The organism is Corynebacterium sp. KPL1814 (assembly GCF_000478175.1).
Taxonomy (GTDB): Bacteria; Actinomycetota; Actinomycetes; order Mycobacteriales; family Mycobacteriaceae; genus Corynebacterium.
Window position 1 is genome coordinate 177,102 of the sequence record NZ_KI515774.1, and the last position, 57,303, is coordinate 234,404.

At 57.9% G+C, this 57,303-nt stretch carries 53 protein-coding genes, 1 tRNA gene and 1 pseudogene (1 of these 55 cut by a window edge); 38 read left to right on the plus strand and 17 right to left on the minus strand.

Features of this window, described 5'->3' with window-relative positions; all coding sequences use genetic code 11:
- The 3 genes from HMPREF1257_RS00855 to HMPREF1257_RS00865 all read right to left on the minus strand — a co-directional run.
- A protein-coding gene (locus HMPREF1257_RS00855) for an ATP-binding protein (RefSeq protein WP_023023442.1) crosses the window boundary here: on the minus strand, window positions 1–357 show its beginning. 798 nt of this gene lie to the left of the window's left edge; the window shows 357 of its 1,155 coding nt (coding positions 1–357); it begins with the start codon at window positions 355–357; its stop codon lies beyond the left edge, outside the window.
- A 110-nt stretch (window positions 358–467) separates the two neighbouring features.
- Window positions 468–1,526, minus strand: a complete 1,059-nt coding sequence (locus HMPREF1257_RS00860) for a CNNM domain-containing protein (RefSeq protein WP_023023440.1) — start codon at window positions 1,524–1,526, stop codon at window positions 468–470.
- Entirely contained in the window at window positions 1,526–2,914 is a 1,389-nt protein-coding gene (locus tag HMPREF1257_RS00865) for a hemolysin family protein (protein ID WP_023023438.1), read from the minus strand. Before HMPREF1257_RS00865 ends, HMPREF1257_RS00860 begins: the two co-directional genes overlap by 1 nt.
- A 149-nt stretch (window positions 2,915–3,063) precedes the next feature.
- On the opposite strand from HMPREF1257_RS00865, the gene hemW reads away from it, so the two are divergent.
- From hemW to HMPREF1257_RS00925, 11 genes are all read left to right on the plus strand, one after another.
- Entirely contained in the window at window positions 3,064–4,203 is a 1,140-nt protein-coding gene (gene hemW / locus HMPREF1257_RS00870; protein ID WP_023027906.1) for a radical SAM family heme chaperone HemW, read from the plus strand.
- A gap of 164 nt (window positions 4,204–4,367) precedes the next feature.
- Window positions 4,368–5,408: a heat-inducible transcriptional repressor HrcA gene (hrcA, locus tag HMPREF1257_RS00875; RefSeq protein WP_023023433.1), complete on the plus strand. Its 1,041-nt coding sequence runs from the start codon at window positions 4,368–4,370 to the stop codon at window positions 5,406–5,408.
- 80 nt (window positions 5,409–5,488) lie between these two features.
- Window positions 5,489–6,649: a molecular chaperone DnaJ gene (gene dnaJ, locus HMPREF1257_RS00880; protein WP_023023431.1), complete on the plus strand. Its 1,161-nt coding sequence runs from the start codon at window positions 5,489–5,491 to the stop codon at window positions 6,647–6,649.
- The gene (locus tag HMPREF1257_RS00885; RefSeq protein ID WP_023023429.1) at window positions 6,649–7,392 is read left to right on the plus strand and encodes a 16S rRNA (uracil(1498)-N(3))-methyltransferase; all 744 of its coding nucleotides are present in this window, start codon (window positions 6,649–6,651) and stop codon (window positions 7,390–7,392) included. Before dnaJ ends, HMPREF1257_RS00885 begins: the two co-directional genes overlap by 1 nt.
- A 10-nt stretch (window positions 7,393–7,402) precedes the next feature.
- The gene (locus HMPREF1257_RS00890) at window positions 7,403–8,380 is read left to right on the plus strand and encodes a PhoH family protein (RefSeq protein WP_005284200.1); all 978 of its coding nucleotides are present in this window, start codon (window positions 7,403–7,405) and stop codon (window positions 8,378–8,380) included.
- Complete coding sequence (gene ybeY, locus HMPREF1257_RS00895) at window positions 8,381–9,001, plus strand: rRNA maturation RNase YbeY (protein WP_023023427.1); 621 nt, start codon at window positions 8,381–8,383, stop codon at window positions 8,999–9,001.
- A gap of 51 nt (window positions 9,002–9,052) precedes the next feature.
- Window positions 9,053–9,901: a pyridoxal kinase PdxY gene (gene pdxY / locus HMPREF1257_RS00900; protein WP_023023424.1), complete on the plus strand. Its 849-nt coding sequence runs from the start codon at window positions 9,053–9,055 to the stop codon at window positions 9,899–9,901.
- 127 nt (window positions 9,902–10,028) lie between these two features.
- Window positions 10,029–11,048, plus strand: coding sequence for a formamidase (locus tag HMPREF1257_RS00905; protein WP_023023423.1), 1,020 nt, complete (start codon window positions 10,029–10,031; stop codon window positions 11,046–11,048).
- Window positions 11,049–11,948: 900 nt separating this feature from the next.
- Entirely contained in the window at window positions 11,949–12,986 is a 1,038-nt protein-coding gene (gene era, locus HMPREF1257_RS00915) for a GTPase Era (protein ID WP_023023416.1), read from the plus strand.
- A gap of 6 nt (window positions 12,987–12,992) precedes the next feature.
- Window positions 12,993–13,709 carry a DNA repair protein RecO gene (gene recO / locus HMPREF1257_RS00920; RefSeq protein WP_023023414.1) on the plus strand — a complete coding sequence of 239 codons (717 nt, stop codon included), beginning with the start codon at window positions 12,993–12,995 and terminating at the stop codon, window positions 13,707–13,709.
- Window positions 13,710–13,719: 10 nt separating this feature from the next.
- Window positions 13,720–14,472 carry an isoprenyl transferase gene (locus tag HMPREF1257_RS00925; RefSeq protein ID WP_023023412.1) on the plus strand — a complete coding sequence of 251 codons (753 nt, stop codon included), beginning with the start codon at window positions 13,720–13,722 and terminating at the stop codon, window positions 14,470–14,472.
- Between the two features lie 44 nt (window positions 14,473–14,516).
- On the opposite strand, the gene HMPREF1257_RS00930 is transcribed toward HMPREF1257_RS00925, so the two are convergent.
- Both HMPREF1257_RS00930 and HMPREF1257_RS00935 read right to left on the minus strand, forming a co-directional pair.
- Complete coding sequence (locus tag HMPREF1257_RS00930) at window positions 14,517–14,936, minus strand: Fur family transcriptional regulator (RefSeq protein WP_084529590.1); 420 nt, start codon at window positions 14,934–14,936, stop codon at window positions 14,517–14,519.
- Window positions 14,937–15,004: 68 nt separating this feature from the next.
- Window positions 15,005–15,295, minus strand: a complete 291-nt coding sequence (locus HMPREF1257_RS00935; protein WP_005278104.1) for a helix-turn-helix transcriptional regulator — start codon at window positions 15,293–15,295, stop codon at window positions 15,005–15,007.
- Window positions 15,296–15,483: 188 nt separating this feature from the next.
- On the opposite strand from HMPREF1257_RS00935, the gene HMPREF1257_RS00940 reads away from it, so the two are divergent.
- The 3 genes from HMPREF1257_RS00940 to HMPREF1257_RS00950 are packed head-to-tail and all read left to right on the plus strand — an operon-like array spanning window position 15,484 to window position 17,907.
- Window positions 15,484–16,863, plus strand: a complete 1,380-nt coding sequence (locus HMPREF1257_RS00940) for a glycine--tRNA ligase (RefSeq protein WP_023023407.1) — start codon at window positions 15,484–15,486, stop codon at window positions 16,861–16,863.
- A gap of 4 nt (window positions 16,864–16,867) precedes the next feature.
- A complete protein-coding gene (locus HMPREF1257_RS00945; protein ID WP_023023405.1) occupies window positions 16,868–17,377 on the plus strand; it encodes a hypothetical protein in 510 nt (169 codons plus the stop codon).
- A gap of 11 nt (window positions 17,378–17,388) precedes the next feature.
- Window positions 17,389–17,907, plus strand: coding sequence for a hypothetical protein (locus HMPREF1257_RS00950; protein WP_034659063.1), 519 nt, complete (start codon window positions 17,389–17,391; stop codon window positions 17,905–17,907).
- Window positions 17,908–17,968: 61 nt separating this feature from the next.
- Here HMPREF1257_RS00950 and HMPREF1257_RS00955 read toward each other — a convergent pair whose 3' ends face one another.
- A complete protein-coding gene (locus HMPREF1257_RS00955; protein WP_034659172.1) occupies window positions 17,969–19,987 on the minus strand; it encodes a TPM domain-containing protein in 2,019 nt (672 codons plus the stop codon).
- Window positions 19,988–20,058: 71 nt separating this feature from the next.
- On the opposite strand from HMPREF1257_RS00955, the gene HMPREF1257_RS00960 reads away from it, so the two are divergent.
- From HMPREF1257_RS00960 to HMPREF1257_RS00985, 5 genes are all read left to right on the plus strand, one after another.
- Entirely contained in the window at window positions 20,059–20,634 is a 576-nt protein-coding gene (locus HMPREF1257_RS00960; RefSeq protein ID WP_023023399.1) for a YdcF family protein, read from the plus strand.
- 82 nt (window positions 20,635–20,716) lie between these two features.
- Window positions 20,717–21,930 (plus strand): IS3 family transposase gene (locus tag HMPREF1257_RS00970; RefSeq protein WP_232208497.1). Its coding sequence is split into 2 segments (ribosomal slippage): window positions 20,717–20,990 and window positions 20,990–21,930, totalling 1,215 coding nucleotides; the frame shifts between segments, so codons are not numbered across the junction.
- Between the two features lie 173 nt (window positions 21,931–22,103).
- A complete protein-coding gene (locus tag HMPREF1257_RS11710; protein WP_023023396.1) occupies window positions 22,104–22,739 on the plus strand; it encodes an ABC transporter ATP-binding protein in 636 nt (211 codons plus the stop codon).
- A gap of 3 nt (window positions 22,740–22,742) precedes the next feature.
- Window positions 22,743–24,506, plus strand: a complete 1,764-nt coding sequence (locus HMPREF1257_RS00980) for a hypothetical protein (protein ID WP_023023394.1) — start codon at window positions 22,743–22,745, stop codon at window positions 24,504–24,506.
- A gap of 50 nt (window positions 24,507–24,556) precedes the next feature.
- Window positions 24,557–25,849, plus strand: a complete 1,293-nt coding sequence (locus tag HMPREF1257_RS00985) for a deoxyguanosinetriphosphate triphosphohydrolase (RefSeq protein ID WP_023023392.1) — start codon at window positions 24,557–24,559, stop codon at window positions 25,847–25,849.
- Window positions 25,850–26,021: 172 nt separating this feature from the next.
- Here the strand turns inward: HMPREF1257_RS00985 and HMPREF1257_RS00990 are convergent, their stop codons facing one another.
- Complete coding sequence (locus tag HMPREF1257_RS00990; RefSeq protein ID WP_023023390.1) at window positions 26,022–26,255, minus strand: hypothetical protein; 234 nt, start codon at window positions 26,253–26,255, stop codon at window positions 26,022–26,024.
- Window positions 26,256–26,257: 2 nt separating this feature from the next.
- Complete coding sequence (locus tag HMPREF1257_RS00995; RefSeq protein ID WP_034659067.1) at window positions 26,258–26,680, minus strand: ribonuclease domain-containing protein; 423 nt, start codon at window positions 26,678–26,680, stop codon at window positions 26,258–26,260.
- A 225-nt stretch (window positions 26,681–26,905) separates the two neighbouring features.
- Between HMPREF1257_RS00995 and dnaG the strand changes: the two genes are divergently transcribed.
- The gene (dnaG, locus tag HMPREF1257_RS01000; RefSeq protein WP_023023387.1) at window positions 26,906–28,825 is read left to right on the plus strand and encodes a DNA primase; all 1,920 of its coding nucleotides are present in this window, start codon (window positions 26,906–26,908) and stop codon (window positions 28,823–28,825) included.
- 53 nt (window positions 28,826–28,878) lie between these two features.
- On the opposite strand, the gene HMPREF1257_RS01005 is transcribed toward dnaG, so the two are convergent.
- The gene (locus HMPREF1257_RS01005) at window positions 28,879–29,160 is read right to left on the minus strand and encodes a hypothetical protein (protein ID WP_023023385.1); all 282 of its coding nucleotides are present in this window, start codon (window positions 29,158–29,160) and stop codon (window positions 28,879–28,881) included.
- Between the two features lie 138 nt (window positions 29,161–29,298).
- On the opposite strand from HMPREF1257_RS01005, the gene HMPREF1257_RS12595 reads away from it, so the two are divergent.
- Both HMPREF1257_RS12595 and HMPREF1257_RS01010 read left to right on the plus strand, forming a co-directional pair.
- A complete protein-coding gene (locus HMPREF1257_RS12595) occupies window positions 29,299–29,424 on the plus strand; it encodes a hypothetical protein (RefSeq protein ID WP_255342553.1) in 126 nt (41 codons plus the stop codon).
- A 144-nt stretch (window positions 29,425–29,568) separates the two neighbouring features.
- Window positions 29,569–30,855: a phosphatase PAP2 family protein gene (locus HMPREF1257_RS01010; RefSeq protein WP_023023378.1), complete on the plus strand. Its 1,287-nt coding sequence runs from the start codon at window positions 29,569–29,571 to the stop codon at window positions 30,853–30,855.
- 47 nt (window positions 30,856–30,902) lie between these two features.
- Here the strand turns inward: HMPREF1257_RS01010 and HMPREF1257_RS01015 are convergent, their stop codons facing one another.
- Both HMPREF1257_RS01015 and HMPREF1257_RS01020 read right to left on the minus strand, forming a co-directional pair.
- A complete protein-coding gene (locus HMPREF1257_RS01015; RefSeq protein WP_023023376.1) occupies window positions 30,903–32,120 on the minus strand; it encodes an acetyl-CoA C-acetyltransferase in 1,218 nt (405 codons plus the stop codon).
- 9 nt (window positions 32,121–32,129) lie between these two features.
- Window positions 32,130–32,903 carry an IclR family transcriptional regulator C-terminal domain-containing protein gene (locus tag HMPREF1257_RS01020; RefSeq protein WP_023023374.1) on the minus strand — a complete coding sequence of 258 codons (774 nt, stop codon included), beginning with the start codon at window positions 32,901–32,903 and terminating at the stop codon, window positions 32,130–32,132.
- Window positions 32,904–33,019: 116 nt separating this feature from the next.
- On the opposite strand from HMPREF1257_RS01020, the gene HMPREF1257_RS01025 reads away from it, so the two are divergent.
- Window positions 33,020–33,763 (plus strand): CoA transferase subunit A, encoded by a 744-nt coding sequence (locus HMPREF1257_RS01025; protein WP_005278125.1) that lies wholly within the window; start codon window positions 33,020–33,022, stop codon window positions 33,761–33,763.
- Entirely contained in the window at window positions 33,763–34,404 is a 642-nt protein-coding gene (locus HMPREF1257_RS01030) for a 3-oxoacid CoA-transferase subunit B (protein ID WP_023023371.1), read from the plus strand. The genes HMPREF1257_RS01025 and HMPREF1257_RS01030 overlap by 1 nt, the downstream gene beginning before the upstream one ends.
- A 75-nt stretch (window positions 34,405–34,479) precedes the next feature.
- Here HMPREF1257_RS01030 and HMPREF1257_RS01035 read toward each other — a convergent pair whose 3' ends face one another.
- Window positions 34,480–35,826, minus strand: a complete 1,347-nt coding sequence (locus HMPREF1257_RS01035) for an MFS transporter (RefSeq protein ID WP_023023369.1) — start codon at window positions 35,824–35,826, stop codon at window positions 34,480–34,482.
- Window positions 35,827–36,251: 425 nt separating this feature from the next.
- On the opposite strand from HMPREF1257_RS01035, the gene HMPREF1257_RS01040 reads away from it, so the two are divergent.
- The 4 genes from HMPREF1257_RS01040 to HMPREF1257_RS01055 all read left to right on the plus strand — a co-directional run bounded on the left by HMPREF1257_RS01040 (window position 36,252) and on the right by HMPREF1257_RS01055 (window position 40,825).
- Window positions 36,252–37,808 (plus strand): pyruvate carboxylase, encoded by a 1,557-nt coding sequence (locus tag HMPREF1257_RS01040; protein ID WP_005278129.1) that lies wholly within the window; start codon window positions 36,252–36,254, stop codon window positions 37,806–37,808.
- A gap of 2 nt (window positions 37,809–37,810) precedes the next feature.
- Window positions 37,811–38,362, plus strand: a complete 552-nt coding sequence (gene accB, locus HMPREF1257_RS01045) for an acetyl-CoA carboxylase biotin carboxyl carrier protein (RefSeq protein WP_023023367.1) — start codon at window positions 37,811–37,813, stop codon at window positions 38,360–38,362.
- A gap of 17 nt (window positions 38,363–38,379) precedes the next feature.
- Window positions 38,380–39,756, plus strand: coding sequence for an acetyl-CoA carboxylase biotin carboxylase subunit (accC, locus tag HMPREF1257_RS01050; RefSeq protein ID WP_023023364.1), 1,377 nt, complete (start codon window positions 38,380–38,382; stop codon window positions 39,754–39,756).
- Between the two features lie 145 nt (window positions 39,757–39,901).
- Window positions 39,902–40,825, plus strand: a complete 924-nt coding sequence (locus tag HMPREF1257_RS01055) for a DMT family transporter (RefSeq protein WP_023023362.1) — start codon at window positions 39,902–39,904, stop codon at window positions 40,823–40,825.
- A 75-nt stretch (window positions 40,826–40,900) separates the two neighbouring features.
- Here HMPREF1257_RS01055 and HMPREF1257_RS01060 read toward each other — a convergent pair whose 3' ends face one another.
- Window positions 40,901–41,953: a PDR/VanB family oxidoreductase gene (locus HMPREF1257_RS01060; RefSeq protein WP_023023360.1), complete on the minus strand. Its 1,053-nt coding sequence runs from the start codon at window positions 41,951–41,953 to the stop codon at window positions 40,901–40,903.
- Window positions 41,954–42,357: 404 nt separating this feature from the next.
- Here HMPREF1257_RS01060 and HMPREF1257_RS01065 point away from each other — a divergent pair, with 404 nt between their 5' ends.
- The 5 genes from HMPREF1257_RS01065 (at window position 42,358) to HMPREF1257_RS01085 (ending at window position 49,348) form a co-directional block, all read left to right on the plus strand.
- Complete coding sequence (locus HMPREF1257_RS01065) at window positions 42,358–43,716, plus strand: oxygenase MpaB family protein (protein ID WP_023023358.1); 1,359 nt, start codon at window positions 42,358–42,360, stop codon at window positions 43,714–43,716.
- 57 nt (window positions 43,717–43,773) lie between these two features.
- Window positions 43,774–45,150, plus strand: coding sequence for an oxygenase MpaB family protein (locus tag HMPREF1257_RS01070; RefSeq protein ID WP_023023356.1), 1,377 nt, complete (start codon window positions 43,774–43,776; stop codon window positions 45,148–45,150).
- 33 nt (window positions 45,151–45,183) lie between these two features.
- Entirely contained in the window at window positions 45,184–46,389 is a 1,206-nt protein-coding gene (locus HMPREF1257_RS01075) for an oxygenase MpaB family protein (protein WP_023023354.1), read from the plus strand.
- Between the two features lie 123 nt (window positions 46,390–46,512).
- Entirely contained in the window at window positions 46,513–47,886 is a 1,374-nt protein-coding gene (locus tag HMPREF1257_RS01080) for an NAD-dependent succinate-semialdehyde dehydrogenase (RefSeq protein WP_023023352.1), read from the plus strand.
- A 721-nt stretch (window positions 47,887–48,607) separates the two neighbouring features.
- Complete coding sequence (locus tag HMPREF1257_RS01085; RefSeq protein WP_051138363.1) at window positions 48,608–49,348, plus strand: site-specific integrase; 741 nt, start codon at window positions 48,608–48,610, stop codon at window positions 49,346–49,348.
- A 10-nt stretch (window positions 49,349–49,358) separates the two neighbouring features.
- On the opposite strand, the gene HMPREF1257_RS01090 is transcribed toward HMPREF1257_RS01085, so the two are convergent.
- The 3 genes from HMPREF1257_RS01090 to cynS all read right to left on the minus strand — a co-directional run bounded on the left by HMPREF1257_RS01090 (window position 49,359) and on the right by cynS (window position 51,062).
- On the minus strand, window positions 49,359–49,607 hold the full coding sequence (locus HMPREF1257_RS01090) for a hypothetical protein (RefSeq protein ID WP_023023348.1): 249 nt from the start codon (window positions 49,605–49,607) through the stop codon (window positions 49,359–49,361).
- Entirely contained in the window at window positions 49,601–50,008 is a 408-nt protein-coding gene (locus tag HMPREF1257_RS01095) for a hypothetical protein (RefSeq protein WP_023023346.1), read from the minus strand. Before HMPREF1257_RS01095 ends, HMPREF1257_RS01090 begins: the two co-directional genes overlap by 7 nt.
- Before the next feature lie 589 nt (window positions 50,009–50,597).
- Complete coding sequence (gene cynS / locus HMPREF1257_RS01100; RefSeq protein ID WP_023023344.1) at window positions 50,598–51,062, minus strand: cyanase; 465 nt, start codon at window positions 51,060–51,062, stop codon at window positions 50,598–50,600.
- Between the two features lie 286 nt (window positions 51,063–51,348).
- Between cynS and HMPREF1257_RS12140 the strand changes: the two are divergent.
- A pseudogene (locus tag HMPREF1257_RS12140) lies at window positions 51,349–52,829 on the plus strand (transposase).
- Between the two features lie 1,105 nt (window positions 52,830–53,934).
- On the opposite strand, the gene HMPREF1257_RS01115 reads toward HMPREF1257_RS12140, so the two are convergent.
- Window positions 53,935–54,007 (minus strand) — tRNA-Asn (locus HMPREF1257_RS01115).
- Window positions 54,008–54,258: 251 nt separating this feature from the next.
- Between HMPREF1257_RS01115 and HMPREF1257_RS01120 the strand changes: the two genes are divergently transcribed.
- The 4 genes from HMPREF1257_RS01120 to HMPREF1257_RS12615 all read left to right on the plus strand — a co-directional run bounded on the left by HMPREF1257_RS01120 (window position 54,259) and on the right by HMPREF1257_RS12615 (window position 57,258).
- Window positions 54,259–54,975, plus strand: coding sequence for a 6-carboxyhexanoate--CoA ligase (locus HMPREF1257_RS01120; RefSeq protein ID WP_034659074.1), 717 nt, complete (start codon window positions 54,259–54,261; stop codon window positions 54,973–54,975).
- Window positions 54,972–56,141, plus strand: a complete 1,170-nt coding sequence (locus tag HMPREF1257_RS01125) for an 8-amino-7-oxononanoate synthase (RefSeq protein ID WP_023023328.1) — start codon at window positions 54,972–54,974, stop codon at window positions 56,139–56,141. Before HMPREF1257_RS01120 ends, HMPREF1257_RS01125 begins: the two co-directional genes overlap by 4 nt.
- Before the next feature lie 62 nt (window positions 56,142–56,203).
- Complete coding sequence (locus tag HMPREF1257_RS01130) at window positions 56,204–56,587, plus strand: hypothetical protein (protein ID WP_034659075.1); 384 nt, start codon at window positions 56,204–56,206, stop codon at window positions 56,585–56,587.
- A 443-nt stretch (window positions 56,588–57,030) separates the two neighbouring features.
- Complete coding sequence (locus tag HMPREF1257_RS12615) at window positions 57,031–57,258, plus strand: transposase (protein WP_349853819.1); 228 nt, start codon at window positions 57,031–57,033, stop codon at window positions 57,256–57,258.
- Window positions 57,259–57,303: the final 45 nt, after the last annotated feature.

A 57,303-nucleotide genomic window follows, 5' to 3' on the forward strand; every position in this document is an offset into this window, starting at 1 on the left:
CCTTGGATCCCATTCCATCCCTATGCCTAATTGAAAAAGGTGCAGGTTGAAACCTTTTAGCGCTGTGCGGTTGAGTTGAAGGGTATTAATAATTTCAGCTCGGAGCCGCTCTGCAAAACCGGCAGATGCCGTGTCATTAAGGATGCGCCAACCGCGATCTGACGCGGTGTCTTCGAAAGCATTGAGCAACACCGTCTTGCCGATACCGCGCGGACCCACGACGAGAGAAATACGTTCATGGGATCCGGGGCCATCGTCCAAGGCATAAGCGAACTCCTCAATGGAGTCTTTACGGCCAGCTAGGTAGGGAGGCGTGGCTCCAAGCGTGGCGGTAAACGGATTCTTCCGGTGGGTCATAGCTCAAGTGTAAAACACCGCGCTTGTGTACGCTTGTTTATCTTTTGAATTTTGTTTATAAAACTATTAGGTACCGAAACCAACGGGACTGGTTGGTTTCGGTGAGGACGCTATACCGCAGGGGGAGGGGTGACCTTGTCCAGCTGCTCGGTAATCTGCGGCCACAGCTGGCCCATGATGTCATCCCACGTAAGGATCCACACGGCCTTGTCTTTATCCGCCTTGCCCACGACAACGAGCTGCTCATTGCGGGCGCGCATGTGATCGAGCGTCTTTTGCACGGTGGTAGCAGAAGAGACGGAAATCGGGTCGCGGGAAAACTCGAGGACTGGGGTATCGGGATTGGCCAAGAGGGTATCGCGCACGTGCACCACGCGGGGCACGCGGGAATCCTTGGGGAAGACGAGGACGCGCATGATGTTTTTGCGCAGGACGAGCTCTTGGAGCTGTTCCACCGTGGCATCGGAAGGCAGGGGCACAACTTCGGAGCCGTGGGCGCGCGCCATGGCGCCCACCGTGGAGTTCTCGAGCTCGATGACATCGGAAATCTGGTTGGCGGAATTATCGTCAAGCGCGCCGGTCTCGCGGGAGTGCTCGACCAAGGTGCGCAGCGTCTCGGCATCGTAGCCGGCAGCGCCGGCGCGGTCGACCGGTTCCTCACCCGTCATGGCCACCAACTTATTGGCCATCGTGTTAATCCACTTCAACAGCGGACGGAAGACCCACACGAATCCGCGGGCGGGGATGGCAATGACCTGCAGGGCAGATTCTGGGTGGGCGATGGCCCAGGACTTGGGCGCCATTTCACCCAGCACCAAGTGTAGGAAGGTGACGATGAATAGCGCGAGGATGAAGCTGGCGACATCGGCAATGCCCAGCGGCAGGCCAAGGGCCTCTAGCGGGGTCATCAGGAGGTGATGGACCCAGGGCTTGGTCACGGCGCCGAGCACGAAGGTGGCAGCAGTAATGCCCAATTGCGCGCCCGCCAGCATGATGGTCAGCTCATTGAGCGAGCGCAGGCCGGCGCGGGCGGTGCGCGAGGATTCCGCGTTTTCTTCAAGCCGGTTGCGGCGCGAGCCCATGAGGGAAAACTCGATGACCACGAAGAAGCCGGAAGCCGCAATAATGAGCAGCGTGACGATGAGGTTGAACCACCACGTATCGGTCATTATGCCTCCTCCTCTTCTTCTTCGCTGTCATGAACGTAGTCCTCAATAAGCTCGATGGCCAGGGAGGATGGCACGTGGCGGTCTACGTCATCCACGCGCATGCGAATGGAGCGAGTCGGTGCTTCGTCCTGATCCACCCAGTCGTCCGGCTCGGCCTCTAGGTCGATGGTGTGGACCTCGCCTACCTCTGGCAGGGCGCCGGCATGTGCGATGAGCAGGCCGGCGATGGTTTCAAAATCGCCCTCCGGAAGATCGTGGCCAATGGCGCGCTCGATTTCATCCAGCGGCGTATCGCCATCCACCAGCCAGTGGGATTCGTCCTGCTCGGTGATTTCTTCGGTTTCCTCGATATCGTGCTCATCGGTGACATCGCCCAAGATCTCTTCGGCCAAGTCCTCCATGGTGACGATGCCGACAAATCCGCCGTACTCATCGATGACGCAGGCCAGCTTTTGTTCTTCGCCGCGCAGTTCATCGACGACATCGGGAAGCGGCATAAGCTCCGGAACTACCAAGGGCTCGCGCATGATGGCAGTAGCGCTAGTGGCAGCAGGGAGATCGGAGCCCAAGACATCGAAAAGATGCACCACGCCGATGGGATTGTGCTCATCATCGATGACGGGGTAGCGCGTGTGGTTTTCAGACATCAATTCGCGCACCTCACCCAAGGTGGTGCCTGGGTCGATCACGTCCACGCGGGAGCGGGGGATCATGGCGTGCTCGACGTCGTGCTCTGGAAAGTCGAGCAAACGGTCCAAGACCATATAAGTATCCTCATCCAAAACGCCAGTTTCGTGCGAGGAATCGACGATGGATTCGAGGTCATCGGCTGTTGCGGAAGAATCGACGTCTTCTACCGGCTCGATGCGAAATAGCTTCAAAATCGCGTTGGAAGAGTACTCGAAAAAGCGGATGAGCCAGCCGAAAATGAGCAGATACCACTGCGTGGACGCGGCCAAGCGCAGCGCCGTTTTCATGGGCGCGGCGATGGTGTAGTTCTTAGGGAAAAGCTCCGCGAAAAGCATCGTGGCGATGGTGGAAATAAACAGCGCCGCGATGGTGCCGATAGCCACGGATACGCCGGTGGGAATGCCTACGCCGCCGAGCAGCACGCCAAGGCCCTGGCCCACTAGGGGCTCTGCCACATAACCAATGAGCAGGCCGGTAATGGTAATGCCGAGCTGCGCACCGGAAAGCATGAAGGAGGTGCGTTTGGTAATGTCCAGCGCGCGCTGGGCGGATTTATCACCTTCAGCGGCCATGGACCGCAATTGGGTGCGGTCCACAGACATGAATGAAAACTCTTGCGCCACGAAATAAGCGTTCGCGACGATGATGATTCCGATGACGACAAAGCCAGCCAGGATCATCAAAATAGCCGATAACATGAGTTACTCCCCACCGCCTATAAGGTGGCGGGGACATCGACTGGGAGGCTCCACTGAAGGTACCTTTCTATACGCGGGAAGTTGGCAATATACTACATGTTTAACACCCATTTCGGCCATTTTGTTCCCCGCCTATTAGGGTTTGATTCATGACTGAACCATTCGGGCTGTATATCCACGTTCCCTTTTGCGCCACCCGCTGCGGCTATTGCGATTTCAATACCTATACCCCCGGCGAGTTGGGCAGCCCGCGAGATCTCACCGAACCGTACCTCGACGCCCTAGACAAGGAGCTGGAGATGGCGGCTGGCCGCGTGGGGCGCACCGCGGATACGGTTTTCATCGGCGGCGGCACTCCCTCGCTCTTGGGTGGTCAGGGCCTGAGCCGCATCCTGGATACGGTGCGCTCTACTTTTGGGCTTAGCCCAGGTGCCGAGGTCACCACCGAGTCCAACCCGGAGTCCACCTCGCCGGAGTACTTTGCCGCGCTTGCCGATGCCGGCTTTAACCGCATCAGCCTCGGCATGCAGTCCGCCTCGCACAGCGTGCTCCAGGTGCTCGAGCGCGCCCACACCCCCGGGCGCGCCTTCGACGCCGCGCGCGAGGCCCGTGCGGCCGGCTTCCAGCACGTTAACCTCGACATGATTTACGGTACGCCCACCGAAACCGACGATAACGTCCGCGAGACCTTGGACCGTGTGCTCGAGACCGGCGTCGACCACGTCAGCGCGTACTCGCTCATCGTAGAAGACGGCACCCGTATGGCCCGCAAGGTGAATAAGGGACTGTTGCCCGCTCCGGATGAAGACGTGCTGGCCCGGCGCTACGAAATGATTTCCTCCACTCTGGAAAACGCCGGATTCGAGTGGTACGAGGTCTCCAATTGGTCGCTGCCCGGCGGAGAATGCGAGCACAACCGCATTTATTGGGTCGACGGCAACTGGTGGGGCGCAGGTCCCGGTGCCCACTCCCACTTAGGCGACGAGCGCTTTTACAACGTCAAGCACCCCAACCGCTATATCCAAACGATAGGAAACGGTGAGCTGCCCATTAAAGACAGCGAAACCCTAACGGGGGCAGATCGCCACATGGAAAAGGTGATGCTCGGCCTGCGCCTGCGCGAGGGCATCCCAGAATCCTGGCTCGATGCCCACGCAGCCCCTGCGTTGGAGGGCTTCATCGACCGCGGCCTGCTCGAGCGCGCCGGCCAGCGCGTGCGCGTGACCAAGCGCGGGCGCCTGCTTGCCGATGGCATTGTCTCCGACCTCCTCATCGCCGAAGAGTCCTAGCCGCCGCCAGAAAGTTCTTATATTTTCCCCTGAACCACCAAAACCTCTTATTCGGGCTTATTCTTGTTAGACTTTTAAGATTGGCACTGGATTTACGCTGTATTTATAGAGAGACGCCGGTACATCGACTTAAACTAACCCGCAGAGAATAGGAGCGTTGAGAAGTGTCCACCTCAACTGATGCCCGCCGCAAGGAGGTCCTGCGGGCCATCGTTGCGGATTACATTGCCTCCCAAGAACCCGTCGGTTCCAAAACGCTGGTAGAGCGCTACCGGCTGGGCGTTTCTTCCGCGACCATCCGCAATGACATGGCTGTGCTGGAATCTCAGGGTCTGATTTCGCAGCAGCATGCCAGCTCAGGGCGCGTTCCCACGCAGCAGGGCTACCGGCAGTTCGTTGATTCTCTCCACGAGGTTAAGCCGCTTTCTACCCCTGAGCGCAAAGCGATGCTGAACTTCCTGGAAGGCGGGGTAGACCTCGAAGATGTGCTTCGCCGCTCCGTGCAGCTTTTGGCCCAGGTCACGGAGCAGGCGGCCGTGGTGCAGCTGCCCAATTTGAAGGTCTCGCGCGTCAAGCACTGCGAGGTGGTCACGCTATCTCCGGTGCGGGTGCTGCTCGTGCTGATTACGGATAATGGCCGCGTGGATCAACGCAACGTGGAACTGGATGAGGTCATTGACCAAGACCAGACGTATCGCCTGCGGGACATCGTCAATAATGCGCTAGTGGGCAAGACGCTTACTGATGCCTCCGTGGAGCTCGCCCACCTCGTCGATGACGCCCCTCTAGATATCCGCCACCACGTGCTCAAGGTGGCGACCACGCTCATTGAAACCTTGGTGGAACAGCCTTCCGATCGCCTGATTATGGCGGGCACCTCCAACCTCACCCGCGTCGCCCGCGAATTCCCAGAAGGCCTGCCCAAAATTATCGAGGCCTTAGAAGAACAGGTCGTCGTCCTGAAATTGTTGGCGCGGGTGCCGGATCTGGGCAATGTTTCCGTGGTGATTGGAGACGAAAACGAAGAGGATCAACTGCGTGATGCCTCCGTCGTTGCCGCCGGGTATGGTTTTGGAACCGGGGGACAGGCGGCGACGCTGGGCGGCCTCGGCGTGGTGGGCCCGACGTTTATGGACTATTCGGGAACAATCTCTAAGGTCTCTGCTGTTGCACAATACGTAAGCGAAATTTTGGCCGGCGAGTAGTGCGGGTAGACTAGCCGGTCGCTACATAAATTTTTTCAAGGTAATACCAACAAGACGATCGAGAAGGAATATCTCTAACAGTGGCTCGTGACTATTACGGCATCCTCGGTGTTGATAAGGACGCAACGGACCAGGAAATTAAGAAGGCGTACCGCAAACTGGCCCGCAAGTATCACCCGGATGTGAACCCGGATGATGAGGCAGCGGCGGAGAAATTTCGCGAGGCCTCGGTTGCCCAAGAAGTTTTGCTGGATCCGCAAAAGCGCCAGATCGTCGATATGGGCGGCGATCCCATGGAGCAAGGCGGCGGTGGCGCTGGTGCCGGTGCCGGCGGATTTAGCGGCTTCGGCGGCGGTGGCTTAGGTGATATCTTCGCCGAGTTCTTCGGCGGTGGCGCCGGCGGCGGATCCCGCGGGCCTAAGTCGCGCGTGCAGCCCGGCAACGATGCCCTCCTGCGCACCCGAATTACCCTGGAAGAGGCTTATACCGGCCTGAAGAAGAAGGTCACCGTCGATACCGCGGTGCTGTGTGATTCCTGCGGCGGCACCGGCTCGAACTCCAAGTCCAAGCCCGTTACCTGCGATAACTGCAATGGCATGGGTGAGATCCAGGAGATGCAGCGCAGCTTCTTGGGCAATGTGATGACCACCCGCCCGTGCCCGAAGTGCCAGGGCTTTGGCGAAATCATTGAGGATCCCTGCAACCAGTGCGCCGGCGATGGCCGCGTGAAAAAGCGTCGCGACCTTACGGTGTCCATCCCGGCTGGCATCAACGATGGCATGCGCATCCGCATGGCCTCCCAGGGCGAGGTCGGCCACGGCGGCGGGCCCGCAGGTGACCTTTACGTTGAGGTGCACACCCAAGAACACGAGGTCTTCCAGCGCAATGCGGATGACTTGAACGTCACCGTGCACGTGCCGATGATCGACGCTGCGCTGGGCACCAACTTCACCATCGATCAGCTTAATGGCGAAGAGCTCACCATCGATATCGAGCCGGGCACCCAGCCAGGCGAGTCCATCAAGGTCGAGGGCGCGGGCATGCCACGCCTGCGCACCGATGGTTACGGCAGCCTGTTTGCCCACGTGGATGTGGTCGTCCCCAAGGATCTGGATCGCAAGAGCCGCGAGGCGCTGGAAAAGATCCGCAATACCCGCGATGAGGGCGCCCGCGTGCGCACCGCCAGCGACGGGCAGGAAGACTCCTTCTTTACCCGCCTGCGCGATAAGTTCCGCCGCTAATGTCGCTGCCCGTCTTCATCCACCCGGATCTCTCCGCCGCCCAGGCCGGAGACGCCATCACGCTGTCTGGGCCTGAGGCGCGCCACGCCGTGACGGTCAAGCGGATGCAGCAGGGGGAGAAGCTGGCGCTTATCGATGGCACCGGAATCCGCCTTACCCTCACCGTCACCGAGACCTCGGGCAAGGACCACTTGACCGGCACCGTCGAGTCCGTTACCCAGCTACCGGAGCCGAATCCGCGGGTAACCGTGGTGCAGGCGATTCCCAAATCCGAGCGCGCCGAGCTAGCCGTTGACTTGGCTACACAGGCAGGGGCGGATGAGATCATCGCCTGGCAGGCGGATCGCTGCGTGGCCAAGTGGGACGGGAAGAAGGCGCCGAAGGCCATAACCAAATGGCAGGCCGCAGCCGAAGCGGCCGCAAAGCAATCTCGGCGAGACCGCATCCCGCAGATCCGCGGCCCGCTGACTACCCGCCAATTGGTTGCGGAGCTAGCAGAGCGCGCAGAATCCGCGCGCGTGTTAGTCCTGCACGAGGAAGCCACCGAATCCATCCGCGAGGTGGACTTGCGCGGCGAGGTCTTCCTCCTGGTCGGCCCCGAAGGCGGAATCGGGGAAAATGAGCTGACAACCCTGCGCGAGGCCGGGGCCGTTCCTATCAAATTGGGCCCGGAGGTTTTGCGCACCGCCAGCGCGGCGATGGTGGCCTTGGCGGCTATCGGCATGCGGACTGAGCGCTGGTAGCCTATTAGACGTGCCTATCATCACCAAGAAATGTGAGATCGATTCCGCGTATGTCAGCAGCGTTTTGGGCAGCGCGGACGATAACCTCCGCGTGCTCAATGACCGCCTCGATGCGGACCTTTTTGCCCGCGGCAATATTGTCACCGTCACCGGCCCCGATTACGAGGTAGCCCGCGCGGCGAAGATCCTCGATGAGCTCGAGGCCATCGCTAGGCGCGGCCATGCCGTATCTACCGATACGGTCAAGCACACCATGGACATGGTCGCCGTAGAGGCGCCGCAGTCGGTGGCAGCGGCGATGGCGGCGGACATCGTCAAGCGCCGCGGCAAGTCCATCCGCCCTAAGACCGTGGGGCAATCCGAATATGTGCAGGCCATCGACAATAATACGGTGGTCTTTGGCATTGGCCCGGCCGGTTCCGGCAAGACCTACCTGGCGGTGGCGAAGGCCGTGCAGGCGCTGCAAAATAAGCAAGTCTCGCGCATTATTCTTACCCGTCCGGCGGTCGAGGCGGGCGAAAACCTGGGCTTTTTGCCGGGTACGCTGAATGACAAGATCGACCCGTACCTGCGCCCGCTGTATGACGCGCTGCGGGACATGCTCGATCCAGAGATGATCCCCAAGCTGATGGATGCCGGCATCATCGAGGTCGCCCCGCTGGCGTATATGCGCGGGCGTACGCTCAATGATGCTTTCGTCATCCTTGATGAGGCGCAAAACACCACGCCGGCTCAGATGAAGATGTTTTTGACCCGCCTGGGCTTTGGCTCCACCATCGTGGTCACCGGCGATATTTCCCAGGTGGATCTGCCGCGCGGGCAGGTATCCGGCCTGCGCATCGTGCGACGAATTCTCAATAACGTGGACGATATCCACTTTGCGGATCTCAGCGCCCAGGACGTGGTGCGCCACCAGCTGGTCGGCCGCATCGTGGATGCCTATGATTCCTTTGACAATAAACAGGCTGCGGAAAACGAGGGGAAATAAGTGAGTATCGAGTTTCTCAACGAGTCGGGTTTTGATGGCGTCAACGAGGAGATGCTTATCGATGTCGCCTCTTTTACCTTCGGTGCCATGGACATCAACCCCGATGCGGAATGCACCATTACCTGCGTGGATCTGAAGTCCATTGAGGATCTGCACATCCGCTGGATGGACTTGGAAGGCCCTACCGATGTCATGAGTTTTCCCATGGATGAGCTTACCCCCGGCGCCACTTCTGGTGGCGGGCGCCCCGATGCCGCCGATCCGGGCCCTGCCATGCTTGGCGATATTGTCTTATGCCCCGAGTTCGCTCTGCGACAGGCCGATGCCGCCGGACATTCGCTCGGGCACGAGCTCGCGCTGTTGACGGTGCACGGCTGCCTGCACTTGCTGGGCTACGATCACGCCACCGCGGCGGAAGAAAAGGAAATGTTTGCCCGGCAGAATGAACTGCTGGCGGATTGGTACGATGACCTCGTTGCACGCGGGAAGAGCTACCAGCCAAAGCCTTCGGGCCCGAAGGCCTTTCCGGATGCTGCCGAGCGAGCACGCCTCGATGAACAGGTACCCGGCGGCGGCATCCCCGCGATTGGGGAACCACGCGACGAGGAAACCCAAGAATAATTTCGCCCATTCCTTTGTCTCTGTGCATAAGCAGTAGCACAATGGATAGCTATGACTATCCTTTCCATCCAGTCTCATGTCACCTACGGCCATGTGGGAAATTCCGCGGCCGTCTTTCCTCTCCAGCGCGCCGGCCACGAGGTGTGGCCCGTGCACACGGTGAATTTTTCCAACCACACTGGATACGGTGACTGGGGTGGACCGATGATTCCGGCCAGTGATGTCACGTCGATCATCGATGGCATCGAAAAGCGCGGTGCTTTTGAAGGTATCGACGCCATCCTTTCTGGCTACCAGGGCGGCTCCGACATTGCTGATGCCATCGTGGACACCGTTCGCCGAATCAAGGCCGTCAACCCCAAGGCGCTGTACGCTTGCGACCCCGTGATGGGTAATGCGAAGTCGGGCTGCTTCGTTTCAGATGACATTCCGCCGCTGCTGCGTGACCGCGTGGTGCCCGTGGCCGATATCATCACCCCGAACCAATTTGAGCTGGGCTACCTTACCGGTACCGAGGTCAATACCTTGGACCAGACCTTGGCTGCGGTGAAGAAGGCGCAGGAAATGGGGCCGAAGACGGTATTGGTTACCTCCGTAAAACGCCCGGAAACCCCTGCGGATCAGATTGAGATGCTCGCCGTTGATGGTGAACGCGCTTTCTTGCTCTCGACCCCGCTGTTGCCGGTTAAGCGCAACGGCTCTGGTGACGTGACCGCGGCGCTGTTTACTGGCCACTACGTTGAAACCGATGACGTGAAAGAGGCGCTGCGCCGCACCGCATCTTCCGTCTATGAGCTTCTGCGCACGACGTATGAGGCGGAATCCACTGAGCTGCAGCTTATTCAAGCTCAGGACGCCTTCGCCCACCCGAGTATGCAATTCCAGGCGGAGGAGCTCTAAAGCTGCACTGGTGGAGTGGTGTGGTCTGCAATCCGAGACAAGTAATCCGCTGTTTTGGTGCATAACTTGGTGAATACCTATAAAGTGATAGGTGTAACGTAATCAACGACGTGATTGGAGTCCCGTCTTGTCCAGCACCGGAAGTATCAGCGCATCCCCCGACGGCCTGTTGATGGCCCTTATTCAATACCCAGTTCCCGTAGTCAATTCCCCGGAAGACGTTCAAGCAAACGTCGATGAAATCTGCCGCATGGTGGCCTCGACCAAGGCTGGCTACCCAGACCTAGATCTCATCGTCTTTCCGGAATACTCCTCTTCGGGCCTGAACACCAAGATTTGGTCCTACGATGAATTCCTCATCGGCCTCGATGACCCCAAGGTGGACCAGTACAAGCAGGCTTGTAAGGATAACGACGTCTGGGGCGTCTTCTCCATCATGGAACCCAACCATGAAGAGGGAAAGCCGCCGTTCAACACGGCGATTATCATCAACTCCGACGGTGAGATTGCGCTGCACTACCGCAAGCTGCAGCCATGGACCCCCATCGAGCCGTGGTACCCAGGTGACCTGGGCATGCCGGTATGCGATGGCCCCAAGGGTTCCAAGCTTGCAGTCAATATCTGCCACGATGGCATGTTCCCCGAGCTCGCCCGCGAAGCAGCGTATAAGGGAGCCAATGTTTATATCCGCATCTCGGGCTATTCCACCCAGACCCAAGACCAGTGGATCATGACCAATAAGACCAACGCCTTCCAGAACCTCATGTACACGGCATCGGTGAACTTGGCGGGCTATGACCAAGTCTTCTATTACTTCGGTGAAGGCAATGTCTGCAACTACGACGGCCACATGATTTCTGAGGGCCACCGCAACCCGGGCGAAATCGTCACTGCAGAGGTATTCCCAGCGCTGGCTGATAAGGCGCGCATCAACTGGGGCCTCGAAAACAACATCTTCAACCTGGGTAATCGCGGCTATGTTGGCTACCCAGGCGGAAAGACCGAAAACTACCTCACCTGGGTAGAAGACCTCGCCAAGGGCGAGTACAAACTACCGTGGTCCGACGATGTCCGTATTAAGGACGGCTGGAAGTACTATCCGGACGGACCGCAGCTTGGCCCGCTTCCGGACGAATTCAAGAAATAGGTACACGGCTATTAGCTACTGAAGGCCCCGCACCCTCGTACATTTTGAGGGTACGGGGCCTTCGGGCTGGTGTTGGGCCGATCGAAAATGCAAAAGGTCAACGTCCTCGGGTATATCTGAGCGCGATTTGCTACATTTCAGGTGCGAAAATGCTCAGTTATAGCAGTGGACCTATAGCATCTGCGAAAAGCCGACGGGGCACAGCCTGAAGACGCAGCTCTAGAGGCCTTGTGCCTGCGAGGGCGTTTCCGCAAGAGAATCGTCGTCATAGGATTCTGGTGACGCTCCGCCCTGCGGCGTTCCCGAATATGGAGCGCCACCGTTGCAAAGCTCTGGCCATTCGTCTGGATAAAGCAAGTGTCCATTAAGGCCACCGCATACTCGTTCCGCGCGCATGGAACGCTGGAGTGCAGGGGTATTGCACAGTTCGGTTTGGTGGGAAGAGTCATCAGAAAACTTCCCGAATGCTCCAAGGCCTATTTCGCAATACAGCAGCTCTGGCTCAGCGGCTGCCGCCTGCGGTTGTGCACCTGGCTCCTCAGCTGCTACTTGGGTTTCTGGTTCTGTTGGGATTTCGGTAGTGGGCTCTTGCGTGGTTGATTGTGCAATGCTGCTCGATGAGGTCGCACTAGGTGAGCTGGAAGATGGACTGATTGAAGTACTGGTGGATTCCTCTTCGGAAGGCGAGGGGCCAGCATCAGGGGATGAACAAGCACTAATGGAAATGGTGAGGATGGCACCTAGGAGCAGTAGGGGAGACTTGGTTGGCATGGCGGAGTGTCTTTCAGGAAGCGGTGAGAAATACACCGAGGAGGAGAGAACGGTCTTAGCTTAGCCTGCAGATTTGTTAGTGCGTGAAACAATCGGAGATTTTGGTGCGGTGGGTTATCATTGCAGGTAATGAGTTCTGACATTGATACACAGTTTGATGCGGCATTCGAGGGCCTGCCAGATGACCCCGATGATGCTGCTCCGGAAGCCGCCGGGGAGAAGGCAGCTCCGTTAGATTATTCGCAGTACACGGATACCCCAGAAGGATTCCGCTCTGGATTCGTATCCTTTGTGGGCCGCCCGAATACGGGTAAATCCACGCTGACCAACGCGCTGGTGGGCCAAAAGATCGCCATTACCGCGGACCAGCCGGAAACGACCCGCCACACCATCCGCGGTCTGGTTCACCGCGAGGACGCACAGGTCGTCGTGGTGGATACACCGGGTCTGCACCGCCCCCGCACCTTGTTGGGCGAGCGGCTTAATGAAGTGGTTAAAGAAACGTATGCGGATGTGGATGTCATCGGCTTGACCATTCCTGCTGATGAGAAGATCGGTCCGGGTGACCGGTGGATCCTGGATAATGTGCGCTCGATTGCGCCGAAGACCCCCATCATCGGCATCGTGACCAAGCTGGATAAAGCCTCTAAGGACCAGGTGGGCGCGCAGCTTTTGGCCTTGCACGAGCTCTTGGCGCAAGAAGATCCGGAGGCCGTGGTGATTCCGGTTTCTAGTAAAAAGGGCGTGCAACTGGATGACTTGGTGCAGGTCATCGTGGAGCACTTGCCGGAGGGCCCGAAGTTCTACCCGGATGATCACATCACGGATGAGGGGCAAGAAAAGCGCATCGAAGAACTCATCCGTGAGGCTGCGCTCTCTGGCCTGAAGGCAGAGCTACCACACTCGGTTGCGGTGCAGATTGATGAAATGCTGCCTTCGCGCACGCGTGAGGGAGTGCTGGATATTCACGCCATCATGTACTTGGAGCGTCAAGGGCAAAAGCGGATCATCGAGGGTAAAGATGGCCTGCGTTTCCGCCGCATCGTGGGCAATGCCCGCAAGGAAATCATGGAGCTACTGGGCCAGAACGTGTACCTGGATCTGCGCATCAAGGTGCTGAAGAACTGGCAATCTGATGCCAAGTCGCTGGGCAGGCTCGGGTTCTAAAAGGCCATGCGCGAAAATTATCGCGACCGCGCCGTGGTCATTCGCTCCTATGATTTTGGGGAAGCCGACCGCGTCATCGTACTGCTCACCCAAAACCATGGGTTGGTGCGTGCGGTGGCCAAGGGCGTGCGCCGAGCAAAATCCCGTTTTGGATCGCGGCTGCAGCTCTTCGTCAATTTGGATGTTCAGCTGTATGTGGGAAAGAACTTGGCCACGATTTCCCAGGCGGATACGGTGAATTATTTTGGTGCGCGCCTCATCGAAGACTACGAACGCTATACGGCCGCGTGCGCGGTCTTGGAGTCGGCCGAGCGGCTCATCTACGCGGATGGCGACGGCGACCCGTATCTCTACAACGCAGTCGTAGCTGCGCTCGAGCAATTGCAAACCGAGGAGCCGACGCAAACGCTCGATGCGTTCTTATTGCAGGCCATGGCGCATGCCGGGTGGGCACCGAGCCTTTTTGATTGCGCCCAGTGCCAGCGCCCCGGCCCGCACCACGCCTTTCACCCGGCCGTCGGCGGCGCCGCTTGCCACGAATGCCGGCCACCAGGTGCTGCAGAGGTGGATCCGGAAACCCTGCACCACTTGTGGCTTTTGGCACATGGCTACCCGACGGACCCGACGAATGCGCAGCGGCAGGAGGGGCATCGGCTAGCGCGGGCGCACCTGCAGTGGCACATGGAGCGAAATGTGTCCGCATTACAGGTGATGGAACAGTAAACTGTAGTCCGTGATTACCCCAGATCCTTCTCGTCGCCTGACCCCGCCGAATATCCCGGATGAGCTGCTGCCGCGCCATATTGCGTTGGTGATGGATGGCAATGGCCGCTGGGCCCAGGAAAAGGGCATGAAACGCACGGAAGGCCACCGCAGGGGAGAGGCGGTGCTTCTCGATGTCGTCGATGCCTGCCTCGCCGCCGGTGTCCCGTACCTTTCGGCCTATGCATTTTCCACTGAAAACTGGCGGCGCAGCCCTGAAGAGGTGCGCTTTTTGATGGGCTTTAATCGCGACGTGCTGCGCCGGCAGCGCGAGTGGCTCCACGAACGCGGTGTGCGCGTGGTGTGGGTAGGAAGGCGCCCGCGCCTGTGGCGCTCAGTGATTAAAGAGCTTGAGGCCGCCGAAGAATTGACCAAGAATAATACGAAAATGACGTTGGCCATGTGCGTGAATTACGGCGGCCGGGCGGAAATGGTCGATGGCGTGCGCCAGCTTGCGGAAAAGGTCGCCGCTGGTGAAATCCGGCCGCGCGATATTAAAGAAAGCACCATCGCAGAGCATCTCTATGATCCCGGCATGCCGGACGTGGACCTATTCTTGCGGCCTTCCGGTGAGAAGCGCACTTCGAACTTCCTGCTGTGGCAGTCCGCTTACGCCGAGATGATTTATCAGGACAAGCTATTTCCTGATTTCACACCGGAGGACCTCTTCGCCGCCATTGAGGAATATGCCCGCCGGGATCGCCGCTTCGGTGCTGTGAAGTAGGGAAGTAGCAGCTAAGGAAGGCGCGCGAGCCTACCGTGCGGTGACTACTGTGCGGCCGCGCACTGCGAACAGACGCCGAAGATCTCCGCGTCGTGGCCGGTAAGCTCGAAGTTGTACTCGGCGGCTACGGCCGAAGCCCACTTTTCAATGGGTCCACCATCGATTTCTTCGGTGCGGCCGCATTTGGTGCATACCAAGTGGTGGTGGTGCGCATCGGATTCGCAATGGCGGTACAGGGTCTCGCCATTGGGCATGTGTAGTGCATCTACGGCATCAATATCGGAAAGAGATTGTAGGGTGCGGTAGACAGTGGTGAGACCGACTTTTTCTTGCCGCTCTTGGAGCTGGTGATAAATTTCCTTGGCGGAGGCGAACTTGTCGATGTCCCGCAGGACCTCAACAACCGCGGTGCGCTGTTTAGTATTGCGCGAGCCGAGCTTGGGGATACTCTCATGAATGGACATGACATTCATATTATCAACTCTTTTTCAACAAGCGCTATAATAAATCGTCTTTATATGCAGACCGGTTATTAAGAGGCGATTTTCGCGGCGTCTTCCAAAAGGGTTAAAACCTCCGGTGCGACCAGAGAGTATGTCACCTCGCGCCCATTGCGCTCAGAGCTGACAATCCCTGCCTGCTTAAGAACTCGCAGGTGCTGGCTAATCAGCGGCTGGGACTTCCCGGTGGCTTTAACCAGCTCATGTACGTAATGGTCGCGCTCCGCCAGGCGGGTAATGATGGAAATGCGCAGCGGGGAATCGAGGGCCGCGATAACGCTTGCGGCCGCAGAGTTATTAAATGCTAATTGAACGGTCGTCATAGGGAGTGGGCACCTTCAATACGGTATCTATTATCTGTCGACCACTACTATATTACCTCAAGTTGGTCATTACCTGTACATTAACCGATTTAAATTTGCACCCCCTGATCTCACTACTGATGGGGGATAAGGGTTAGACTGAATGGGATTGTCACGACTGTCCCCTACCAGAGGAGTCCTTTACAACCATGGCATCCCTTATCGATACCGTTGTTAATCTGTGTAAACGCCGCGGCTTGGTCTACCAGGCGGGTGAGATTTACGGCGGTTCCCGCTCCGCTTGGGACTATGGTCCTCTTGGTGTGGAGTTGAAGGAAAACATTAAGCGCCAGTGGTGGCGCCACATGGTCCAATCCCGCCCCGACGTCGTGGGTGTGGATACCTCCGTCATCCAGCCGCGCCAGGTGTGGGTCTCCTCCGGCCACGTGGAGGTCTTTACTGATCCTCTAGTGGAATCCCGCCACACCGGTAAGCGCTACCGCGCCGACCACCTGATTGAGGCCTACGAGGAAAAGCACGGCCACGAGCCAGAAAATGGCCTGGCGGATATCAACGATCCAGAAACCGGCCAGCCGGGTGACTGGACCGAGCCGAAGGCCTTTTCTGGCTTGCTGAAGACCTTCTTGGGTCCGGTCGATGACGAGCAGGGTCTGCACTACCTGCGTCCCGAGACCGCACAGGGTATCTTCATCAACTTCAAGAACGTGATGACCTCCTCGCGCATGAAGCCGCCATTCGGCATTGCCAATATTGGTAAGTCCTTCCGCAACGAGATCACCCCGGGTAACTTCATCTTCCGTACCCGCGAGTTCGAGCAGATGGAGATGGAGTTCTTTGTCAAGCCTGGCGAGGACGAAGAGTGGCATCAGTACTGGATTGATGACCGCTACAAGTGGTACATCGATCTGGGTATCAAGGAAGAAAACCTGCGCCTGTACGAGCACCCCAAGGAAAAGCTGTCGCACTACTCCAAGCGCACCGTGGACGTGGAGTACGCCTTCGGCTTCAAGGGCTCCAAGTGGGGCGAATTGGAAGGTGTGGCCAACCGCACCGACTATGACCTTTCCGTCCACGACAAGGGCTCTGGCGAGGACCTGTCCTACTATGACCAGGCCAATGATGAGCGCTGGATTCCCTACGTCATCGAGCCAGCCGCTGGTCTGGGCCGTTCCATGATGGCCTTCCTGGTAGATGCCTATGACGAGGAAGAAGCACCGAACGCTAAGGGCGGCACCGACAAGCGCGTGGTTCTGCGCTTGGACCGCCGCTTGGCGCCCATCAAGGTTGCCGTCCTGCCGTTGTCCAAGAAGGAAGAGCTATCCACTCCGGCCCGCGAGCTGGCGGATAAGCTGCGCGCCTACTGGAACGTGGACTTCGATGTCTCTGGAGCCATCGGCCGCCGCTACCGCCGTCAGGACGAGGTTGGTACGCCATTCTGCGTCACCTTCGACTTCGATTCGCTCGAGGATAACGCAGTAACCGTGCGCGAGCGCGACACCATGGAGCAAGAGCGCGTAAAGATTGAGGATCTTGAGTCCTACCTCTCCGCGCGCCTGATTGGGTGCTAAGCAGATGCACTACACCAGCTGGGATCGCTCCGAGCGCGACAAGCCCGTCCTCCTCGTTGAGGAGGGCCCGGAGCGCCTAGGCGTCTTTGCGGAACATTCCGCCGAGGTAGACGGGAACTTTTGGCGCGTCGAGGTCAGCGATTTGGGGGCTTCGGCCACGCTTGATGATGGCTCCGTCTACCGCCTCGCCGGCCGACTCGGTCGCGATAAGCGCCTTGAAGCCTCGCTCAATGGCCGCACTTTTCACTACGTCAATGAAAATAGTGGCGATTGGATCATTGATGACGTCGATGACAATAAGGTGGCGCAGTTTTCCGCCAAGAACTCCGGTGTGCGCAAGGCCATCTTGGAATTCGAGGACGATGCGAAAGGCTTGAGCACCGCCGAGATCGCCGGTCTCAGCTGGTTTACCCGCGCGATTCTGGAAAAGAACACCAAAAACTCTGCGTGGGTATGGATCATCACTCTGGTGTTGGCCTCCATCGTCGCCCTGCTGGCGGTGTTCATTTTCTAATGGCGGGAACGATGCCGTGGCAGTGGAACGGTGCTACTCTGCGCGATGCGCGCGGAACCGATATCGCTTGGGTGCGAGACGGGGTACTGACCATTGCCGACGCGCTTTCCGGGGATCCCACACAACCAGATACGCTTTTTGACGTGGAGACCTCGCTAGACGGGACAACCGCCTCCCCGCGCTTTTTCCTGCGGGCGCGGCCGCGTGCCAGCCGCAGCGCGGACGCCGGCACCGCAAAGCAATGTGAAGTCTCGCAGGCGGGTTTGACGGTCACGCGCCTGCGCGCTACCTGCGGAGACGCCCACTACCTTTTGGAGCGGTCCGCCATCTTTGGCAAGCAGCGCCGCATACTAGCCCTAGACGGACAAGATGGCAGCGCGGAGGGCACCGAAGTCGCGCGCCTTACTCCACAGAACGGCGGCCTAGAGTTATCCAACCCCGGCGGGCACGGCCTGCCGGACGTGGATGCGGTGGTGCTGAGTTATAGCTGCCTGCTTGTCGATGCCACACCGCGCATCGTGCGCGGCTAGCCGCAAACCAAGCAGGCCTTCTAAGCCGGCGGCTTAGAAAGCTGGCGGCTAAAGCACCGCTCTAGAACGAGCCGCCGCGGAAACCGCCTCCGCCACCGCCGCCGGAGAATCCTCCGCCGCCGCCACCGAAGTTGCCGCCGCCTCCGCTGAAACCTCCGCCGAAGCCGCGGCCACCGCCGCCCAAGATTTGGCCTAGGACCATACCGGTGATGATATTGCCGGCCGCGGAACTCGTCTGCTGGCGTTGTTGCTGGCGGCGGTACTCGTCGGAATCATCCTTGGCCCGCTGCAAGGCGGTCTGTGCTGCGGCAACGGCTTCGCGGGAGGATTGCAGCGCGCCGCGGATATCGCTGCGCTGGGTATGCAGGGCTTGGGCGTGGAGACGCTTGGCATCGGCAAGCGCGGTGCGGGCGCCGGAACCAACGATGCGCCCGCGCGAGGAAATGAGATCCTCGGCGGCCTGAATATTGGATTCTGCCACCGACATTTGCTGGTGGAAAAGCTCGAGCTGGCGCGCGTGGGTGGAGGTCTTTTCCCGCACGCGGTCGAGGCCCTCATCAAGTTCGGTATCGATGCTCATAAGGGCGGTGTGCTGGCCCAAGGGATCCGTATCGCCCTGCTGCTTGGCGTCAGTGACCGCAGCAGAGGCGCGCTGCAGCAGTTCTTCGAGGGCTTGCCAATCCGCCTGGGTTCCCTGGGATTTGCCTTGGCGCTCTAGCTCGCGGGCTTCCTCGATTTCGCCCTCGACCTCGGTGATAAGCGCACCCAGATTACGGCGGGCGGAGGAAATATTCTCTTCGGCGTGCTCCACTCCGGTCAGGAGCCTATCGGTGGCCTCCGTGGCGTGCTCGATATCGCGGATAAGCCCCACGAGCGAACCTTGTTTCCCGGCCGGCTGGCCTTGCACCTCGCGGGCTTGGTCCAGGAGCTTTTCCGCCTCATCGAGGGAGGCGCTCGCCAATTCAGGGTTATCTGCAATGGAGGATAAGAACTCTGTGGGGTAGTCCTTTTGAAGCTTTGTGAGGGTACCTTCGGCGCCAGGCAGGCGAGTGCGCAGACCGACGGTGCGCTGGGTGAGCTCGTCCAACTTGGTGTCACTTTGCAGCAGTAGGTCGCGCATCTGGGCGAACTCTTCTGCCTGGCTATCTAGGGCATCATCGGCCTGGCCGCAGGTGGAGACGATTTCTACCAGCATCTGCCGGCGCTCTGCTTGGGATTCTGGCACCGCATCATCGAGGCGCTGGCGAATCTTGAAGGCCTTTTGCAGGGTAGAGGTGGAATGATTCATCGCCTTGGTAAACGGGCGGGTGCGCTCCGGCCCGAACTCAGACAGGGCGATATTGAGCTCTTCCTTGCCGCGGCGGATGGATTCATCCGTGGAGACCAATTCTTCTTGGGCCAATTTATCCAAGGTATCCAGCGGCAGCCGATTTAATTGATCGGTATCTTCTGGCGCAATCTCGCGGGCGGACTCTAAGGTCTTTGCCTGATTCTTCTTTGTATTGCGGCGCGAGTAGTACCAGACGCCACCGCCTGCAGCGACGATGGCAGCGGCGCCACCGCCCAGCCAGGCTATGCCGGAAGAATCGGAGGAGCTGGAGGAGCCGAGGGCGGCATCGGCAAGCGCGATCGCAGAAGCGCCGTATTCCTCGGCGGATAGCTTGCTGTAGGCGGCATCATACATCTGATCCAGGCGGCCCTCGGGCCATTGATCGCCCGTCTGCACGCCCACCTGGCGCTCATTGACGCCAACGACATAGGCCGCGGAATTCGGGCCCTTTTCGTTGACGATGCTGCGCGCATAGCTTTCTGGATCAGTGCCAAGATCGTTTGCGAAGACAACAAAGATGATGAGCGACTGGTCTTTTTGCAGCTGGGTGATCTTCTCATTGATCTCCTTAATTTCCTCGGTGCTTAAGACCCCTGCCTCATCATTTACCCTATCCGTCACCGCCGCCGTATCCGGGGCTTGGGCAATGGTAGTGGTCTCCGCGGCTAGGGCCTGGCCTGCGCCAATGGAGGTGCAGCCGAGCAAAAATGCCGCGATGGTAGCGCGGCCGATTCGTGCACTAAGATTCATGCCCACAACCATACCTGCCCGAACGCTCAATCCGGAGAACCTCTTTCGCAGGCAGTAGGGTGGGAAGCATTGTGAAATACGTCGTTGTTTTAGGCACCGCGCAATACGATGGCCGCCCCTCCCGCATCCTGGCTGGGCGCCTGCGCCATGCCGGGGAGCTGGCCACCTCCCGCGGCCTGCCGGTGATTACCGTGGGCGGCCAGCTACCCGGGGATCGGTTTACGGAGGCCGGGGTTGCCCGCGATTACCTTCGCGAGCATTTCCCTGAGCTGCAGGTATCCGCCGTGGAAGAAGGCCTCGATACGCGCGGGTCCTTAGCTGCGGTTATCGATGCCCACGGCCTTGCCGATGCCATCATCGTCACCGATCCCTTGCATAGGTTGCGCACGTGGGTCGTCGCCAAGCAGGAAGGGCTCAACGCCCAAGTGTCCGGCACGCCCTATTATCCCGCCCGGCGGTTTTCTAAGCCTTGGTGGCGCTACCTCGCGCACGAATGCGGCGGGCTGTTTTATATTGGGCTCGCCAGCATCGTTTCTCCCCGGTGCGCGCGTGCCTGGAAAAGGCGCCTGTACCGTATTGAACTGATGCTGCGGCCGAATCAGAAGCTGCGGCACGAAACGATGCAAAATAAAGAAAGGACTCCTTAAATATAAAAGTGATTTTCATATGTGAGGTTACCCTCGTTTAGTGGACACCCGATTAGTGCGGATCTTGTGTCCGTAGGAGAGGATGTTCATTGTGAGTTCGTCAAGGAAGAAGTACACCCCGGAGTACCGGCAGGAGGCCGCCAGACTGGTCATTGAGTCTGGGCGCCCAATCGCTCATGTGGCTAAGGAAATTAGCGTATCAGCCACAATTTTAGGCAGGTGGGTCAAACTTGAGCGGGAACGCCAAGGCTCGGTAGATGGCCGCAGTGATGCCGATATACGAGCCGAAAACGCTCGCCTGCGTCGTGAGTTAGCTGAGGCCAAGATGGATAATGAGTTCTTGTCAAAAGCCACCGCCTTCTTCGCTGCGAAGCAACGCGATCGGAAAAATTTGAGCTAATGCAGCAGGAGAAGGCGAACTACAGCATCAAACGAATGAGCAGGTTATTAGAGGTTTCTCGTTCTGGCTACTATAAATGGCAAAAGGCTCAAGCAGTACGGCTTCGTGGTGAAAATCAGCGTCAGAGATTCCTCGACCAGTTAGACAGGAAAATTCATGACATCTGGGAAGATTCTGACGAAGTCTACGGTGCCCCACGGATTACTGCAGAACTCGCCGAGGGTGGGGTCTATGTGAATCGCAAAACCGTGGCCAAACGCATGCGGATGATGGGTATTGAAGGCATCTCACCCAGGGCGTTTGTTCCCGTAACGACGATTCAATCCAAGCGGAAGTCAACGCTTCCAGACCTGGTGAAACGCCTATTTGATCAAGGGCAGCTTAATCGAGTGTGGATGTCGGATATTACCTATCTACGCACGAATGAGGGCTGGCTGTACCTATGCGTTATCCGCGATGGACACTCCCGCCGAGTCCTAGGCTGGTCCATGGATAGTGTGCAGGATTCTTACCTAGTTGAACGTGCACTGCGCATGGCTTACACCCTGCGTGGTGAAGTACCCGACGGCGTGGTCTTCCACGCCGATCGTGGTACCCAGTTCACCAGCGAACAGCTGTGGCAGGTCTGTCAAGAACTAGGGATTGCACAATCGGTCGGCCGTACTGGTGTCTGCTTTGACAATGCGATGGCCGAGTCGTTCTGGTCGACATTGAAGACCGAATTTTACGATCGGAAGGAATGGCGAACCCGCAACGAAGCCCGGAAGGCGGTGGCTCGCTGGATTGAGATTGTCTACAACCGGCGCCGTCGCCACTCGTCCATCGGGATGGTAAGCCCCGTCGATTTCGAAGCCCAGCTCGCTGATCAAAATGGTAATAAGAAGGCCGCTGCTTAACCCCTAAGCAGCTTAACTACGTGTCCACGATTTGCGGGCAACCCCAATATGCTATTTTATAGGCTGATGATAGTTTTTAAATAGGGGATCTTGTTTATTGATGTGGTTATCGGGTCATCATGAAAAGCTATCCTCGCACATTTTGAAATGCTTCGGAGATTCACGTGGAGAACATGCTGCAACTAGAAGACCTAGTGGTACAGTTAAGCAGGAAAAGTAGACCGTTATTTTCCATCAATTCCGTGCATGAGCCAGGTACCCTCACCTGGATTCGTGGAGCCTCTGGGTCTGGTAAAACTACACTGCTCCGTGTGGTTTGTGGCCTCCAAAAACCCACATCGGGAACAGTTAACATCTTCGGAAACAATTTGTGGAGCTCTTCTGAAAAGGACAGAGATAGGCTTCGAGCGAAGTCAATGGGAATTGTCTTTCAAGATTCCGGCATAGTCCCCTGTCTGACGATCGACGAAAACCTATCCTTCGCTCGAGAGCTAAGTGGGACTTCTACAACGCAGGAAGACAATCGTTCGCTGTTGGCTCAATTTAGCATGAGTGAATATGCTGACTCACTTCCACACGAGCTTTCGGGCGGGCAACGTCAACGTGCAGCCATAGCCACGGCGATTTCCAAAGGGCCTCGACTAATTCTCGCAGATGAGCCAACAAGCGCGTTAGATGAGAAAAATGCGTACTCAGTATTGCGCTATTTGCATAACTATGTAAAAGAAAACCGGACAATCGCATTGGTCGTGTCCCATGACGACCGATTAGAGAAATTTACTGATCAGGTCTTGGAAATCGGGGGTTAACTAATGAACTTTCGCGCGGTCGAATCTAGGATACGCAAAGACACTTTCGCGGAAAGTATTCCATTGCTCACAACGGCGCTTGTACTTATGTTCTTCGTGAGCCTGTTGATCTCGACTATAGCTGCGGAAGAGGTAGCTGAATCTATGTCAATGGGGCTGATGTATTCAGCTATTATCTCCACTGTTCCCTTTGCCCTAGCTCTCAAATACTGCATAAGGCATGTGGTGGAAGGGAGGCGCCACCACTATGAAGCTCTTCGTCTATTTGGACTGTCGCTAAAGCGAATTCGGCGAGAATTATTTCTCGAATTACTTACGGCGTATGCGTGCTTTGCTATTATCAGCGCTTTTCTTGTTCCCGTGTTGATGAAACCAATCTTTCTCTTTTTGTATTCGGGCTTTGGCGTTGAGCTTCCCAAAGGACTTCCTTCACCGTTGCTAATTGCGCCAATTTCGTGGTGCATACTCACAGTCCTGAGCTTTGTTCCCTTTCAACAGGAAACGAAGGTTTTGGAGAATTTGAGTCGGGGCCCGACTAGTAGGGATTCAATACCACGAAGCCCACGAGCTGCACAGCTTCTTCGCTATCCGCTGGGTATAGTGGCTTTTGCCGTGCTACTTGGAGGACTTGGATTAATTCCTCAGGCGACACCTGCAAGTAGGTGGCCATTGATCTTTGTATATTGCGTTCCGTTTTTGGTGAGTGCGGCTTCTGTATTTATTTACGCTGTTGTCCTCTATCTTGTCGAATTTTTTGCCCTTAAGCTCAGGAGATGGAGTCCTCTGCTTTTGGGAGTCCGGTACACACGGTCCTTTATTGCTACTACCGTATTGCGGGTTTCTTGTATCTTTGTCATGTTTCCAATCATTCTTTTTATTGCGAATGATTCTGCACTTTTCTCCGCTAGAGAAGCATTAGCAGACAACGCTAAGGATGTGTACGTCGCGACGCCGGAGGAAGGCGACACTTCTAGCTCGGTTAACGCTGAGAATGCTTGCCGGACCCACTCGGAAGACTGCTTAGGTGTTCTTAGCTGGGTGCCTGCTGTCGAGGGCCCAAACGGACTTCAGCCTTCCACCCCAGAAGAAGGCGCGGTCTTTGCTTTAGTGGAAGATCGGGAAGGAACGGTCGGCTCGTTGGTGAGAAACCCAACGGTAACCGAGCGGGAACCTAGATCGCCGTTTGATCAGACTTGGATGCGGCCATGGGATCAAACCTTTAATTCTCGGGAGGATCCTGCGTGGGAAAGGGCCGAAGAAGAAGGTGCAGCCTACTCTGTAGCTGTATTCTCGAAGGAAGTAGAGCTGCGGGATTTCGGGGCATTGCACGTTATAGGCGCTAATCAATGGGCCGAGAACTTACCTTCGACATTGTTTTACGGTCCGAATGGTACAGGTACTAGCGAGTTTATCCCTCTGTTCGCTTATGTGATTGTTGGGGGAGCGGTTCTCATTTTCGGACTCGCCTTGGCACAGCAAGGTCGGCTCATCCGCTTCGTTACCATCGCTTGGCAGCAAGGAGTTTCAGCCGCAGAAGCACACCGCAATAGGATACTTGCTAACTGTCTGCCGTCTGCCTTTGCAGTAGTTTTATCGCTAGGATCAGCCGGACTTTTGAGTCTGTACATGAACTACAATATTGCGCAAAAGCTTGTGCTACATTTCCCCGCTGTTCCTATTGGGCTCATCTTTTTCTTAGTTGTGGTCGTCGGCTTGGCTTCGATCGGCGGTAATTTCGTGAAAGGTCCGCAAGGTACAAAGAGCTAAGCAGCCACGTTGCTGCCCCAAAAGGCCAGTTCACAGAATAAACTTAGAGCGTGTCTTATTCTTATGCTGCAGCTGATTTTGCCCGGCTGGCCGAAGAACGGCCCAAGGGATCCACGATTAGCGATATCGAAGAACACCGCGGGGTATTCTCCCGCGACCGTGCCCGCGTCTTGCACTCGGCTGCGCTGCGGCGATTGGCGGATAAAACCCAGGTCGTAGGCCCACGCGATGGCGATACCCCGCGCACGCGGCTTACCCACTCGCTCGAGGTTGGCCAGATTGCCCGTGGCATCGGCGCCGGCCTCGGCCTCGATCCGGATCTCTGTGACATGGCCGGGCTCACCCACGATATTGGCCACCCGCCCTATGGTCACAACGGCGAAAATGCGCTCAATGAGGTCGCGCAAGGCGGTTTCGAGGGAAATGCGCAAACGCTGCGCATCTTGACCCGCTTAGAGCCCAAAGTCCTCGTCGAGGACGCCGATGGCACCGCCCACAGCTTTGGCCTCAATCTCACCCGCGCTGCGCTCGATGGCGCGTGCAAATATCCTTGGACCAAGACCAATCCGGATGGCACCATCAACCGGAAATACGGCGCTTATGATGAGGACTCGGACCTTTTAACGTGGTTGCGCGAGGGCCACACCGATAACCGAAAGTGCATCGAGGCCCAGGTCATGGACTGGTCCGATGACATTGCTTATTCCGTGCACGACGTGGAAGACGGCATCATCTCCCAGCGCATTTCCTTGAACGTGTTGTGGGATTTGGTGGAGCTAGCCCACCTTGCAGAAAAGGGCGCCGAGGCCTTTGGCGGAACTGCCGATGAACTCTTGGAAGCCGCCGATAGCCTGCGCAATCTCGATGTCATCAACGCCCTTGGCAATTTCGACTACACCCTGCGCGATTATGCCAAGCTGAAAAAGATGACCTCTGAGCTGGTGGGACGCTATGTGGGTGCCACTATTGGCACAACCTCGGAGGCGAATGCTGCGCTCATCAGCGCCAATACGCTCGGCCGCATGCACGGTGACCTGCGCGTTCCGCCCTTGGCGCAGGCAGAGGTCAAGCTCTTAAAGACGATTGCTGTGCTTTACGTAATGGACGAACCGGCGCACCTAGCGCGCCAAGACCGCCAGCGCGAGCGCATCTACCGCGTCTACGATTACCTCGTTGCCGGTGCGCCCGGTTCGCTCGATGCCACCTTCCGCCTGTGGTGGGAGCAGGCCGATACCGACGCCGCTCGCGACCGCGCCATCATTGATCAGATCGCTTCCATGACCGAATCCCGCCTCGAGCGGCTGGCCCGCCGGAGCGCTGACCTTTCGGGGTTCTTGGACTAATAGCTTTGCAGGCTTGGTTGCCCTTTTGAGGGGCTTGGCCGCGGTCTTTCTCTAAAAGTGCAACCTCCGCTGCTATTTTTGAGGCGGAAAAGTGATACTTGAGGGCGCGCAATGCTCAGTTATTGCAGTGGACCTATAGCATCGCGGAATGTCAGTATCTGCGGACTAGCTATTAGCGCGCGAGCCTAACGCCTTCATCGTGGACAACGGCGGCGATGGCCGCGAAGTCATCCAATTCCATTTCCATGTTGGCAGCCACGATGGTGGATACTTCATTCTCGCGCAGGAATTTAGCTAGATCTTCTAGGCTGCGCGGGCCACAATCCACACATCCATGGGTGCGTCCTAAGGCATTGAAGAAATCCGTACGGGTACGGATGGGTTCCGTAATTAAAATGCGGTGCACTATTAATCCTCTGCGTCCGGGATAGAACAGAATGTTTGGTAATGGTCATCGGTGTAGTACCACACATCGGGGTCGGTTTCGGTGCCACCGCCGGTGACGATGCGCCTCGATCCGCGATGATTACTGCCAGGGGTTTCTACCGTGTACTCGCGGTAATAGTCCTGCGCCTGCTGGGGGAGGACGCCTTCATAATTGCCAAAATGGGAATTGTCTTTGTCGGGGTAGTCATAAGGGCCGCCGGCCAGAATATCGTCTGCAGTTTCTTCGGCCTCGCTGGGAAGGGAAGAAATTGCGCAGGTCTCATCCGTCGACGTTGCATCCTCATCACCGCCGAGGTCGAAGCCGAAATAACTAGCGCCTGCGACGATGGCGAGTCCACCAAGGGCCACTGGAAGCGATTTCTTAGACGCTTTGGACTTGGACATGCTCTCTATTGTTGCAGGAAATATCTCGAAAACATAAACGTCCACTGCGTCAAGAGCAATATCCAAAATTGCCCCGTCCCGGGGGTGGGAATACCTGGCGAAAGGCTGCCCCACATGTGGGTAAAACACGGTGATTCTGTGTACTTGTTGATCGGGACAACCTAATGCGACCATCCTGGCTTTGGCGGTTGAGCATTCGATAAATGGGCGGGGTAGTCTGTAGCCATGGCAAAGGGCAGAATTCCGGACAGTGATATCCAAGCTATCCGTGAACGCGCGCCTTTAGAAGAAATCGTAGGCGAATATGTGCAGCTCAAACCAGCAGGGCATGATTCTTTGAAGGGCCTGAGCCCTTTCAAGGATGAAAAGACGCCGTCCTTCCACGTCCGCCCGCAGCGGGGATACTATCACTGCTTTTCCACCGGTAAAGGCGGCGATGTATTCAGCTTCCTAATGGAAATGGAACAGGTCTCTTTTCCGGAGGCCGTGGAAGCCGTAGCGCAGAAGATCGGCTACCACATTAATTACCAGGGCGGCTCGACCGGTGCGCGCAATGAGAAGCCGGGTACTCGGCAGCGGCTCATCGCTGCGAATAAAGCGGTGCACGAGTTCTACCGGAAGCAGCTGGAAACCCCAGAGGCGGCAACGGCGCGCAATTTTTTGCTGGACCGCGGGTTTAGCCGCGAGGTTATTTATGATTTCGAGTGCGGGTACGCCCCAGAAGGTTGGGACACCGCCACAAAGCACCTATTGCGCATGGGCTTTTCCTTTGAAGAACTAGAGGCGGCCGGCATTTCCAAGATGGGCAAGCGCGGACCCATTGACCGTTTTCACCGCCGGTTGCTGTGGCCCATTAAGGATCTTTCCGGCAACGTCATTGGCTTTGGTGCGCGCAAGCTCTTTGATGATGACAAGCTGGGCAAGTACATGAATACGCCCGAGACCATGCTTTATCACAAGTCCAAGGTGCTCTTTGGGCTGGATTTGGCCAAGCGCAATATTGCAGAAGGACACCAGGCCGTGGTGGTGGAAGGCTATACGGATGTGATGGCCATGTACGCGGCAGGCATTAAAACTGCCGTGGCCTCGTGCGGTACGGCCTTTGGTGGGGAGCACTTGCAGGTGCTGCGTCGGCTCATGCTGGATGATTCTTATTTCCACGGCGAGCTCATCTACACCTTCGATGGTGATGAAGCGGGACAGAAGGCCGCGATGCGTGCCTTTGACGGGGAGCAGAAATTTACCGGACAATCCTTCGTCTCTGTGGCGCCAGACGGCATGGACCCGTGCGATCTGCGCCTTGAAAAGGGCGATGCCGCGGTGCGCGATCTGGTGGCAGACCGCATCCCCATGTTTGAATTCGTCATTCAGTCAGTTATTGCTGATTTCCGGATTGATACTGCCGAAGGCCGCTTGCAGGCTTTGCGGCGGGCGGTGCCCATCGTCGCGCAAATCCGGGACCAGCCCCTGCAGCGCGAGTACGCCCGCCGGCTTGCCGGCTGGGTGGGCTGGAACGATCCGGAAGAGGTGCTCCGCCAAGTGCGCGCGGAGGCGAAGAAACCGAAGAAGGCGGATAAGCCGACGATACGCCGCTTTGATAATGCACAGCCGCAGCCGGCGCAGCAGGATGTGCCCATGATCCATCCGCCCAGCCCGAAGGAGACCCATCTGTGGCCGCAGCGGGAGGCGCTAAAGTTGGCCTTGCAGATGCCGGAGGTCGTTGGCTCGTACTTTGATGGCATTACTGCCGATGCCTATACCAACGACGCCTACCGCATTGTCCGGCAGGCGATTTCCGCCGTGGGCGGGGCAGACAAGGGCGCCACTATGTCCGGGGTGGATTGGATTGCCGCCGTTGCCGGGGAAATGCAGGATCTTACGGGAAGGAATTTCGTCTCCGAGCTGGCAGTCGAGACTATCCTGCCCACGGACGTGGGCGCGGAAAAATATGCGGATTCCGTGCTCTCGCGGCTGCAGGAAACCGTCGTGGGCGATCAGATTGCACAGCTGAAAGCCCAGTTGGGCCGGATGCGGCCTACCGATGATGAGGCCGGCTATAACTCCCTGTTCGCGGACCTCATTGCCTTGGAGCAGGCCCGCCGCGAGCTAAATGACCGCGCCTTTCGCGGAACGCCAGGTATATAAAATCCCCGGGCAGGCACTCGAGCGCTAGTTCAGGTGCTGCACGGGGAAGGGTTTTAATCCTCATCGGGCTCATAAATCCGGTCTGCCTGTGGAGCCTGGTTCCCGCGAGCCTTGCCTTTGCCACGGCGCTTTTCGGAAAGGTCGTGGATTTCGCGCATGCGTGGCTCGGGATCCAGGCGGTTGGCTACCATCTTGCGCGCGGAGCGCACCGCGGATTTGGTGGCGGGGGAGTTGACGGTCTTTTGGTAGGCGCTTTTCATTTGGTGGTAGCGCTTGCGGCCCGCTTTGGTGCCAAATACGTACCCTGCGGCGGCGCCGAAGACGAATTGGATCATTACTGACTAATTCCCCTTTATCCTATGCGAGCAAAAGTTCCTCTCTAGCTTACCGCGTATGTACGGTTTCGCGCCGAAACTGCCCGCTGGAAGTGCCTTCCTGTTTTCATCGGCGCCCATTCGCGCTAGGTTGAGTTAATGATTCTTCATCAGCAGCGAGATTCGGCCATGGCCGCCGCGGTGGCATTTGCCGCACTCGCCACGGCGGGCTTATCCGCGCCTGGTGCCGAACCGTCCGAGGAAACACGGTTCTGGGTGGAGTAGGCAGGGAGGCATCGATTAGCTTGAGCGGTCATATAACTATTTGTTTAAAAAAGCGCTGAGAAAGGTTAGCGCGCAGTTCATATTTCCTTAACGTTAGCTGGTTAGTGTGCAGAGGAAATCACTTCTAGCTGAAAGTTGCGTTATATGACCCGTATTTTCAATCGTGGTGTTTCGCGTCGAGTACTTGCTCTCGGAGCGGCCGCCAGCTTCACTGTTGCTTCCTTTGCACCCGCTGCGCAGGCGGGTGAGCTTTCGTCCAAGGTGCCGCAGGTACAGGGATCTAGCAGTGGATCCAGTATCGGCCCCTCTCCAGTGCAGCACCCAGGCGCGCCGGTTCCTCAGCCCTTTGGTGTGGACTACCTGGCAGGCTTTGAATCCGATATTTCGTCCTACCAATTTGGCAACTATTGGCAGGTTGTCCGCGGGTTTGACCAGATTAAGCACCAGCCTGAGGTCCTTGAAGAAAACATGGATCAGGTAGTGGCCATTAACAATGCGGCTGCTGATGACCCTGAGCTGATCACCCGTGCGCAATCCGATGCCAAGGCAAGCTCCGGTGGGATGCTCGAGGCCATTTCTGACTCCATGGGCGAGAGCCTAGGCGGCGCATTCCGCGAGGCCTTGGCAGAGCATCGACTGCCAAAGACTCAGTACCTGCTGGGCAATGGCTACGCCGCCCGTGCTGGTGGGCTGGCTAGCTCCACCTTCGCAGAAAAGTACTATTTCCGTTATGACCGCCCATTCGTGCAGGCACCTGATGCTATTAACCGCTACGAAGACGAGTCGAAGGATCTCTATTCCACCTCGCCAGCTTTCCCTTCTGGGCACACTAACCAGGCAACGTGGATCACCACTTTGATGGCTTCTATGCTTCCGGAGGTAGGCCCGCAACTAATGCTGCGCGGCGCCGAAGCAGGAAACCACCGCGTCGTACTGGGTGTGCACTACCCATTGGACGTCATTGGCGGACGCATGACCGGTCAAGCTGCGGCGGCGGATCGCTTGAACGATGACCGCATGCGCGATGCATTGCAGCAGGCTGCGCAGGAAATTCGTGAAGAGATTCAGTGGCGTACGGGCAAATCTGTAGAAGAACTCGTCGCACAGGATAAGGCCGATGGCAAAGAATACCGGTCCACCGCAGATGCTGTAGACGAATACACGGATTTCTTGGATTACGATTTCACTCCAAGCAATCCGACGGACGCGCCGATGGTTGTGCCGCAGGCCGCCCCGGTACTGCTCGCCGCTTCCCACCCGGACCTGACTCCGGAACAGCGCGCCGAGGTGCTACGCCAGACCGCACGCCCTGCCGGCAATCCATTGGATTGGCAAGGCAAGGACGGCTCCTGGCAGCGGCTTAACGTTGCCCGTGCCATGGCGGCGCAAGTAAACGTTAATGCAGATGGCAGCGTGAGCGTCCAAGGCTAGCTTGGTCGCCCGCCCCCTCGATACCGCCTAGGCCCTCATTGCGAGGACTAGGCGGTTTCGATTATGGCGGCAAGGCCCTGGCCGCCGCCGATGCACATCGTAACCAGCGCGCGCTTGCCGCCGGTGCGGCGCAGGTGGTGCGCGGCGGTAACCACGATGCGGGCACCGGTCGCTCCCACTGGGTGGCCCAGCGAGATGCCGGAGCCATTGGGGTTCAAGCGAGAATCTTCGGGGGAAATGCCCCACTGATCTAGTACCGCGAGGGCTTGGGCGGCAAAGGCCTCATTGAGCTCGATGAGGTCGAGGTCATCGAAGGTGAGATCGAGGCGGTCCATGACCTTGCGGGTTGCCTCAACTGGTGCGATGCCCATGCGCTCTGGTTCTACGCCGGCAAGCGCCCAGCCCTTCAAGACCACCATCGGTTCGAGACCGAGCTCGTCAGCCTTTTCACGGGTGGTCACGAGCACGGCGGCGGCGCCGTCGTTCTGGCCGGAGGCGTTACCTGCGGTCACTGTGGCCTCGTCATCCTGCTTGCCCATCACTGGGCGGAGTTTGGACAGTTTTTCCACGCTGGAATCAGCGCGCACGTGTTCATCCTTGTCCACGATGATGGGATCCCCCTTGCGCTGGGGGACGGAGACAGGGACGATTTCGGCATCGAAAAGCGCCTGCTCTTGCGCGCGGGCAGCGTTGTGGTGGGAACGCACCGCAAGCTCATCTTGGTCTTCGCGCGACAGGGAACGCTCGCGGCGGAGGTTCTCGGCGGTTTCGATCATGCCGCTGGGGATGGGGTGGTTTTTACCACCGGCGGTTTCGCGGGCCTCTTGGAGGCGATCGCGAAAGACCATGTTGCCGCCCTTCGCGCCCCACCGAATGTCGCCGTCCACGGTGTACTCGGTGCGCGACATGGATTCGGCACCGCCGGCGATGACTACCTCGGCTGCGCCGGTGGCGACGTGGGCGGCGGCGGTGACGATGGCTTGCAGGCCGGAGCCGCAGCGACGGTCGAGCTGCATGCCGGTCACGGAGACGGGCAGGCCGGCATCGAGTGCGGCGACGCGGCCGAGGGCAGGCGCAGCGCCGTTGGGGGAGGCTTGGCCGAGGATAATGTCATCGATGGCGTTCGGATCGATGCCGGATTCTTCCACGATGGTAGATACCACCAAGCTGGCTAGATCCTGGACGGCGACGGATTTGAGCGCGCCGCCGTAGCGGCCGACTGGGGTGCGCTTGGGGTAGCACAGGACAACGTCTTGGGTATGCATGGATTCTCCTTAGGAAATTTCGGTGGTAGTGAGATCGTGGGAAATGGCCGCGCACGTAGAGAGGAGCTCTGGGAGGATCTGCGCGGTGAGATCTTGGGTGGAATACACGGAGGTCTGGGTGGAAATATTGATGGCCGCTACTGCGCGCCCGGTGCGATCCCGGATGGGAACGGCGATGGAGCGCAGACCGATTTCTAGCTCTTGATCCACGATGACCCAGCCGCGCCGCCGCACCTCACCGAGGCGGGCTCGCAGCGCGTCCTGGGATACCAGGGTGTGCGGGGTGACCTGCTCGAGCGGGGCGGTGGTGGCGAAATACTCATCCAGCTCCGCCGGCGTTAAATCAGCGAGCAGCACCTGACCCATGGACGTAGCGTGCGCTGGGAAGCGCGTACCGATGGTGATATTGGTGGACATGATGCGGTGCGCTGCGGCGCGGGCAATATAGACCACGGTGTCGCGGTCGAGCACGCTGACGGAGCAGGACTCATCGAGTTTGGTGGATAACTCCCTCAAATGGGGTTGGGAAATATCTGGCAGTCCCAAGCTCGATAGGTACGAATAGCCCAGTTCTAAAACGCGGGGGGTGAGCCAAAAATCTGAGCCATCGGTGCGGGCATAACCTTCTGCGACAAGCGTGTGTAGAAAGCGGCGTGCGGTGGCGCGCGCTAAGCCTGTGACCTCGGCAACCTGGGCCAGTGTCTGCCGCGGGCGTTCGCCATTAAACGAGTGAATGACGTTGAGTCCGCGGGCTAGAGATTGCACTACGGGGGTATCTGCCACGGTGTGTCCTCCAAGCTAATTTTAGGGTTAAGTGGCCCAGGTCTCTTTAGTGTACCCGATAATGTTCGCATTCTGAACCCTTGTGCTGTCTGTGAACCGCACGTAGTCTAAGGCCCATGTTGAATAAAGTCATAGCCTCAGTAGAGGAGGCCGTCGCGGATATCCCGGACGGTTCCTCCATCGCGGTGGGCGGATTCGGCCTTGTGGGTATCCCGGCGCAACTCATTGCTGCGCTGCGTTCCCAGGGCGCGAGCGAGCTCACCATCATTTCCAATAACCTTGGTACGGATGATTTCGGCTTGGGCCTGCTGCTCAAGGATCACCGCATCGCCCGCTCCATCGGTTCCTACCTGGGAACCAATAAGGAATATGCGCGTCAGTACCTCGAGGGCGAGCTCACTGTTGAGTTCACCCCGCAGGGTACCTTGGCAGAGCGCATGCGCGCCGGTGGCGCGGGCATTCCAGCCTTTTACACCAAGGCTGGCGTGGGCACGCCGCTTGCCGATGGCGATATCCCCACCCGCTACAATCCCGACGGCACCATCGCGGAGACCTCCGCACCGAAGGAAACCCGCGAGTTTAACGGCGAGCTCTACGTTATGGAAGAAGCCCTCACCCCAGACTTCGCCTTCGTCCACGCCGCTCGCGCGGACCGCTTTGGCAATCTCGCTTTTAATAAGACCGCCCAGAACTTCAACCCAGATGCAGCCAAATCTGCCGATATCACCATCGTGCAAGCGGAACAGCTGGTAGAGGCCGTTCCGCCCGCAGAGGTGGATGTGCCCGGCATCTACGTGGACCGCGTAGTGGAAGTGGGCAAGCAAGAAACCGGAATCGAATTCAGGACGGTGAGCAAGTAATGACCTGGTCACGCGAAGAAATGGCGGCACGCGCCGCACAAGAACTGGACAATGGTGACTACGTCAACCTGGGCATCGGCATGCCGACGCTCATCCCTGGCTACCTGCCAGAGGGCCGTGAGGTGGTCCTGCACTCCGAGAACGGAATCTTGGGCGTTGGCGCCTACCCTGAAAAGGACCAGGTGGATCCGGAGCTAATCAATGCCGGTAAAGAAACCATTACCGAAGCCCCTGGCGCATCCTTCTTCTCCTCGTCCGAATCCTTTGCCATGATCCGCTCCCGCGCCATCGACGTCGCGGTGCTCGGTGCCATGGAGGTATCCCAATTTGGCGACCTAGCCAACTGGATGATTCCCGGCAAGATGGTCAAGGGCATGGGCGGTGCGATGGATCTAGTGCATGGCGCCAAGCGCATCGTGGTGATGATGCAGCACGTTTCCAAGCACGGCGATTCCAAGATTCTGGCGGAGTGTCAGCTGCCGCTAACCGGTGCTCGCTGCGTGGATCTCATCATCACCGACCGCGCCGTATTCACCGTGGACGAGCTGGAGGGCCTGACGCTTATCGAGGTCGCCGAGGGTGAAACCGAGGAGTCCATCCGTGAGGTTACGGACGCGCCCTTTAAGGTAGCGCTTGACTAATTAGTTATGGACGTAAACAATCGCCGCTTCCCGGGAAAGACTGGGAAGCGGCGATTTTAGCGTTACGTGGGTGGATTAGACATCGCGCAGGTCCACGCCCTTGGTTTCAGGCAGGATGTACATGCTGACAAGCGTGAGGATGCACAGTGCGACCACGTAGAAGCCAGAAGCCCAGGTAAGGCCGTGGGCCACGAACCACTGGTAAATATACGGTGCGGTACCGCCAAAGACGGCGACGGACAGCGAGTAGGCCAGGCCGATGCTGCGGGTGCGCTGAGCGGTGGGGAAGACCTCGGACATGATGGAGGACAACAGCGCGCCGCCGGCGGCGACGATGACCACGCCGACAGTGGAGGCCACCAGCAGGGTCCATGGGCGGTCATCGATGAAGTTCATTAGCGGGATCTGCAGAACGGCTAGGCCAATCGCACAGATATAAATGACGGGCTTGCGGCCAATCTTATCGGACAGGCTGCCCCACAGCGGCAGGGCGATGAGGCCCGCGGTCTGTGCGGCCACGGTGACCCAATAAGCACCCTGGGTGGACATGCCCTCGTGGCTAATGGCGTAGGTGGAAACATAGGACGTCCACGTGTAGTGCGCGGCCGTAACGCCGGAGACCATGCCCACGACGAGCAAGATATTCTGCCATGCCGGGCGAACAACCGAGGCAGGCTTTTGCGAATTCACGGACTTCTTGGTGCGCTTCGGGGCCTCAACGGTGGGCTCCGCGCTATCGATCTCCTGGAAGTGATCGGATTCCTTCATGTGGCGGCGCAGGTACAACGCGATCAGCGCTGCGACGGCACCCAAGAGGAACGGGATGCGCCAGCCCCATGCGCCAATCTGCTCGTCCGTCAGGACCAGCGAAATACCGCCGCCCAAGACGTAGGCGATGACCGAGCCGCCGAAGATGGAGACGTAGACCATGGAACCCCAGCGGCCGCGGTGGGCGTTCGGGGCGATTTCGGGAATGTAGCTATTGGCGGCTGCAGATTCACCGCCGTGTGCAAAGCCCTGCAGCACGCGGATGAAGAGCAGGCCGACAGAAGCCCAGATGCCAATGGTCTCGTAGGTGGGCATCAAGCCGATGAGGACGGAGGCGCTGGCCATCATGATGATGGTGGTCATTAAGACGGTCTTGCGGCCCCGCTGGTCAGCGATGCGGCCAAAGATGATGCCGCCCAGCGGGCGGACCAAGAAGCCGACGGCGAAGACACCGAAGGTGGCAAGCAGTGCGGAAGCAGTATCGCCCTTGTCGAACATCGCCGCGGCGATGAACGGGGCGAAGACCGCGTACGAGCTCCACTCGTACCATTCAAGGACTTGGCCGGTCAGGCTGGCTGCGAGGGATTTGCGGTCTGTCTTCGTCGCACCCTTTGGCGTGGTGGGTGTGGGGCTCGGTGGGGCGGTAGAAGTCAATGTTCCTCCTAGGGATGGGTCCGAAATATTGAGGAAGATATTACGCACATCACACTTCGATTAGTTCGCGATGTGAGCCACGCAAATTCCGACACCATCGAGGTGGATGTGGTTGCTGGCTAGAAAGTGCATGTCGTCCACCACTTTTTAGGGGAGGTGACCGAAAAAACTTTACGTTCGCTAAGTGAACAGTAGTGCGCAATGTGACCCCGTATAGGGGTATTTGGGCAAATTCTTTGCCGTAACGAGCTTGGAATTCGCAGGAAAAGGTCATTTCTGGCTGTAATTCCGGCACTGAAGATTTAGGCGTGGTGTAGCGTGTGAGCCACGACACGGAAGGTTTTCGAAGAGTCTTGAACCACCAAAGTGAACCATCACTGTGAACCAACCGAGTCTTTCCGGAGCCACACCCTAAGGAGGGATTTATGACTGCTCTTAGTCCCGAGGAACTAAGCACAGAAGGCCTCGCCGAAATCATGGCCGCGGGCGGACGCCCAGCCGATAGCGAGCGCAAGATCAACATCATCGATACCACCCTGCGCGATGCGCACCAGAGCATCTGGGCCACCCGCATGACCACGAGCCACATCCTTTCGCTATTGGATGACATCACCAACGCTGGTTTCGAGCACGTGGACTTGGTAGCGCCCATCCAATTCGACGTCTCCGTGCGCTACCTCAAAGAAGACCCGTGGGAGCGCGTTCGCCTCGTGCACGAGAACGCCGCGCCGGGCACCAAGTTCCGCGCCCTCATTCGTTCCAAGAACCTGGCTTCCTTCGACTTCCTGCCGGATGACGCCATCTTGAACTGGACCGAGCGCCTCTACGCCAATGGCTTCCGTGTGATCGGCTCCTTTGATGGCTTGAATGACATCGACAACATCGACCAGGGCCTCAAGTTGGCCAAGGAACTCGGTGCCGAAACCTTCGGTGCATTGTCCTACTGCTTGAGCCCGGTGCACACCGATGATTTGTACAAGCGGAAGGCTACGGAGCTGCTCGAGCGCACCGATGTGGACCGCATCATGCTGAAGGACGCCGGCGGCCTGCTGACTCCGGACCGTTTGAAGACCCTCATCCCGGCGATCCGCAGCTCCATCGGTGACGTACCGCTCGAAGTACACACCCACTCGCTGACCGGACTGTCGCCGCTGACCTACCTCTACGCAGCGGAATTGGGCGTGGACTCCATCCACACCTCTATCGCTCCGCTGGCCAATGGCCCGGGACAGCCAGCCACCCAAGCCGTGGTGCGCGACCTTCGCGCGCTGGGTTACACGGTGGACGTCGACGATGAGCGTATCGATTCCGCCAGCGAGCGCATTCAGGAAATCGCCGATACGGAAGATAAACCGGTTGGCGTTCCGCGCGCATTCGATGGCTTGCACTACATGCACCAGCTACCTGGCGGCATGCTCACCAACTTCGAATCCCAGCTGGAAACCGCTGGGTTGGGTGACCGCTTCGAAGAACTGCTGTACGAGGTGGCTCGCGTGCGCGAAGAGCTCGCATACCCCATCATGATTACGCCGTTTGCCCAGTTCGTGGGTACCCAGGCCGTCATGAACGTGATGACGGGTGACCGTTACTCCGTGGTCCCGAACGAGATTAAGAAGTACGCCTTGGGCTACTACGGCGAGCCGCTCGCTCCGCTAGACCCAGACGTGCTGGAGAAGATCATGGCCAACGGTTCCTCCGAAATCACGGAGGAAATCCCCGAACTCAAGCCGGTTCTGCCGGATCTGAAGAAGGCCCACCCGGACGAGGACATCGACACCCTGTTGCTGCGCGTGATGTTCGCCGGCAGCCAGGTCGATGAGATGAAGCGCTTTGTGGCCGAAGGCCGCGGCGGCGAGGGTGAAGGCGTCAAGGGCGGCGTCCTTACCTCCCTGGTACAGCAAATCTACGACTCTTCCGATACCACCGACTTCCACCTCAAGACTTCCGACTTGGAAATCAACCTCACCAAAGGAGAAAAGTAACCATGACTGATTCCACCAACTTGCACGACCTGAAGTCCCTGCTGAAGTGGGCCAACCTTTCTGATGACATCCAAGAGCTGCAGATTAAGTACGGCGATGTCGAGCTCGCGATGTCCCGCACCCCGGGCGGCCTGAACCGCCCGGCGCCGGCTCCGGAAGCCGCTCCGGCCGCAGCTCCAGCAACAACACCAGCACAGGAAGCCGCACCGGCTTCCGCGCCTGCCGCTGAGCCTGAGTCCAAGCCTGCTCCTGCACAAGAGGAAGCACCGAAGGAAGAGCCCAAGGCTTCCGGCTCCGGTGAGCCTTCCGCAGAGGGCGAGATCGTGAAGGCTCCCATGGTCGGTACCTTCTACGCTGCTCCGAAGCCAGGCGCAGATCCGTTCGTCAAGGTGGGCGACGAGGTCGAGGTTGGCCAGGTGCTCTGCATCGTTGAGGTCATGAAGCTGATGAACAACATCGAGTCCAAGGTTGCCGGCACCGTGAAGGAAATCCTCGTTGATAACGAGGATGCCGTGGAGCACGGTCAGCCCATCATGGTCATCCAGCCGAAGTAATCGATCTGGAGGAAAATATGTCAGATCTATTAGGTAGCGTGCTCATCGCTAACCGCGGTGAGATTGCGCTTCGTATCATTCGCGCCTGCAAGGAATTGGGCATCAAGTCCATCCTTACTTATTCCGAAGGCGATAAGGACTCCTTGCCGGTAAAGCTCGCCGATCAAGCAGTATGCATCGGCCCAGCGAATGTCTCCAAGAGCTACAACAGCCCTGAGCTGGTTATCTCCGCAGCCATGGCGTACAAGGCGGATGCCATTCACCCGGGCTACGGCTTCTTGTCCGAGAAGCCGGACTTTGTCCGCATGGTGGAAGAAGAAGAGATCGGCTTTGTTGGCCCTTCAGCTGAGCACATCGGCTTGATGGGTGACAAGATCGCGGCTAAGCGCATCGCTAAGTCCGCCGGTGTTCCTACCGTTCCGGGCTCCGACGGCGTGGTCACCGAATTCGATGAGGCGCTTGAGGTTGCCCGCGAGACCGGCTTCCCGCTGCTGATTAAGGCAGCCGCCGGCGGTGGTGGACGCGGTATGCGCGTCGTGGAATCCGAGGACACGCTGGAAAAGGACCTCAACGAGATCATGAACGAGGCAGAGTCCGCGTTCAATGACCCGTCGGTCTATATCGAGCGCTTCTTGACGGATATCCGCCACATCGAGATTCAGGTGCTGGCCGATGGCGAAAATGCCGTTGCCCTGGGAGAGCGCGACTGCACCTCGCAGCGCCGCAACCAGAAGCTCATTGAGGAAGGCCCTTCGCCGGTGCTGACTGATGAGCTGCGCCAGGAAATGCAGGAAGCCGCGATTAACCTGTGTAAAGAGGTGAAGTACAAAAACGCCGGAACCATCGAGTTCGTCTTCGATAACATCGAGGATAAGTTCTACTTCATCGAGATGAACACCCGCATCCAGGTGGAGCACCCCGTAACGGAGATGATCACCGGTGTGGACCTCATCAAGGAGCAGCTGCGCATTGCCTCCGGGCAAAAGCTGTCCATCACCCAGGATGATGTGGAGATTCGTGGCCACGCCATCGAGTGCCGCATCAACGCCGAGGATCCGAACCAGAACTTCGCGCCGCGGCCGGGCAAGATCGAACACTACCGCGTGCCAGGTGGCTTCGGTGTGCGCATGGATACCCACATCGAGACGGGATACACCATCCCGCCGTTCTATGACTCCATGGTGGGCAAGCTCATCGTATGGGCAGAAGACCGCGATGAGGCCATTACCCGTATGCTGCGCGCCATCGACGAGCTGCAGGTAGAAGGCGTTGTCACCACGGCGCCATTCCAGGCCATGCTGTTGGACAGTGAAAAGTTCCGCAGCGGCGAGTTCAACACTGGTTACGTTGCCAAGCTGCTGGAAGGTACCGACTCCATCCCTACGGATGACTAACCCCGGCTCCTTCTAGCGAGAGAGTGCAGGTTCCGCTTTGTGCTGGCCTGCACTCTTTTGCATTTTAAGTCTCTAAATTTATAGCTCTATGTCACGCCTAGTCCCAGGCTTTGCTTAGACCCAAACCTGTGGGGAAGGAAAAACAATGTTGGTTATCGCCGCCATGCTGGTCGGCGCCATCGTGCCGGCGCAAACGGCCATTAATACTCGTCTGCGCGAGTCCGTGGGCTCGCCCATCGCTGCCGGGTTCTTCTCCTTTATTATCGGCTTTGCCGTCTCCGCCATCCTCGCGCTGATAGTCACCGGTGACGCGATACCGGACCTGGCGCTGGCGGCCGCGCAACCGTGGTGGGTATGGCTCGGCGGTTTTATGGGCGTGGCCTTCATCGTGGGAAATATCTTGCTCTTCCCGCGCATCGGCAGCGTAGAGACCGTCATTCTTCCCATCTTGGGTCAGGTGACGATGGGCCTAATTTATGATCTGACCGGCCTTTTTGAATCGCCGCTGGTGCCGGTCGGCCCGCTGCGCGTCCTCGGTGCCCTCATTGTGGTGGGTGGCATCGCCTTGGTATTAGAAATAGGCCGGGGTGCCGTCACCACCCGCGCACAAGCTACCGGGCTTTCGCTGTGGCTGTGGCGTGTCTTCGGCGTGCTCATCGGCATGGGCTCTGCCACCCAAACAGCCGTTAACGGCTACCTGGGAGGTGCGTTGCACAGCCCCATGCCCGCCAGCGTGATTTCCCTGGGCGTTGGCGTGATTTTATTGGCCCTGCTAACCCTGGGGTGGAAGGCTCCTCGCCGCGCCTTATTGAGCGGCATCGCACCCGGGCCCTGGTGGATGTGGCTTGGTGGTGTGCTCGGCGCGCTCTTTGTGGTGGGCGGCGCGACGCTTTCGCCCATGATTGGCACCGGCACGACGGTTATCGGCTCGCTAGTAGGTTCAATCATTTGCGGCCAGGTCATCGAATCGCTGGGTTGGGGCAATGCCGAGCGCGGCCTGCCGCCGGTGCACCGCATCATCGGCCTAGTCTTGGTCATCATCGGCGTGATTATGGTGCGCGCCCTATAGGTCAGTGCTGCGCTTGCCGATGCCCCAATTTTCCCAGCCCAGCTTCCCCACCCGAGTAGCGTAAGAGAGCTGGTTTTATTGCCGCCAGCGCTCCAAGGTGAGCTTGGGGCTTAATGCGCGGGAGACGCACGGCGCGAAAGCACCATCGGCATACATTTGCGCGTCATAGACGGAATCGCGGTGATCTGGTTCGCCGTCGACCACGCGCATGATGCAGGTGCTGCACGTGCCTTCCAAGCAGCGCGATTTTACGGGCAGATCGAGTTCCTCGAGGACCTCTAGGACCGTCTTATTCTCTGGAATTTCTACCGTCTCGCCGCAAAATTCTACATCGAATGGCCCGTCGCCAGCCCCGGCGTTTTTCTCACCGGACAGTGCTTTTAGATCGGGGTGGAAGTTCTCCCAGTGAAATGCGTGCTCGGGCAGGTAGTCGAGCGCGACTTCCTTGGCAGAATCCATAAAGCCTTGCGGTCCGCAGACATAAAAGGCCGTCTCCTTCGGCGCTTGGCCCAACAAGTGCCGGTAGATGTCTGCTTGCTTCTCGCGCGGGCGGCCAAAGACCTCAATGAGCTTATCGCCGCAGGTGTCGCGCAATTGCTCGAGGAGCACTGCGTGGTGGCTATCGCGCGCGAAAAAGAGCACGATATATGGCTTGTTCTCGCGCTCGAGGGATTGGGCCATAGAGAGCATCGGCGTAATGCCCACTCCGGCGCCGACCAAGACGTAGTAGCCAGCGTTTGCCACGAGCTCGAAGTTATTAAACGCCTGCGAGATCTCAAAGCTATCCCCGCTGCGCAGCTTTAGCATCGCAATCGATCCACCCGTGGAGTTTTCTTCCCGCTTGACCGCGACGCCGTACGTTGGCCGTTCCTGTTGGCCAGCGGCAGGCGAAGAGGAACCGGTCAGCTCAAAAACCGAGTATTGCCGGGTAAGCATCTCGCCATTTGCTCCCGGGAGGGTGATATCGACGTGGCAGCCGGGGGAGTAATCTGCGAGCGGAGCATCACCGTCCAGCGAAAATTCGATGACCGCAAGGTCATCGGCAACGGCGGTGACGTTTTGCACTGTGGCGGTGGTGGAGGGGGCATCGGCAAGCTGGGGTGCGGGTTGGGAAGGGGAACTAGGCATAGGGGTGAATAGACCTCACTTTCGTGGCTGTGGTTTATTGCCAATTCACAGTATGTAATGCACGTCATGGTACAGCCTGAAGAGAGATACAGGTTACAAATTCGTTCGCATAGCGGACATGTGTGCGCTTAGTACACCTAAATGGGGTGAGCGGGCAACAGGTTTGCAAAATCTGCCAAGATTGCCATTTTTGCTATTTGCGCAGGAGGGGATAGGTCCTGTGAAGACGGGTGTAGCGGCGGCGTTGGCGGTCGGTAATTTCTCAGAAAATTGGATTAAAAATTCATTGCAGTTGAGGGCAATCTCTCTATAAGCTTACGGACACAGCTAAATGGTGAACTAGACCACATAGATAGGAAATATGTGTGGTGTAGCACCAAGATTGGAAAGGTTGTTTACTCCCCATGACTGCTCCTACCGAAACTCGGACGGAACCAAAGGTTCTGCCCATGTCCAATAATCCCTATGAGGATTTCCGTTACTTCTACCGCGATGGCATGGATCTGCGCCCGTCGCCGAAACGCCGCGTGGACAAGCCTGGTTGGTCTACCCTGCGTCACAATATCTTCGATCACTGGCACACTGTCCATGATGAGTGGGAAGGTTATGACACCCCGCAAACACGTTTGCTCGATGATCACATGTGGCAAACCGATGAGCAGGGCGCTGCTTTAGCGGAGTCCTTCCGCCGCGATGGTGCAAAGGAATCGCGCGCCAAATTTGAGCAGGCGCTGAATGAAGGCATCGAGACCGTTGAGGATCCATCGCCGGAATTGGTGGCGTTCTTCGAACAGGTCGATAACATCCCGGACTGGATCGACCTTGAAGCCGCTGAGCGCGGGCGCGTTGCCTATTACAATGCCACACCGAGCGCGGACCTTCTCACCTTCAACTTTGGCTACTGGGCCACCACCATGGAAGACCGCACCTCTGCGGCCACCGGCGAGACCGGGATGTTCGAGTTCAAGGCCATGCAACGTGCACTGGAGACCTCCAAGTTCTTCGTGGACCTAGGTAAACAGGACGTCTTCGACCGCTTCGGGGAAGGCCGCAAGGCCGCAGTCCACGTCCGCTTGCTGCACGCTCAAGCCAATCGCGGTCTGGAAAAACTCTGGGGCAAGGAGCACTACAACGAATTCGGGCGGCCGATTGGCTCCAGCTTCTTGGTCTCCGGCGAAGGCTGGTTTGCGCTCATGCCGCTGGCCATCGACGAACTTTTCGGTCGCCCCCACTCCGGCCAGGACTGGGACGATGTGGCCCAGTACTGGGCCTATGTGCTGTACATGATGGGCGGGGAAGAGCGCATTATCCCCAAGACCGGCGATGAAATGCGCAAGATGACTGATTTCATCTACGCAAACGGCGGGCGCTCTTCGACGTACCACCAGCGGGTGGCTACGGCGCTGATGTCCATCGTGGAACAGATGAATCCAGACCTTCCACTAGAAATGTTGGGCTCGCTGGCCACGCTGGTAGGAGAAGAGGACACCAAGTTCATGGTGGAAGGAACCCGCTGGGCCGATATGGACTTTTCCCAGGCTGCCAAAGACTTCGAAGCCAAGGCGCGCGCGGAGGCAAAGGAAGCTCGCGAAGCCGATGAAAAGCCTGGCGCGGAGGAATACAAGAAGCACAACGCCGCGCAAGGTCGCCCGCTGTGGATCAATGCGTTGGAAGAAGTACAAGAGCACATCAACAACCATGAGCCAGACGTCAAGGCCGAGTGGACTTTGCACGATGACTCTAAGGAAGCCCGCCGGAACTAGTTGCTGTATTCGCTGTTAGTTACCAAGGCCTAATAATAAGGAAGGGAATAAAACACAATGACTGCTCCCACAGATACCTCTGACGTTGCCAACACGTCGCAGGCGGAACCAAAGGTCCTGCCCATGTCCGATAATCCCTATGAGGATTTCCGTTACTTCTACCGCGATGGCATGGACCTGCGCCCGGCGCCGAAGCGTCGCACCGCGGCCCCAGGCTGGTCGGAGCTTCGGCACAATGTCTTTGACTCCTGGCACACGGTAGAAGATGAGTGGGCAGGCTACGATAGCCTGCAAACCAAGCTTCTCGATGACCACATGTGGCAGACCGATGAGACCGGTGAAAAGCTGGCAGAGGCCTTCCGCCGCGACGGTGCCAAGGAATCGCGCGCCAAGTTTGAGCAGGCGCTCAATCACGGCATTGAGACGGTAGAGGACCCGGCCCCGGAACTGGTGGACTTCTTTAAAGAGGTAGACCGCATTCCGGAGTGGCTGGATCTTGAGGCCGCAGAGCGCGGCCGCGTGGCTTACTACAACGTCACCCGCACCTCAGAGGTTCTGGCTATTGCCTTCGCATACTGGGCCACCACGATGGAGGACCGCACCTCGGCGGCCACGGGTGAGACTGGGATGTTCGAGTTCAAAGCCATGCAGCGTTCTATTGAAACGGCGCAATTCTTCACGGATTTGGGCAAGAAGGACGTCTTTGACCGCTTCGGTGAAGGCCGCAAGGCTGCCGTGCGCGTGCGCCTGCTGCACTCCCAGGCCAATCGCGGCTTGGAAAAGATGTGGGGCAAGGAGCACTACAACGAATTCGGCCGGCCGATCGGCTCCAGCTTCCTGGTCTCCGGTGAGGGATGGTTCGGGATGATGCCGTTGGCCATCGACGAGCGCTTTGGCCGCCCGCACTCCGGCCAGGACTGGGACGATGTGGCCCAGTACTGGGGATATATCCTTTATATGATGGGTGCTGAAGAGCGGCTCATCCCCAAGACCGGCGATGAAATGCGCAAGATGACGGATTATATCTACGCCAATGGCGGATATTCCTCCACCTACCACGAGCGCGTAGCCACCGCCTTGATGAGCATTCTTGAAACCATCCACCCGCTGGTCCCCAATGTGGCCTTAGGGGCGCTGACCACCATCTGCGGTGTGGAAGACACCAAGTTCATGGTCAAGGGCACGCGCTGGGAAAAGGTGAACCTCAAGCCGTGGGCCCTGCTTTATCAGGGGGCAGCGCGGGCAGAAGCCAAGGCTGCCCGCCTGCGGGACAAGCTGCCGGGTGCGCAAAAAGCAAAGATTAAGCGCGCTAATAAGAATAAGCCGCCATGGTCCGATGTCACCGCGGTGATTAAGGCACACATTGCGAAAAACGAGCCCGAGACCAAGTCCGATTACACGCTGCACGATGACTCTAAAGAAGCTCGCAGCTAACCCATCTCCACAAAATTCTCAGAGGAGAACACCATGACCACCAATATGTCCCTAGGCACCGTAGGCGAGTGGCCTGCCGGCCGCGGAGATAAAGAAGAATTCATCGCCACCTTTGGCAAAGAGCGCGCCGACCGATACCACGAGGCTTTCTGGAAGATGGACCCAGTAGCTGATGCACTATTTACCAGCGGCCACACCGTCAAGGAAATCATGCCTAACCTGCGCGATGCCCTGGCGCGCGGTACCGCCAACGAGGAGACCTTCCCGGAGGTTGCTGCCCTCATCGAGGACATGACCAAGGCCCTCGATGGCATCGATGCCGAGAAGTTGGAGCGCGGGCGCCGCGTCTACTTGTCCATCCCGCCGCTCAGCCACGGCCTGGCGCTGGGCCCGGGCTCGCTGGTCCATACCTATTCCACCCCGGCGATTGCAGACTTGCTGGTCAATACCGGTGAGCTTACTGATGGCGCCGTCAAGCGCCTTGCCTACACCACCAACTGGACCTATTCGCTCTACCTGCCGGATGCCCTGCAGCCTGGTGGCGAGGGCTTCATGCACACCGGCATGGTGCGCGCCATCCACGCACACGTGCGGCGCGTGCACACCCGCAAGGAGTTGGACTACTCCCACTACGGTGCGCCGATCAGCGAGTTCGACATGCTGCGCACCTGGTTCGACTTCACCTATATTCCTTACGCGGGCTTGCAGAACATGGGCTGGAAGCTCACGGCTGAGGAAGAGAAGGACGCATTCTACCTGTGGAAGATTGCCGGGCGCATGCTGGGCATTTCTACGGACCTTTTCGAAGGCGAAGATGGGGTAGAGGCCTCCCAAGAGACGATGGACGCCATCCACACCGTCGACGGCGAGATCAACGAGTCGTCTCGTAAGCTTGTCGATGCCCTCATGCACGGATTCGTCGTCAATGCCAAGGAGCTCACGGGCATGCCCGATGACACCTTGGCGGACTGGACCGCCGCACACGTGCGCATCATTCACGGCGATGAGGTCGCCGATGCCTGCGGCGTGGACAACTCCGTGATGCGCCCCATCCTAGAAATGCAGGCACCGCTGGTGCAAGAGCGCTTCGATCTCCTCCGCCAAGATCCGGAGGCGCTCGAGGCGGAAATCCAGAAGAATGAGGAGGCGGTGCGCCAGATGCTCACCCGCGATGCCACCTATATGAAGCAGGATGAGGGCATCAAGATGAAGGACGGCTCGGTCGTCGCGGCCTCCTAAAAAGAATCCCCATTTTCATGGGTGACACGTCAATCGAACTTGAGTATTCTTGTGGGCAGGCGCACACGAAGAGTGTTCGCCACCACAGTGATTCCAAGAAACCAATTAGAAAGGGATCCATTAATGTCTAAGGATTTTGCGGTAACTAACCCCGCTACCAATGAAGTAGTAGAGAAATTCGACACCCTTACCGATGAGCAGGTTCAAGAGGTTCTGGCTAAGTCCAACGAGGCTTTCCAGACCTGGCGCGAGACCCCAATTGAGGAGCGCGCAAAGATTGTGTCCCGCGCAGCGGAGCTGCTTAAGGAGCGCAAGGGCGAGTTAGCTCAGATTGCCGCACAGGAGATGGGTAAGTCCACCCCAGAAGGCGAGTGGGAAATTAACTTCTCCGGCGACATCCTGCAGTTCTACGCAGACAACGCCCCAGAGCACAACAAGGACCAGCCGGTTGACGTGCCAGGTGGTAAGGCCACCCTCCGTCGCCTGCCGATTGGTACCCTGCTGGGCATTATGCCGTGGAACTACCCCTTCTACCAGGTTGCCCGCTTCGCCGGCCCGAACCTGATGAACGGCAACTGCATTATCTTGAAGCACGCCGAAATTACCCCGAAGTCTGCTGCAGCCATCGAGGAGATCTTCCGCGAGGCTGGTCTGCCAGAGGGCGTATACATTAACGCTTACGCAAACCACGAGCAGATTGAAGAGATCATCGCGGACAAGCGTGTCCAGGGTGTATCCCTGACCGGTTCTGAGCGCGCTGGTGCCGCTGTGGCTGAGACCGCCGGCCGCAACCTGAAGAAGGTTGTGCTGGAGCTTGGCAGCACCGACCCTTACATCATTCTGGATGCAGCCGATGTCACCAAGGCTGCCGAGGAAGCTTGGGTCAAGCGCATCGAGAACGTCGGCCAGGCTTGTACCTCCAACAAGCGCATCATCGTCATGGACGACATTTACGACGAGTTCGTTGATGAAATGGTCCGCATTGCTGAGGGCATGAAGCAGGCTGACCCAACGCAGCCGGGCGATAACCAGTACTACCCAATGTCCTCCCGCGATGCCGCAGAGAACTTGGACAAGCAGGTTAAGACCGCTGTGGAAAACGGCGCTAAGGTTCGCACCGGCGGCAACCTGCACGAGACGGCTGCATACTACGAGCCGACCGTGCTTACCGATGTCCCAGTTGGTTCCGACTCCTACTACGAAGAGTTCTTCGGCCCAGTAGCAGAGATCTACAAGGTTTCCTCCGAAAAGGAAGCCGTAGAGCTGGCCAACAACTCCAACTACGGCTTGGGCGGTGCCGTCTTCTCTGACGATGCCGACCGCGCTACCAAGGTTGCTGACCAGATCGAAACCGGCATGATTCACGTCAACCTGGGCCAGTACTACTCCCCAGTACTGCCATTCGGTGGCGTCAAGAACTCCGGCTTCGGCCGCGAGCTCTCCGTCTTCGCACTGGACGAGTTCGTGAACAAGCAGTACCTCTACATCAACGACTAATTGCTCGTTGACGCTCGCTCAGCGCTTTCTGCGCCTGCAGCGAGCGCATAGAGTGCAGTAAGGAAGGGGCCTAGCCTTGATTGGCTAGGCCCCTTTTCCTGTCCCCGTTGTACTTAACCTGTATCTTCCGCAACCCTCTGAACTCGAGCTGTGTGGCGTATACGAAAAATCCCGGTCAGCGCAATGCTGGGCGGGATGTAGTCTGCTCCTCCAACTGGGGTCGAACCAGTGGTAGTATGCTGGTAGTGAATCCGAACGGGCAGGGTAAAAGCTATTTTGATCCGCTGGAATCCGCTGTAATCTGTTGGAATCTGGTATTGGAGTACCACGCAGGTACCACGGGAATAAAGGAGCAAAAACCATGTCACGTGAGTCTTGGGGCATCATCGATAAGCTGCCGTCTGGGCGCTTTAGAGCGCGGTGCGCACGAGGGGGAGCGGTATAAAGCGCCCAACACTTTTGACACCAAGACACAGGCGCGAGCTTGGCTATCCACTCAGCGCACAGCAATCATCGAGGGGCGCTGGGTAGATCCGTCGAAGCCGATAGAACGTGTCACTATCCCCACTTTAGGGAGTATGCAGAGCGGTGGATCGCTAACCGCACCAATCGGCGAGGGCAGCCTCTCTCAGCACGCACCCGTGAGGAATACGAGCGATACCTAGACGACCGCCTGGCAGAGTGGGCAGAAACGCCCCTCACGGCTATCACAAGCGACGGTGTGCGTGAGTGGTACTCACGGAACATCGCCGACGGTAAGGAGACATCCACGGCGCGCCAATACGACTTTTTTAAATCGGTGCTGAAGACTGCGCTGGAGGATGACCTAATACCACGCCAGCCGTGCACCATTCGAGGGGGCAGCAAGGCCAAGACGGGTGTTGATGTTTCACCTCCCACTGATGATGAACTTCACGCAATCATCAGGGCTTTTCCTTCTGAGCTACGGCATGTCATCTTGATCGCGGCTGCTGCTGGTCTGCGTATCGGCGAAATTCTGCTTCTCACCACCGACGATGTCACCATCATCAAGGACGAAAATAACAACGTTGATGCCGTCGTGATTGCTGTCACGAAAGGGGTGGTGACCCTCAAGGGCGGTAAGCGATTGATTAACGGACCTAAATCAATCGCGGGCGTCAGGACTGTGTCCTTTTTGGGGCAGGATGCAAAAGATGTCGCCAGCCACGTAGAAGCTGTGGAGCCTGGACAAAAATTGACAGAGATCACGTACGCAGGCGTGCGCTATCACTGGCTTTCTGCTCGTAAAAGTGCAGGTAGAGAGGATTTACACTTTCACTCATTGCGTCACTACTCGGGCACGCGCTTCGCCCAGGCAGGCGCTACTCTGGCCGAGATCATGGCACGCCTTGGGCATAGTAGTGTCAGTGTAGCAATGGCCTATCAGCACGCAGCAGATAGCCGGATGGATGAGATAGCACGCAGGGCATCACGACGGTGACCGGTGCTGACTATGGGCGCCAGGCATCGTGTGCAGTCCACAGCCTACGGGTAACCCAGCCCAGCACGGCAATTACGCTCACTGTGGAGAAAAGCACTCCGAGACCCCCGGCAATGCCGATAGCACCATCATCAGCACCCCAGGCACGATCCCACATGCCACCGATACCGTCAGGCAATCCCAGCGCCTGCAGCAGTCCCCACCCGAAACCGAAAACGGCAGTAGTGGCAACGCAGCCCACGATCACGGAAATCACCATGTACACCGCCAGGCGTTTTCAGCATCGAAGCGCTCCCGCTCCCGAGCAAGAGCCTGGATAGTCTTGTCCCACTCCTCACGCTCTCGAGCAAGCGCCCGCTGCCTCCCCTCGAGACACTCCAGTCCATCGGACACGGTACGCTGAAGCTCCGGCGTCAGTTCCCTAAAATTCCAATCCACCATCTCCCTCAACTGTGTGCGCAGCTGTCCGCTCAGCTGCGCGTTGAGCCGCTTCTCGACGCTGACGCTCAGCCTGGCTACGGCGTCGTCGCTGAGACTCAGTGGTCCCTCCACCATCTCGACCACGACCATGAGCAGCTGAGCCATGCTCTGCAGCGGCGTTTTCAGGCTCTCGACTGCGCTCGTGAGGTGACGGTTTTCCGCGTCGATGAGCTCCGGCATTTTCGCTGCGATCAGCCCGACCTGCTGCAGAGCCTGTGCCGCCCTGTCCAGGCTCCACAGCTTCTACGTGGCTGGCGACATCTTTTGCATCCTGCCCCCGCTACTAAGGTAAGCCCCCACCAGCAGAAACGCTGGTGGGGGCTTAGCCTTTTGGCTAAAACTGCCTTATGTAACGCTAGATGTAACTTAAGACGGTGGAATCTGTCGCAGCTCAAACCTGAAGTCGCTCGGGCGAATGGCAAATCGACGATCGCCCCGACTGGCCCCGAGACAGGGGAAAGCAAGGGGCGAAGTTCTTTAATCACTCACGGATGAAAACTCTTTTGGGGTCGTAGATCTCCGTACAGACGCGGCAGAGCCGCATCGCGGCGCTACCGCGAGGCGTCGTTCCTCCCCGTGCAGTCGCCGTCCGAGGCGCAGCTGCGTTTCGAGCTTCAGCGGGTGCGCGAGGGCAAGCAGCTCCTGCGAACCTGCCGAATCCGGGTTGGACTGCTTCAGTCCAACGCGGTTTTCGTGTTCGGCCGGCCTGGGTTTTGCCGGGCGGTTTCGGCGTTGGTCGGAAGGGAGCGGACTGCTTCAGACCAAACCTTCACCACCGGTAGTCGAGGAACTTGCCGTCGAGGGTGATCACCACGCGGTCGCCATCCGGGTCCGGGCGCCGGGAGAAGTCGACCTTGAAGTTGATGGCGGACATGATGCCGTCGCCGAACTCCTCGTGGATCAATGCCTTGAAGGCGGGGCCGTAGACGTTGAGCGCCTCGTGGAAGCGGTAGATCGTCGGGTCGGAGGCGAGGTCGGGGGAGGCCACGCGGTAGGGCTGGAGTTGGAGGGACTCGACGACGTCGTTGTCGAGGTCAAGCAGGGTGCCAATGGCCTCTGCGTCGGCAGCGCTCAGTGGGTGTTGACCCAGCAGGGCGGCCGTGGCCCAAACCAGCGGCTTGTCGATGGCCTCGGCAAGGTCCTCCCACGTCTTTCCGCCGCGTATTCGTGCGGCGTCGACGATTCGGCCGGCCTGGGTCTTGTCGAGGATTTCACGGCTTGAGTGCTCGGGCATGGCGGTGACCTGCTTTCAAAGAGGGTGGGCAAACGGGCGTCGAAAAGCGAAAGAAGAGCGTTGAGAGTGGCGCAAAACATACTTTAAACCAATTGACCAATAGAAAGAAACCCGACTTGGGCCTTTTTGCTGTGAGGTATTGCATATTGACACGTAGACCAGCAGATTCATGGCTACCACGGGTGGAAAGTGTGCACTAAGGGGGTGGGTTTCGGGGTGGGCGGTTAGATTGATTTTCATGAGCCCGTATATCCGCACCGTGCGCACCGCCTTTGGGTCGACTGCCGTGCAGGTCGTGTATTCGCAGAAACGCGGCGCCAAGACCATGAAACATCTCGGTTCGGCGCACACTGACGAAGATCTTGCGCTGCTTTAGGCCTAGGACCAGTGTCTTCTTAACGGCGACCAGGTGAGCCTGGATCTTGGTGTGGACACCACACCCGCCGGCAGCGGATCCGCCGATGCGCCGGTGCCGATCACCTCCGAGCGCGCCGGCCGCCTCCTCGAGGTCATCCGTGCCGCGTACAGCGAGCTGGGTTTCGATGAGGCACCAGGGATGATCAGGTGTTTTTGACCTCGTCACCGCCCGGATCGTGCAGGCAGGATCGAAGGTCGACAGCATTGAGACACTGGCGGAACTCGGTGTGGCCTTCGCCAGCTACCGCACCATCCAACGACACCTGCCGGCCTACGCCACCGACGACTTCCGCGACCGGCTTACCCAGGCTTGCGCGAACCATGCCGGGATCGCACCCGGTGTCCTGGTTCTTTACGACGTGACCACCGTGTACTTTGAAACCGATGAGGGCGATAGGTTCCGCAAGCCGGGCTTTTCCAAAAACGCAGGCTCGAGCCGCAGATCACCGTCGGCCTGCTGGCGGATGCCCGGGGCTTCCCGCTGGCCGTGGGTGCGTTTGAGGGGGAACATGGCTCAAACACGCACCATGTTTCCTATGATCAGAAACGTCCAGGACGCCTACGGCGTGGAAGAGGTCACCGTTGTCGTCGACGCCGGGAAGTTCTCTGCCGGCAACAAGGTCTCGATCATCGAGGCCGGCCTGCACTGCATCCTCGGAGTGAAATTCAACGACATCCCCTATCCGGTGTCGCAGTGGCGCAAGAACAACCCCGGCCAGGACTATGAGGACCAGCAGATCTGGACGTGAGCCGACCGGACGGGCCGTGGCCCAGGCGGTGTGCCGCATTCGGTCACCTACTACCGGTACTCCTGAGACAGAGCACGCCGCACGTTGAAGGGTATTGATGAGCAGGTCGCCAAAGCGGAGAAGGCCGTGGCCGGGAAGTTGCCGGTCAAGCGCAACCGGTTCGTGGATCTCAAGGCGCCGAATAAGCAGGTCAACTGGGCGTTGGTGACCAAGAACAAGGCCCTGGCCGAGCTCAAGGGGTACCAGACGTCCCGGGTGGATCTGCCTGCCGAACAGGTGATCCACGCCTACCGGCAGATGTTGAAGATTTAAGAAGGCGTTTCGGATGTCGAAGTCCGATCTCGAGGCCTGGCCGATCTACCACCACAAGCGGGAATCCATCGAGGCGCACCTAAGTGTGGTGATGGCGGCGATGGCTGTGGGGCATCTGCTGGAGGAGCGCTCGGGGTTGTCGTTGAAGCGGCTGGTGCGGACGTTGCGGAGGTACCAGACCTTCCAGGTGCAGGTGGCGGGGCAGACGATCCATGCTGCTTCGCCGGTACCTGATGACGTCACGGAACTGCTGGGACGGCTGGGTTCAGGGAACCAAGGTGTGCACTAATATGGCCTAAGTCTGTTATGTCCACAAAGTCCCTAGACTCCGAGTCCAAAAACCTCATGGACATAACACGCCTAGCAAAAGACAGCAGGGCTATCCTGCATACTCCACTATACCCGCTATTATCCGGTACGGGAAGGGGTACAGAACACAGGCCGATCGAACGCAATTGCTAAAAGTTCATTTTTGATGCCGGTTGCATCGTCGGGCGTGTGTGTTCCTCCGAATCCATACTTATTTTGCCGCAGAATAAGTATGCGCAGCTCAGCGGGTGTTTTTCTCATACCTCTTTTCCAAACACGCAGGTCAGTCTCTGCGAGATTCCATACTTTTTCCTCGGGGCCGGAAAAATAAGTATGAAAATAGGAGAGATTCCACCCCCTCTGACCTGCGCATACCTATTTTCGCTGTGTCGCCCAGAAAAAATAAGTATGGAGCGAAACCACTGCTGAGCTGGATAAACGACTACTTTTACCCCTTCCATACTTATTCTGCGTGCTTTTCACTCAGACCTTTTTATAGGGGAGAGACATGTTGTAAAAATGTGACATAGAGCACACTGCGAAATCTTGATGTAGGTTGAGGGGCTCGAAAACATGTTCGCATTTTGGGAAATGGTGGTATCGGTGGCATGTGGCGTCACCATGTGTCAGAAGCATAAAAGCCGTGACCTGGTAAAACGTCACGATCGTCATGCTTAATTTAGAGCATTTTGGAAAGATGGCGTCGCACCCCTTATGCTCTTCTGCTAATCGCAAACGCTTTGACTTGCATATTTGCATTCCGTCATTTTCCTATATGCAGGTCAACGACACATTTCTATCGTTCGTTGGTGGCGTCCCACTAAATCGACGTATCAAAGCAATGGTCGATTAATACCTCGGGTACGACGCCCGCACAGAGCAGCACGCTGCCGGAGGGCGCGATGATCGGTGCGCCAGGGGGTGCGACGCCCGCACAGAGCAGCACGCTGCCGGAGGGCACGCCTAAACCGCTATTACCCGCCTTTGCGGAATCGCACGTAACCCGTTTTATAGCTCCTGTACCACGTGAATACCACGCCAGGCATAGGGTAGAATATTTATCGTTTTGACCTGCATATTCGTAGCTCCTCCAACTGGGCTCGAACCAGTGACCCTTCGATTAACAGTCGAATGCTCTGCCAACTGAGCTATGGAGGAATATCCATGTTGTACTTCGAACGTGCCGTTCTCTGTGCAACGAGAATTAACTATATAGGCTAACGCCGTTTTCACACAAATCGCCTGGTTAGCCGGAAAATAAGGGGTGTAGAACGTGGGTTGAGGAGAAGGCATCGGAAAGCGCACGGCCTGTGCATACCTACGCCGGAAGCAAGACCTGGAGTTTGGCCGTGTCCCGCTAATTTCCCCTTTCCCTGAACACTGTTCAATTAGTCCGGTACCCTCAGATTATGACTTATTTCTCAGTGCGAATGCGGTCGGATTCCGCAGGCCAGCACATTTCGGGAGCAGAGCGAATTGTCAGGGAACACGAGGTTCCAACGGTCTGTGCGGCGCTATCTCAGCGAGCTTTGGTGCACCCGAAGGGAATGGCGGAAAATACCTTCATCACGGTGGAAGCTGTGGCCGGATCCGATATTCTGCACGTCCCTGCCGTAGGAGTAAAAGAAGAAGCGGTGCAATCGCCCTCGCAGGCTAAGGACGTCATCGAGGAACTATTGCGCCCCATGACCGCTCATTTCCAGGTAGTCATTGAAGAGACGTTTAGCGCCAGGAATATGCGCGGAGCAATGCTCATCGCAGCCGATACGGGCACTCGCTGCGAACCAGATGCACAGCGAGGAGTCCGCGTAAGCCACATGGACGCGTGCGGTGCTACAGATGAGGCTTTCAAAGGCAAGGACGCTGCTCGTGAAGCCATCGTGCTGGCGAGCAAGGTAGCCGCGCATCCCGATGTCTTAGCAGAACTCTGTGTGTCTGATGATCCGGCCTATACCACCGGTTACGTCTGCATTGATGCCACGTACCACCGCCTTCCGCACATTAAAGAGCCTGGGTCGGATGAGGGGGCGCGGGCATTCATTATCAAACCAGGTGCCGATATCGAAGCGTTGATTGATTATTTGGAAAACCGCGCCGTACTCGTGGATTTTGGGGCAGAAAAGTGAACGAGAGCCTAGAACAAGTCGCATCTGCGCGCCTGGATAAGTGGAGAGAAGACGGCCTATGGCGCAGCCCTTCGGTCTTTGCAAGTGGGCAAGTCCCGGAAAGCTCCTTGCGGACGGCCACCGGGAAGACGGCCAAAGACGCGGTGCTCTTTAGCTCGTCGAATTACCTGGGCCTGGCAGAGCATCCGGAGATTAAAAACGCCGTAAAGGACAGCGTTGATCACTACGGCGCAGGCTCAGGCGGCTCGCGTTTGACCACCGGCACGTCTGAATTACACGTTGCGGTAGAAGCCGCTGCGGCCCAGCTGACTGGGTATCCAGACTCGGTATTCTTTGCCACCGGGTACCAAGCCAATCTATCGACGTTGCAGGCGTTGGCCTCGCCCGAGCTCACCATTGTTTCCGATGCGCGCAACCACGCCAGCATCATCGATGGCTGCCGGCTCGCAAAGGCGAGTGGCGCCTCCCTCGTCGTTACGGCGCACCGCGATACCCGCGCTGTAGAAAACGCTTTGGTCACCAGGACCACCAAGTATGCCTTGGTTATTACCGATGGCCTCTTTTCCATGGACGGGGTGCTTGCACCCTTGCCTGAGCTATCGCGGGTGGCACGCGAATACGGCGCATGGCTTATGGTTGATGATGCTCACTCGTTTGGTACCGTCGGCGAGCGCGGCCTTGGCCTGCCAGAATATTTCGGCGTTCAGCCCGATATTCAGTTTATTACCGCTAGCAAGGCGCTTGGCGCCGAAGGCGGCCTCGTGGCAACGAGCAAGCCGGTTGCCCAGCTATTGCGGCAACAAGCCCGGTCCTTCGTATTTTCTACCTCTCCCACGCCAGCAACATCGGCCGCCGTGCTCGCGGCGTTAAAGCTCATTGAGTCTGATCCCAGTCTGGTTAACCAACTGCAGGACAATATTGCTTATTGGCACAAAACACGCGGGACTACGCCACAGCAAGGGCCGATTATCCCCGTGCACGTCGGCGATGAAGCCGCCGCGATGGACGCTAGCGCTGCACTGCTTGACCGTGGATTTATCGTCCCGGCAATCCGGTGGCCCACTGTTGCACGTGGCGCTGCGATACTCCGCGTTACCCTCATGGCAACCCATACGCGCGCGCAGATCGATGCCCTCTGCACAGAACTTGAACAGCTGGGTTTATAAGCAAAACGCTCGGTGAGTGCGTTCAGGGAGTGGGGTTCTCCTCGCATACACTGGCAGGCATTATGAGCAGCTTCATTATTGACTATTCATGGCTCCATGAGCTGGTGCTGTACGGGCGTGACGCCGAGCTGTCCGCTGCAATTACCGGCAACTGGGACATTATTGAAGCTATATGGGACTTGGAGGAAAAGGGCGCTATAGAAGAGGACTCCAGTTTCTTTGGCGGCGAAAATTGGACCGCGCGCTTTGTGTCCGGCCTCGATGATGGCGGCCCCTTGGACGTGGGGCTATTGGACGAAGAAGATACTTCAGTGATGCTCGAGCTCTCCGTTACCGGTGACGATGAAGAGACAATGGAGCACGCGCTTATCGATGCCACCGAGACCATCACCTGGCATTTATCCGACTGGGGCTTCGAAGACATCGAGTGGACCGCGATGCAGTGAGAAAAAGAGGTTCCGCCAGCTGGACTGGAGATACTCGATGGCGGTTGATCGTTGGTGAAGAACCCAAGCGATGTGGCTACTGCTCTATTGAAAATTGTCAGCGGGACCAGTTAAGCTTTCATTACGACGAGCCGGATACCGGAACGATGTCGCCTGGAGCCGCGTAGGCTCCAGAGCTTTATTTGGGACTTCATACTTACGCTTATGTGAAGTTTCCCGAGTTTTGTTCCTAGGCATTTGCCTTGATTTCTAATATCTCTTGTGGCGGGTTCTGCTTCCATAATCCTGTTTCAGGCTCGTTGGGGTTGATATCCCAAGCTCTGGTGGAGTCTGGTCTCAGGTCAGCTTGACACTCGCTCAAACCTGACAACTTCAATCTCGATTGAGGTTGCCCTCGTTTGGTGGACACCCGATTAGTGCGGATCTTGTGTCCGTAAGAGAGGATGTTCATTGTGAGTCAACAACGCCAGAAATACACACCTGAGTATCGACGCGAAGCCGCGAACCTGGTAATCGAATCGCAGCGCCCAATTGCTCATGTAGCGAAAGAAATTGGTGTCGCACCAGGTCTTTTAGGCCGATGGGTGAAAAATGAGCGTCAACGCCTAAGGATCCTCCGATGGGCTACGCGAAGCGGATCTTCGTGCGGAGAACGCTCGTCTGCGTCGTGAGCTGGCACAAGCCAAGATGGATAACGAGCTTTTGTCACAAGCGAC

Bases quoted from the DNA above. Each gene is read 5' to 3' on its own strand.
- HMPREF1257_RS01065 (WP_023023358.1), top strand. From the start codon at position 42,358: ATGACTGCTCCTACCGAAACTCGGACGGAACCAAAGGTTCTGCCCATG.
- HMPREF1257_RS00950 (WP_034659063.1), top strand. From the start codon at position 17,389: ATGCCGTGGCAGTGGAACGGTGCTACTCTGCGCGATGCGCGCGGAACC.
- HMPREF1257_RS01120 (WP_034659074.1), top strand. From the start codon at position 54,259: ATGACTTATTTCTCAGTGCGAATGCGGTCGGATTCCGCAGGCCAGCAC.
- accB (WP_023023367.1), top strand. From the start codon at position 37,811: ATGACTGATTCCACCAACTTGCACGACCTGAAGTCCCTGCTGAAGTGG.
- HMPREF1257_RS01075 (WP_023023354.1), top strand. From the start codon at position 45,184: ATGACCACCAATATGTCCCTAGGCACCGTAGGCGAGTGGCCTGCCGGC.
- accC (WP_023023364.1), top strand. From the start codon at position 38,380: ATGTCAGATCTATTAGGTAGCGTGCTCATCGCTAACCGCGGTGAGATT.
- pdxY (WP_023023424.1), top strand. From the start codon at position 9,053: ATGACTATCCTTTCCATCCAGTCTCATGTCACCTACGGCCATGTGGGA.
- HMPREF1257_RS00995 (WP_034659067.1), bottom strand. From the start codon at position 26,680: ATGTCCAAGTCCAAAGCGTCTAAGAAATCGCTTCCAGTGGCCCTTGGT.
- hemW (WP_023027906.1), top strand. From the start codon at position 3,064: ATGACTGAACCATTCGGGCTGTATATCCACGTTCCCTTTTGCGCCACC.
- HMPREF1257_RS00935 (WP_005278104.1), bottom strand. From the start codon at position 15,295: ATGACGACCGTTCAATTAGCATTTAATAACTCTGCGGCCGCAAGCGTT.
- HMPREF1257_RS00955 (WP_034659172.1), bottom strand. From the start codon at position 19,987: ATGAATCTTAGTGCACGAATCGGCCGCGCTACCATCGCGGCATTTTTG.
- HMPREF1257_RS12595 (WP_255342553.1), top strand. From the start codon at position 29,299: ATGATTCTTCATCAGCAGCGAGATTCGGCCATGGCCGCCGCGGTGGCA.
- HMPREF1257_RS01015 (WP_023023376.1), bottom strand. From the start codon at position 32,120: ATGCATACCCAAGACGTTGTCCTGTGCTACCCCAAGCGCACCCCAGTC.
- HMPREF1257_RS01095 (WP_023023346.1), bottom strand. From the start codon at position 50,008: ATGCCGGAGCTCATCGACGCGGAAAACCGTCACCTCACGAGCGCAGTC.
- HMPREF1257_RS01010 (WP_023023378.1), top strand. From the start codon at position 29,569: ATGACCCGTATTTTCAATCGTGGTGTTTCGCGTCGAGTACTTGCTCTC.
- HMPREF1257_RS12615 (WP_349853819.1), top strand. From the start codon at position 57,031: ATGTTCATTGTGAGTCAACAACGCCAGAAATACACACCTGAGTATCGA.
- era (WP_023023416.1), top strand. From the start codon at position 11,949: ATGAGTTCTGACATTGATACACAGTTTGATGCGGCATTCGAGGGCCTG.
- HMPREF1257_RS00980 (WP_023023394.1), top strand. From the start codon at position 22,743: ATGAACTTTCGCGCGGTCGAATCTAGGATACGCAAAGACACTTTCGCG.
- HMPREF1257_RS01005 (WP_023023385.1), bottom strand. From the start codon at position 29,160: ATGATCCAATTCGTCTTCGGCGCCGCCGCAGGGTACGTATTTGGCACC.
- dnaG (WP_023023387.1), top strand. From the start codon at position 26,906: ATGGCAAAGGGCAGAATTCCGGACAGTGATATCCAAGCTATCCGTGAA.
- HMPREF1257_RS00865 (WP_023023438.1), bottom strand. From the start codon at position 2,914: ATGTTATCGGCTATTTTGATGATCCTGGCTGGCTTTGTCGTCATCGGA.
- HMPREF1257_RS01060 (WP_023023360.1), bottom strand. From the start codon at position 41,953: ATGCCTAGTTCCCCTTCCCAACCCGCACCCCAGCTTGCCGATGCCCCC.
- HMPREF1257_RS01080 (WP_023023352.1), top strand. From the start codon at position 46,513: ATGTCTAAGGATTTTGCGGTAACTAACCCCGCTACCAATGAAGTAGTA.
- HMPREF1257_RS00885 (WP_023023429.1), top strand. From the start codon at position 6,649: ATGTCGCTGCCCGTCTTCATCCACCCGGATCTCTCCGCCGCCCAGGCC.
- cynS (WP_023023344.1), bottom strand. From the start codon at position 51,062: ATGCCCGAGCACTCAAGCCGTGAAATCCTCGACAAGACCCAGGCCGGC.
- HMPREF1257_RS00945 (WP_023023405.1), top strand. From the start codon at position 16,868: ATGCACTACACCAGCTGGGATCGCTCCGAGCGCGACAAGCCCGTCCTC.
- recO (WP_023023414.1), top strand. From the start codon at position 12,993: ATGCGCGAAAATTATCGCGACCGCGCCGTGGTCATTCGCTCCTATGAT.
- HMPREF1257_RS01130 (WP_034659075.1), top strand. From the start codon at position 56,204: ATGAGCAGCTTCATTATTGACTATTCATGGCTCCATGAGCTGGTGCTG.
- HMPREF1257_RS01040 (WP_005278129.1), top strand. From the start codon at position 36,252: ATGACTGCTCTTAGTCCCGAGGAACTAAGCACAGAAGGCCTCGCCGAA.
- HMPREF1257_RS01030 (WP_023023371.1), top strand. From the start codon at position 33,763: ATGACCTGGTCACGCGAAGAAATGGCGGCACGCGCCGCACAAGAACTG.
- HMPREF1257_RS01070 (WP_023023356.1), top strand. From the start codon at position 43,774: ATGACTGCTCCCACAGATACCTCTGACGTTGCCAACACGTCGCAGGCG.
- HMPREF1257_RS00940 (WP_023023407.1), top strand. From the start codon at position 15,484: ATGGCATCCCTTATCGATACCGTTGTTAATCTGTGTAAACGCCGCGGC.
- HMPREF1257_RS01025 (WP_005278125.1), top strand. From the start codon at position 33,020: ATGTTGAATAAAGTCATAGCCTCAGTAGAGGAGGCCGTCGCGGATATC.
- HMPREF1257_RS11710 (WP_023023396.1), top strand. From the start codon at position 22,104: ATGCTGCAACTAGAAGACCTAGTGGTACAGTTAAGCAGGAAAAGTAGA.
- HMPREF1257_RS00930 (WP_084529590.1), bottom strand. From the start codon at position 14,936: ATGTCCATTCATGAGAGTATCCCCAAGCTCGGCTCGCGCAATACTAAA.
- HMPREF1257_RS00860 (WP_023023440.1), bottom strand. From the start codon at position 1,526: ATGACCGATACGTGGTGGTTCAACCTCATCGTCACGCTGCTCATTATT.
- HMPREF1257_RS01055 (WP_023023362.1), top strand. From the start codon at position 39,902: ATGTTGGTTATCGCCGCCATGCTGGTCGGCGCCATCGTGCCGGCGCAA.
- HMPREF1257_RS01090 (WP_023023348.1), bottom strand. From the start codon at position 49,607: ATGGTGATTTCCGTGATCGTGGGCTGCGTTGCCACTACTGCCGTTTTC.